Here is a 55198-nt window from a genome sequence, read left to right as displayed (position 1 = left end):
CCCAGGCCGCCCTGGCCGACTTCGGCCTGGATCCGGAGAAGAGCACCCAAGGCCTGTCGGGCGGCGAAAAGCGCCGCGCCGCCCTGTCGCGCGCCTTCGCCGAGCAGCCCGACGTGCTGCTGCTGGACGAGCCGACCAACCACTTGGACATCTTCGCGATCCAGACGCTGGAAGAAGAGCTGGCCAATTCCAAGTGCGCCGCCCTGATCGTCAGCCACGATCGCGCCTTCCTGAACCGCGTCACCCAGCGCACCTTCTGGCTGGAGCATCGCAAGGTGCGCCGCCTGGACAAGGGCTTCGGCGAGTTCGAGGTCTGGAGCGAGCAGGTGCTGGCCGCCGAGGCCGACGAAGAGCGCCGCCTCAACAAGGTGCTGGAGCGCGAGAACGCCTGGCTGGCGCGCGGCGTCCAAGGCCGCCGGGCCCGCAACGAAGGCCGCCGCCGCGCCCTGATGGACCTGCGCTCGCAGAAGAAGGACCTGCAGGGCGACAAGCGCGGCTCGATGTACATGGCCATCGAGACGGCCGCGACCTCGGGCAAGAAGGTCATCGAGGCCAAGCACCTGACCAAGAAGTTCGGCGATCGCGTGATCGTCGAGGACTTCTCGACCCGCATCATGCGCGGCGACCGCGTGGCCCTGGTCGGCCCCAACGGCGCGGGCAAGACCACGCTGGTGCGCCTGCTGCTGGGCGAGCTGGAGCTGGACGCCGGCTCGGTGAAGCTCGGCACCAACCTGGAAGTCTCCTATATCGACCAGGGCCGCATGGCGCTGTCGGACAAGATCACCCTGTGGGACTTCCTGACCCCCGGCGGCGGCGACTCCATCCTGGTGCGCGGCCAGCCCAAGCACGTGGCCGGCTACGCCAAGGACTTCCTGTTCACCGACGCCCAGCTGCGCCAGCCGGTGACCAGCCTGTCGGGCGGCGAACGCAACCGCCTGCTCCTGGCCAGAGCGTTGGCCAATCCCACCAACCTGATGGTGCTGGACGAACCGACCAACGATCTCGACATGGACACGCTGGATCTGCTGGAGGACCTGCTGGCCGACTTCGACGGCACGCTGATCCTGGTCAGCCACGATCGCGACTTCATCGATCGCCTGGCCACCTCGACCATCGCCATGAACGGTCACGGCAAGGTGCTGGAGACCCCCGGCGGCTGGAGCGATCTGATCGACCAGAGCCCCGACTTCTTCAAGGGCGCCCGCGGGGCCAATGTCGGCGCGTCGTTCACGCCGGTGACCCGCGCCACCACGGCCGCCGCGCCGGCTGCCGCCCCCGTCGCGGCCCCGCCCAAGAAGGCCGGCAAGCTGACCTTCAAGGACCAGCGCCGCCTGGAGGAATGCGAGACCCTGATCGCCAAGAGCCCGGCGATCATCGCCGCGTTCGAGAAGACCCTGGCCGATCCGAACCTCTACAGCCGCGACCCGGCCGCCTTCGACAAGACCATGAAGGCCCTGGACAAGGCCCGCGCCGACCTGGAGCAGGCCGAGCTGGAGTGGCTGGAGCTGGAAGAGAAGAAAGAGAACCTGGCCGGCTGATCCGCTATCGCTCCGCGTGCGTCGCAATGACGCACGCGAACCTCAGGTCGCTTGCCTTAACGCCTTGGACGCCTTTGGGTCGTATTCAAGGACGCTTGAGGGCAGGCGGCACATGGCTTTGACGATAGGCGTGACGCACGTCGCCGACCGCGACGACAGCCGACAGAACCGTATTCTGGTCGGCCTGCTGCTGGCCTATGTCGCCCTGTTCGTCTTCAGCGATCACATGACCCGCGACGGCCAGGGCATGCCGGCCCTGTGGCCCGTCAATGCGCTGGTCGCCGCCGGCCTGCTGCGCCTTTCGCAGCGTCGCCGCGCGATCCTGTGGGCCGTCAGCCTGGTCACCATCATCGTCAACCACCGCCTGGCCGGCGATCCCTGGCCCCTGGTCTGTATCTACGCCGTCACCGACACGGCCGAGGCGCTGCTGACCGCCGTCGTCGCCTACCGCGTCACGCGCGGCCGGGCCGCCCTGCGCAGCGTGCGCCAGGCGCTGATCCTGATCGCGGCGGTGCTGCCGATCACCGTCGGCATGGCGTTCATCGGCGCGGGGCTGACCAGTATCCTGCTGCACCAGACCTTCTGGCCGTTCTTCCGCGACTGGGCGGCCTGCACCTCGCTGGGCATGGCCATCGCCCTGCCCGCCGCCCTGGTGATCCTGGAGCCACGCCGCGAAGGCGATCCGCGTCTGCGTCCGCCACACGTCCAGGCCGGGCTCTATCTGCTGGTCGCCGCCTGCACGGCCCTGGCCTTCGCCCGCCACGGCCCGCCCATGCCGTTCCTGATCTTCCCGGCGGCGATGCTGGCGGCGTTCCAGATGGGCCCACGCGGCGCGGCCTGGAGCGCGGTCCTCGTCGTGGTCATCGCCGCGCCGATGACCCTGCTGGCCGCCAACGACTTCATCTTCACGGTCGGCTGGAGCCAGCCCGACCGCATCCGCCTGGTCCAGGCCTTCGTCACGGCGATGTTCCTGACCTGCCTGGCCTCGGCCCTGTCGCTGCACCGCGAGGACCGCCTCAAGGTGCTGATGGCCCGCCGCAGCGCCGTGGCCCGCGCCGCCCGCGCCCGCGCCCAGGCCGCCAACCAGGCCAAGAGCGACTTCCTGGCCACGATGAGCCACGAGATCCGCACGCCGCTGAACAGCATACTGGGCTTCGCGGACCTCTTGAGCATAACCGAGCCGCTGACGCCGGAGGGGCGCCGCAAGCTCGACCTGATCGCCGGGGCCGGCGACAGCCTGGTCACCCTGGTCGACGACATCCTGGACTTCTCGCGCCTGGAGGCCGGCCGCCTGCAGCTGAACCTGGCCCCGGTGTCGCCCGCCGCCTTGCTGCGCCAGGTGGCCGAGATCGTCGCCCCCGCCGCCGCCGCCAAGGGCCTGACCCTGGCCGTCGAGATCGAGGCCGACGAGGCCGTGCTCCACGCGCTGGACGAAAGCCGCCTGCGCCAGGTGCTGCTGAACATCCTGAACAACGCCGTGAAGTTCACGCCTGCCGGCGAGGTCGTCGCCCGGCTCGAGGTCGAGGCCGGAGCCCTGCGCTTCGAGATCGCCGACACCGGCATCGGCGTCGCGCCCGCCCACCTGCCGCGCCTGTTCCAGCGCTTCTCCCAGGCCGACGGCTCGATCCGCCGTACCTATGGCGGCACCGGCCTCGGTCTGGCGATCTGCAAGGCGCTGGTCGACCTGATGGACGGGCGGATCGGCGTCGACAGCATCGTCACGCGCGGCTCGACCTTCTGGGTGACCCTGCCCGTCGCCCCGGTCGCGGCCGAGCCGACGTCGGACGACCAGGGCGCGCCGACCACCGCCGCCCGCATCCTGCTGGTCGACGACCATCCGATGAACCGCGAGCTGGGCTCGGCCATGCTGGTCCTGGCCGGCTGCGACGTCCGCTTGGCGGAGGACGGCGACGAGGCCGTCCGCATCGCCGCCGCCCACGATTTCGACGTCATCCTGATGGACATCCACATGCCACGCATGGACGGGGTGGCGGCGACCGAGGCCATCCGCGCCCTGGAAGGCCCGCGCGGCCAGACCCCGATCATCGCCCTGACCGCCGACGTCATGCCCCAACAGGTCGAGCGCTGCCGCCGCGCCGGCATGGTCGACCACATCGCCAAGCCGATCGACCGCGACACCCTCTACCGCGTGGTCGACCACTGGCTGACCCGCGACCGCGCCGCGGCCTGAAGTCTTCGTACGGGGGCGCCCCCTCAAGACCATCGCCCTCTTGAATTGTGGGTATGGCCATGCATTGTCAGCGCGCTCGCTATCAGCCTTTGCAAATACAATCGCTTAGGGGTGTCAGCGCCGCGCAGGCGTCCTGCGGCCAAACGACACATCTTGCGATAAGCCGGCAACCGGGCCGCGCGCGAGCGTATTGAGGGTGACGCCGTCGTCAGGGAAAGGCCCCTGAACCACGGCAGTCCAGGCGTTGCTCCCGGATCCGTTCGGCGGCCGACGTCAGACCTTTGGGGGTTGGAAACGGCATGCCGCACAGGCTGGCCCAGCAGGAACAACGCCGGCAGACCGCCCTGCTCGTGGGCCTGTCCGTCGCCATCGTCGCCAGCCTGGCCTTCAGCGACTATCTGAGCCGCTCGCTCCTCGGCGTCGCCGCCTTCTGGCCGGCCAACGCCCTGCTGGCCGCGGGCCTGATCGCCCTGGCCGGATCGCGGCGCGTGTCGCTGATCACCGTCTTCGTCGTCTTCCACCTGGCCTTCGACCTGCTGGTCGGCGACAGCCCCGTCCGGGCCCTGCTCAACACCGGCGTCGACACGCTGGAAGCCCTGGCCGTCTGGGCCGTGGCCCTGCGGATCTGGGGCAGCACGCCGCGCATCCGCACCCTGCGCTCGCTGGTCATGCTGCCGGCCGTCACCACGCCGATCGCCGCCGGCGCGGCCATCCTCTGCGCGGGCGTCGTCAGCCTGACCACTGGCCAACCCTTCTGGCCTGGACTGGTCGACTGGTTCCTGCGCGACGCCCTGGGCCTGGCCATCGCCCTGCCCGCGACCCTCGTTTTGATCGACGCCGAGCACCGCCGCTCGTTCCACCGCACCTGGACCGAGCACCTGGCCCTGATGTTCGGCGTGGCGGCGGTCACCCTGCTGTGCGCCCACCCGGCCTCGGGCCTGCCGCCGTTCCTGATCTTCCCGGTCGCCCTGGCCGCCGCCTATCGCCTGGGTGCGCGCGGCGCGGCCATGGCCTCGCTGGTGGTGGCGGTGATCACCTTGCCCGTGGCCATGGCCGGCGGTTCGCCGCGCTTCAACGCCATCCTCGGCCCCGTCGCCCAGGCGCGGACCATCCAGGTGTTCATCCTGGTGCTGTTCTACACCTGCCTGGCGGCGGGTCTGGCCCTGGCCCAGCAGGACCGGCTCAAGCGCCTGCTGCTGCGCCGCGAACAGCTGACCCGCGCCGCCCGCGGCCGGGCCCTGGCCGCCACCGAGGCCAAGACCGAGTTCCTGGCCACCATGAGTCACGAGATCCGCACGCCGCTGAACAGCGTGCTCGGCTTCGCCCAGCTCTTGGCCGCCCGCGACGACCTGCCGCCCGACGCGCGCCGGCAGGTCAACCTGATCGACAGCGCCGGCGCCGCCCTGCTGACCGTGGTCAACGACATCCTCGACTTCTCGCGGGTCGAGGCCGGCCAGATCGAGCTGCTGCCCCAGCCGACCTCGGCCGCCGGCCTGATGCGCGACACCGTGGCGATCATGGCCCCGGAGGCCCGCGCCAAGGGCCTGACCCTGGACCTGGAGATCGTCGATCCGGTCGATGCCCTGCACGACCTGGACGCCGACCGCCTGCGCCAGGTGCTGATCAACCTGCTCAACAACGCCGTGAAGTTCACCGACCAGGGCCGCATCGACGCGCGCCTGGTGGTCGAGCCCGGCGACCTCGAGGACCGCCTGCGCTTCGAGATCATCGACACCGGCGTCGGCATCGATCTCGACAAGCAGGCCCTGCTGTTCCAGCGCTTCTCGCAGGCCGACAGCTCGATGAGCCGGCTGCACGGCGGGGCTGGCTTGGGCCTGGCCATCTGCCGGGCCCTCGTGGACGTGATGGGCGGCAAGATCGGCGTCGACAGCGTGCCCGGTCGCGGCTCGTGCTTCTGGATCGAGCTCATGGCCCCGACCGCCGAGCCGATCGCTGTCCATGAGCGCCCCAAGACCTCGACGCCTGGCGCCGCCAAGATCCTGATCGTCGACGACCACCCGATCAATCTGGAGATCGGCCAGGCCCTGCTGACCCTGGTCGGCTGCGAGGTCGATGTCGCCGAGAACGGCAAGGAGGCCGTCGAACGCGCCCAGGCCGGCGACTACGACATCATCCTGATGGACATCCACATGCCGCAGATGGACGGCTTGCAGGCGACGCGGGCGATCAAGGCGCTGCCGGGCCGCCCTGGCAAGTCCCCGATCATCGCCATGAGCGCCGACGCCCTGCCTCGCCAGGTCGAGCGCTGCTACGCCGCCGGCATGGTCGACCACATCGCCAAGCCCATCCAGCGCGAGGTGCTGTACGCCAAGGTCGAGCGCTGGCTGAACCATCACAAGGCGGCGGCGCTCTAGCATCCCCCAAATCCGATCCTCCCGGCGAAAGCCGGGACCCAGATCCCATGGCGCTGGGGCTGATTGGATCGACGCTGCGCTCCTGGAACCCACCCCAGCGCTTTTCCATCTGGGCCCCGGCTTTCGCCGGGGAGACGGATGTTGATGTAGGCTTGGAAGTCTCACCGCTCGCCCCTAACTTGGCCGCGATCAACGGGGAGTTCGTTTCATGCAGCGCCGCGCCTTTGCCGCCTTGGGCCTGATGGCCCTGCTCGCCGCCTGCTCTCCCGCCAAGAAGGACGCCGCCCCCGCCGGCGAAACCAAGTTGAAGCTGGCCACCGACTGGCGGGCCGAGGCGGAGCTGGGCGGCTACTACCAGGCGCTGGCGACGGGCGAGTACAAGAAGCGCGGCCTGGACGTGACCCTGATCCAGGGCGGCCCGGCCGTGAACGTGCCCCAGCTCCTGGCCACCGGCGCGGTCGATGTCGGCGTCGGCTCCAACAGCTTCATAGTCATGAACCTGGCCAAGGAGAACGCGCCGGTCAAAGCCGTGGCGGCCTTCATGCAGAAGGACCCGCAGGTGCTGATCGCCCACCCGGACCAGGGGATCAACGGCATCGCCGACATGAAGGGCCGGCCGATCCTGCTGTCGGACGCCTCGATCACCGCCTTCTGGGTGTGGCTGAAGGCCAAGTACCAGTTCAGCGACGACCAGGTCCGCAAGTACAACTACTCGTCCGCGCCGTTCCTGGCCGACAAGCGGGTGATCCAGCAGGGCTACGCCACCAGCGAGCCGTACCTCATCGAGAAGGAAGGCAAGATCAAGCCGGCGGTCTTCCTGCTGGCCGACAGCGGCTATCCCGCCTACGCCTCGATGGCCCTGGTCCCCGACAGCCTGATCGCCAAGAACCCGGCGGCCGTGCAGGCCTTCGTCGAGGCCACGGCGGCGGGCTGGACCTCGTACCTCTACGGCGACGCCAAGCCGGGCGACACGGCGATCCTCAAGGACAATCCGGAAATGACCCAGGACGTCCTCGACCAGGCGCGCGAGAAGATGCGTTCGTACGGCATCGTCGGGAAGGACGGCGAGGTCGGCCAGATGACCGACGCCCGCTGGGCCGAGTTCTTCAAGGTCGCGTCCGAGCAGGGCGTCTACCCCAAGGACATGGACTTCAAGAAGGCCTACACGCTGCAATTCCTGCCCAAGGGCCAGTAGTCGCGGATGGACGGATCTCTCGACGTCGATAGTCCAGGCGGCAAGCTTGCCGTCGCGGCCGGCATAGCGCTCTTCGGGTGGTTCCTGCTGTCATCGCTGCGCTCCGGGGTGGTGAACGGCAGGATCGTCGGCACGGTGAAGAGGGTCGAAGAACCAATCCTCTATTGGACCTGCTGCGCGGGTCAGGCCGCCTTGGTGATCGGTGGCGTCGCACTGCTGTGCGGCTGGGTCCGCTGACGATGACCGGTTCAATCGCCAGCCTCGCCGCTGTCGAGGTCGACTACGCCCGGGGCCGCGCCCTGGGGCCGCTCGACCTGTCCCTCGCGCCCGGCGAGATCGTCGCCCTGGTCGGGCCGTCGGGCTGCGGCAAGTCCACGGCCTTGCGGCTGTTGGCGGGCCTCGAGGCGCCGACGCGCGGGACCGTGACCCGCGCCGCCGGCAAGGGCGAGACCTCGGTCGTCTTCCAAGCCCACACCCTGGCCCCGTGGCTGTCGGCGCGGGACAATGTCGCCCTGCCGCTGGAGCTTGCCGGCATGGCCAAGGCGCAGGCCCGCATCGCCGCCGACGAGGCGCTGCGCAAGGTCGGTCTGGCCGCCGCGCTCAACGCTCGTCCCGCCCAGCTGTCGGGCGGCATGGCCATGCGCGCTTCGCTGGCCCGCGCCCTCGTCACCCGCCCCCGTCTGCTGCTGCTCGACGAACCGTTCGCGGCGCTTGACGAGATCACCCGCCGCGCCCTGGCCGACGACGTTCTGGCGCTAGCCGCCGACCTGAAACCCGCCGCCGTCTTCGTGACCCACAATGTCGAGGAGGCCGTCTACATGGCCGCCCGCGTCGTGGTCATGACGCCAGGTCCCGGCTTGATCGCCGGCGAGGTGGCCATCGACGGCCCTGTCATCCGCCCGCCGGGTTTCCGAACCACACAGGCCTTCCGTGCCGCCGCCGAAGCGGTCTCGACCCTGCTAGCGAAGGCGACGGAGCGCGCGGCGTGAAGCGCATCCTGGCCCCGCTGATCCTGATCGCCGTCCTGCTGGGCGGCTGGGAGCTCGCCTGCCGCGTCCTGGCGGTTCCGTCCTACCTGCTGCCCACGCCCAGCGCGATCGCGGTGGCGTTCGCCGGGTCTTGGCAACTGCTGCTGGCCTCGGCCTGGGCGACCCTGTCCACGGCCCTGCTGGCCCTGGTCATCGCCAGCCTGATCGCCTGCGCCCTGGCGTTGGCCGTCAGCCTGAACGGGCTGCTGGAAGACGCCGTGCGGCCGATCGCGGTGACCCTGCAAGTCACGCCGCTGGTCGCCATCGCGCCGCTGGTCACCATCTGGGCCGGCATCGACCATCCCGAGCGGGCGGTGATCGGCCTGGCCGCCGTCGTGGCCTTCTTCCCGATCTTCTCCGGCGCGCTCACGGGGCTGAAGGCGGTCGATCCGGACCTGGCTCGCCTGTTCGACCTCTACGGCGCCAATCCCTGGCAGCGCCTGGTCCGGCTGCGCCTGCCGTCGGCCGTTCCGGCCTTGCTGGAGGGACATAAGGTCGCAGCCGGCCTGGCGGTCATCGGCGCGGTCGTCGCCGAGTTCGTGGCCGGCTCCGGCGGGGCCCAAGGCCTGGCTTGGCGCATCCTGGAGGCCTACAATCGTCTGCAGACGGCCAAGGTATTCGCCGCCCTGGTCACCCTGGCGGTGCTGGGCGTCGTCCTGCATACCCTGATGGAGTTCCTGGAGCGTCGACTTCTGAACTCTTGGCGCGGACGTTAGCCCAAGATTAAGCGGTGCGGCCTACGACAGAGGTTCAATAACTTCGCCGGACCGGTTCATGCGCGCCGCCGCCCTCATCGCCGCCCTTGCCTGCGCCGCCTCGGCGTGTGCGAGCGCGTCCGCGGCCAGCAGCCAGGAAAGCCGCTACGGCCCCACGGCCGAACGCGCGCCGACGCCGGTCAACGGCCAAGGCCCCGGCTATAACGGCGCGCCCTACACTGGTCGTTCGCTGGGCTGGAGCGGCAAGCGCGAGATCGTCGCCCCGCAAGCCCAGGCCCCGGTCCCCGCCCAGCCCTATTGGGCCCGCTCGGCGCCTCAGGCCCCGCAAGCGCCTCAGGCGCCCGTCGCACGCACGACCTATTCGCCGCCGGCCCCGGCCTATGCGCCGCAAGCCCCGCAGGCTCCGCGCGCCGCCCTGCCGCAAAGCATCTATGACGCCCCTGCACCGCGCGCCGCCGCGCCGGTCCCCGTCGCCTACAGCGCTCCCGTCCAGCCCGCGCCGCAGCTGCGCCAGGGCCAGATTGGCGCGCGCACCTACTCCGTCGGCCGCCAGTTCGGCATGTCACCCGACCCCATCCCCGCCGCCGGTCCGCCGCGCATGGTCCTGATCGCGCCCCCGCCGGCGCCGGACGAGGACAAGCCGCAGGGCGACACCGGCGAATGGGCGGCCAAGCCCGAGAAGGACAGCGACCAGTAAGATGCAGTCGTCGCGCCTCCACGACCTGATCTCGCTCGCCAACGAGCCCTCCAGCACCAAGCGCCGGGAGCTGCTGCGCGGGATCACCGACATGTTCTTCGCCGGCGAGGGCCACAACCCCGTCGAGATGAGCCTCTTCGACGAGGTCATGAGCCAGCTGGCCGGCGAGATGGAGGAGGCCGTCAAGATCGAGCTGGCCGAACGCCTGGGCGAGGCCCCGGCCCCGCCGCGCGGCCTGTCGCGGACCCTGGCCAGCGACTCGATCGCCGTCGCCGCCCCGATCCTGCGCAATTCCAGCGTCCTCACCGACGAGGACCTGCTGCACGTGGCCCGCACGCAAGGCCAGGACCACCTGCGGGCCATCTCGCAGCGGCCCAGCGTGTCCAGCGCCGTCTCGGACGCCATCGTCGCGCGCGGCGATGACGACACCTTGGGCGTCCTGTTGCGCAACGAAGGCGCGGTGCTGTCGCGCGAGGCGCACGAGACCGTCGTCGATCGCGCCGCCGCCAACCCGTCGCTGCACGAGGCGGTCGTCGACCGCAACAGCCTGCCGGTCGATCTGCTGAACGAGATGTACTTCATGGTCGAGGCGCGCCTGCGCGACCAGATCATGGAGCGGAACGCCGGCGTCGATCCGGCCACGCTGGAGGCCGCGCTTTCGGCCGGCCGCAAGCGCATCGCGGTCGAGGACGGCGCCCTGCCGGCCGACTTCGCCGAAGCGGAAAAGGAATTCCGCACGCTGCGGGCCAAGGCGCAGATCTCGCCCCAGCTGCTGGCCAACATGCTGCGCGCCAAGAAGACGACGCTGTTCCTGGTGGCGCTGTCCGACATGGCCGATGTCGACTTCCACACCGCTCGCAAGATCCTGGAGCGGCGCGAGATGGACGCCCTGTCGGTGATCTGCAAGGCGGCCGACTTCGACCGCTCGCTGTTCCTGACCTTCGCCCTGCTGATCCTCGAGCCCACCGACGACGTGATGCTCAAGGCCAAGGGCTATGGCGAACTCTATGCCGCCCTGCCCCGCGAGTCGGCCCTGCGCACGATCCGCTTCTGGCGCCTGCGCCGCACCACGGGCGACGTGGCGGCGGCTTAAGCCCTCAAAGCTCCGTCTCCCCCGCGGGGGCCCAGATGGAAGAGCGCTGGGGTGGGTTCTACGAACGCCGAGCTTCTCCAATCATTCCCAGAGTCATGAGATCTGGGCCCCGGCGTTCGCCGGGGAGACGGGTTTGTAGTTTCAGCCTCTCCTAGGCCCTTCTCGCGCCTTGCTTGCGCCATGCCTGACGGTCAAGGTGCGCGCCTTCGTTTCTAGCTATCCTGGATTCTCGATGATCAGCGCTTCGCGCTTGGCGCTTGTCGCCGCCGCCGGCCTTTCGGTCGCTGCTTGCTCGCACCTTCCCAAGCCCTCCGTCCCGTTCATGAAGAAGGGCGATAGCGACAAGCCGGCCGCCGCCGCGCCCGCGCCGAAGATCCCCGAGGCCCCGGCCCTGACGGGTCCGAAGATCAGCGACCTGAAGCCCGGCCAATGGGCGCAGGAGATTTCCGACGTCGCGCCCGATCCGTCCTGGCGTTTCGGCGTGCTGCCCAACGGCATGCGCTACGCCATCCGCAAGAACGCCACCCCGCCCGGCCAGGCCAGCTTGCGCATGTGGTTCGACGCCGGCTCGATGATGGAGGCCGACGACCAGCAGGGCCTGGCCCACTTCCTTGAGCACATGGCCTTCAACGGCTCCAAGAACGTGCCGGAAGGCGAGATGGTCAAGATCCTGGAGCGCCATGGCCTGGCGTTCGGGGCCGACACCAACGCCCAGACCAGCTTCGACGAAACCGCCTACCAGCTGGACCTGCCCAAGGCCGACGACGACACCGTCGACACCTCGCTGATGCTGCTGCGGGAAGCGGCCGGCGAGCTGACCATCGCCCAGGACGCCGTCGATCGCGAGCGCGGCGTGGTGCTGTCGGAGCAACGCACCCGCGACACCCCCGGCTACCGCGTCGCCATCGCCAGCCTGTCGGCGCAGATGGAAGGCCAGCTGCCGCCCAAGCGTATCCCGATCGGCAAGACCGAGATCCTCAAGACCGCGCCCGCCCAGCGCATCCGCGATTTCTACGAGGCCTATTACCGTCCCGAGCGGGCGGTGCTGGTGGCGGTCGGCGACTTCGACGTCGACGCCATGGAAGCCAAGATCAAGACCAAGTTCGGCGACTGGGTCGGCAAGGGCCAGCCCGGCAAGAACCCCGACATCGGCCCGGTGGCCAAGCGCGGCCCGACCGCCAAGCTGCTGGTCGAGACCGGCGCGCCCTGGTCGGTGCAGATGTCGTGGCTGCGCAAGCCCGACGGCCTGGTCGAGACCAAGGCGGTCGACGAGCGCGACATGATCGAGAATCTGGCCTTCGCGGTGATCAATCGCCGGATGCAGGCGATCGGCCGCTCGGCCGAGCCGCCGTTCATCGCCGGCGGCGCCTTCAAGGGCGACCAGTACGGCGCGGTGCGGATCACCACTTTCGGCGCCACCGCCCAGCCCAACAACTGGCGCGAGGCGATGGCCGCGCTGGACGCCGAGCAGCGCCGCGTCGTGCAATACGGCGTGCGCCAAGACGAGCTGGACCGCGAGATCGCGGGCTTGCGCGCCGGCCTGGTCGCCGCCGCGGCCGGCGAGGCCACCCAGCGCACGCCCGCCCTGGCCAATCAGCTGGTCAACACCCTGGGCGACGCCGAGGTCATCACCTCGCCCAGCCAGAACCTGGCCTTCTTCGACCAGTTGGTGAAGGGCCTGACCGCCGAGCGGGTGAACTCGGTGCTGAAGAGCGCCTTCGCCGGCTCGGGTCCGCTGATCGTCATCGCCGCGCCCAGCAATATCGAGGGCGGCGAGCAAGCCATCCTCAAGGCCTATGACGAGTTGAAGCGCCAGCCCGTCACCCCGCCCGCCGCGCCGGGCGAGAGCCTGTGGCCCTATTCCAGCTTCGGTCCGACCGGCAAGGTCGCCGAGCAGAAGGACGTCACCGACCTGGATGCCGTCTTCGTGCGCTTCGAGAACGGCGTGCGCCTGACCGTGAAGCCCACGAAGTTCCGCGACGACCAGGTCGTGGTGAAGGTCCGCACCGGCCATGGCCTGCTGGACATGCCCTCCGACAAGCAGAGCGCCCTGTGGTCCGCCAGCGCCTTCGTCGAGGGCGGCCTCAAGCAGATCAGCGCCTCGGACATGGAGCGGGTGCTGACCGGCAAGATCTGGAACGCCCAGCTGGGCGTCGAGGACGACGCCTTCTCGCTGAGCGGCCGCACGCGCCCCGAGGACCTCTCGACCGAGCTGCAGGTGCTGGCCGCCTACGCCACCGAGCCCGGCTGGCGTCCGGAGGCCTTCAACCGGGTCAAGACCAGCTACGCCACCTATCACGACCAGCTGGAGAGCACGACCGGCGGCGTCCTGGGCCGCGATCTGGGCGGGCTGATGCACGGCGGCGACCAGCGCTGGACCTTCCCGTCGCGCGAACAGATCGCCGGCGCGTCGCTGGACCAGCTGAAGGCCACCGTCGCCAATCCGCTGACCGAGGGCGACCTGGAGATCGTCATCGTCGGCGACACCACGGTCGACAAGGCCATCACCGCCGTCGCCGACACCTTCGGCGCCCTGCCCAAGCGTCCGGGCGAGCCGCCGCTGGCGGGCGCCGACAAGGCCCCGTTCCCGGCGCCGTCGGCCCAGCCTGTGCTGCGCACCCACAAGGGCCGCGCCGACCAGGCGGCCCTGTTCATGGTCTGGCGCACGGACGACCTGTTCGCCAACCTGCAGCGCTCGCGCGACGTCTCGATCCTGGGTCAGGTCGTGCAGCTGCGCTTGATCGACGAACTGCGCGAGAAGCAGGGCGCGACCTACTCGCCCAACGCCAGCTCGACGGCCAGCGTCACCTTCCAGAACTGGGGCTATCTGGGCGTCAGCCTGGAGGTGCCGCCCGAGAAGCTGGATGGCGTGGTCGCCTCGATCCGCAAGATCGCCGCCGACCTGCGCGACACCCCGATCAGCGCCGACGAGCTGGAGCGGGCCAAGAAGCCGCGCATCGACCAGATCGAGAAGGCCCGCGTGACCAACGAGTACTGGCTGGGCGCGCTGTCGGGCGCACAGGAGGACCCGCGCCTGCTGGACGCCACCCGCTCGGTGCTGGCGGGCCTGGCCCACGTCACCCCGGCCGACGTCCAGAAAGCCGCCAAGACCTATCTCGGCGACGACCAGTCGTGGCTGCTGCTGGTGAAACCGGAAGCGGCGGCGAAGTAACAAAAAGGCCCCGGCGAAAACCGGGGCCTTTTCTCTATCCGCTTCCCCGGCGAAGGCCGGGGCCCAGATGGAAGAGCGTTGAGGTGGGCTCTATGGGCGCCGCGCTCTTCCCGTCATCCCCAGCGCTCCGAGATCTGGGTCCCGGCTTTCGCCAGGAAGATCGGAACGGGGGTGTGGATTTCTAGCTAGTACACGACCCCGCCAACGCCGCCGTCCAGGCTGAAGCTGGTGCTCAGGGTCTGGCGTTCCTGCACCGTCTCCTCGCGATAGGCGGTGTAGCTCTCGGTGGTGATGATCGTCAGGATCTTCACGCCGGCGCCGAAGCGGCGCAGCAGCGAGCGCTCGTTGCAGTCGCGGGCCGGACGTTGCGGACGGCACGAGATGCTGCCCTGACCGCCCTGGCCGCCATTGGGACCACCGGCCAGGCCCGAACCCGGGATGTGGTAAAGCGACTCGTTCTTCTGGCAGACGAAGGTCTGGCCGCCGCCGCCGGTCGAGATGTCGATCTGGCCGGTAAAGTCGGCGATCACGTACTGCATGCGCGAGCCGGCGATGCAGCGATAGAGTTCGCCGTCATAGGCGTCGTCGATGTCGCGGTCGGGCGTGACCTGTGAGGCCGGGTGCGGGATGTCGCGGTCGTCCAGGCAGACGGCGCGGATGATCACGCGGCGCGTGCGGGTGCGGGTAGCTTCATAGGCCTGACGACGACGGGCTTCGCCGCCCTCGACGTTCAGGCCCTGGATGTAGCCGCTGGCCATCGGGCCCGAATAGTAGCCGCCGTGACCGCCGCCGCCGTAATAGTTGACGGTGCCCGCGGCCGAGCCGGCCAGCGAACCGGCGCCGGCGCCCGAGCTGGCGCCCGAATTGGCCGTCGCCGTGGCGCTGGAATTGGCGTTCACGATCACCGTCGCGCCGATGTTCACATTGACGCCGGGGATGTTGACGTTGTGACCGCCGCCGCAGCAGCCGGTCGGCGGCGCGGGGGGCTTGGGGGGAGCCGGCGGCGGCGAGCAGCAGGGCGGCGGCGTCGGGCAGCCGCTGGTGCAGGCCATGGCGATGCCGCCGATCGTCAGGCCGCCGAGCAGGACGCTCAGGCCGATCAGCAAGCCGCGCAGGTTCAGTTTCGGCGCCTTCATCCGGCGGTTCCCTTCACATCGGGTCGTTCCGCTTTTGGTTAAGCAAGAATCGGGCCGGACCCGCCGCTCCCCCTGGATTGCGCCAGAATGGGACGGTCGAGCCCTTGGCCCGGTTCTCCCAGCAAGGTCCGTGCGGTCGAAAACAGCCGCGAATGGACCCGCCAGGGGACGACGATGTTCCATCCAAGCACGGAACGATTGATAGACTATTGGCGCGACAAAAAAGGTGAATCGGCTTTGCCGCGCCGCGCCGACATCAATCCGGGCGATTTCCTGGAGCTGCTGCCGCAGGTGTTCGTGCTGGGCCGCGACGGCGGCAAGCTGCCGTTCCGCCTGGCCGGCGGCTTCGTCACCGAGCTTCACGCCCGCGACCTGCGCGGCCAGGACGCCTTGTCCCTGTGGGCCTTGGCCCATCGCCTGGAACTGAAGAGCGCCCTGGACGTCGCGCGCAAACGCCGCACGCCGGTGGTGGTCACCGCCGACATTCGCGCCCATGGCGTGCCTAGCGTGGGCATGGAAGTGCTGTTCGCCCCGTTGCAAGGCGCGTCGGGCGAGACCGACCGATTCCTGGGCCTCTACCAGCCGATCGCCATGATGGCCCGGCTGATGGGCCGCCCGGCCTATGAACTGGGCCTGCGCGAGATCAAGCCGCTGGGCGACGGCAACGCGGACATGCCGCGCCTGCGCCTGGCGACCCTGGACGGGCGGGCGATCGCCTAGCGGCCCGCCTCATCCAGTTTCGTCCATACCGCACCCGGCAATTCCAGCCTAGCCGCCGCCATCAGTTCTTCCAGCTGCGCGACCGAGGTGGCGCTGGCCAGCGGCGCGGTGATCAGCGGGTGGGCCATGATCCAGGCCAGGGCGACCTGAGCCTGGGACGCACCGACGGCCTCGGCCGCCTCATCCAGCGCCGCCAGCACCGCCCGCCCCTTGTCGTTCCAGTAGTCGCGCCGGATCGTCGCCGCCCGCGCCTTGCCCTCGAAGTCGGCCTCGGTGCGGTACTTGCCGCTCAGGAAGCCGGCGGCCAGACCATAGAACGGGATGATCCCCACGCCCTCGGCCTGGGTCAGGTCCGCCAGAGCGCCCTCGACCTCGCCTCGGTCATAGAGATTGAACTTCGGCTGGATGGTCTCGTAGCGCGTCAGGCCCTTGGCCTTGGACGCATCCAGGCTGGCCTTCAGTCGCTCCGGCGAGAAGTTCGACGCCCCGATGGCCCGCACCTTGCCGGCCTTCACCAGGCGGTCGAAGGCCTCCAGGGTCTCGTCCTGCGGCGTGTCGGCGTCGTCGCGGTGCGACTGGTAGAGGTCGATATAGTCGGTCTGAAGCCGCTTCAGAGACCCCTCGACCGCCGCCTCGATATTGGCGGCCGACAGGCCCGGCTGCTTCGGCCACATGGCCACCTTGGTCAGGATCAGCACCTTGTCGCGCTTGCCGCTCGCCTGGAGCCAGCGTCCGATCACGCCCTCGGACTCGCCGCCCTCGTGGCCCGGGACCCAGGCCGAATAGACGTCGGCCGTGTCGACGGCGTTGAAGCCGCCATCGACGAACGCGTCCAGCAGGCGATGCGAGGTCGCCTCGTCCGCCGTCCAGCCGAACACGTTGCCGCCGAACACCAGCGGCGCGGTCGAAAGGCCGGAGCGGCCGAGGGGGCGAAACTTCATCAGAGCCTCCAAAGCTCAAAAAATCTTGTCATCCCGGCCGCAGCGAAGCGGAGAGCCGGGACCCAGGAGTCACCGCAGTGCGCCGGCCCCTGGGTCCCGGACAAGCCCTGCGGGCTTTCCGGGATGACAAGGTTGGGGGTGTTAAAAAGGCAAGATCAAGCCGCGACCGCCCGTCCATCCTCGAACACCGGAACGTCCAGCGCCGCCAGCGGGGCCTTACCCAGCAACAGATCGGCCGCCCGCTCGGCGATCATGATGGTCGGGGCGTTGGTGTTGCCGCCGATCAGGTTCGGCATGACCGAGGCGTCGATGACCCGCAGGCCGGCCAGACCCTGCACACGCAGCTGGTCGTCGACCACCGCCAGCGGATCGCCGGCCACGCCCATGCGGCAGGTGCCGACCGGGTGGTAGATGGTCTCGGCCTTGGCGCGGATCCAGGCGTCGAGGTCGGCGTCGGTCTTCACGTCCGCGCCCGGCGCGTATTCGGCGTCGCGGTAGGGATCGAAGGCGGCCTGGGCCACGGTGTCACGGGCGATGCGCACGCCCTCGCGGATGGCGCGGCGGTCTTCGTCGGTAGCCAGATAGTTGGCCAGGATGGTCGGATCGTCGAACGGATCGGCCGAGCGCAGGCCCACCTTGCCCCGGCTTTCCGGACGCAGCTGACAGACGTGCAGGGTGAAGCCGTCCTTCTCGACCACGGTCTTGCCGTGGTCCTGCATGATGGCCAGTACGCCGTGAATCTGCAGGTCCGGGCGATCGAGGTCGGGTCGCGACTTCAGGAACGCGCCGCTCTCCAGGAACTGCTGCCGGCCCAGCCCCTTGCCGAAGAGCATGTAGCCCAGGCCGACGCCCAGCTTGTTCAGGCCCTTGTTGGCCGAATAGGCGGTCTTGAGGTTCTTGGCCGTCCACGAGACGCAGACGTCCAGGTGGTCCTGCAGGTTGGCGCCGACACCCTTGGACTCATGCACCACCGCGACGCCATGGGCCTTCAGGTCCTCCGGCGCGCCGATGCCCGACAGTTGCAGGATGTGCGGCGACTGCACCGCGCCGGCGCTCAGCAGCACCTCGGCGTCGGCATAGGCGGTCTTCTTCTCGGCGGCCTTGCCGACCACGTAATCGACGCCGACCGCGCGGCCCTTCTCGATGATGATCCGGATGGTGCGAGCCTCGGTGACGACCGTCAGGTTCGGACGCGCCAGGGCCTGGTTCAGATAGGCCATGGCCGCGCTCCAGCGCTGGCCGTCGCGGATGGTCAGGTCGTAGGGCCCGAAGCCCTCCTGCTGGAAGCCGTTGAAGTCCTTGGTGGTCTTGTGACCCGCCTGTCGGCCGGCCTCGATCAGAGCCCCGTAGAACGGGCTGTCGCTCTCGCCCTTCGACACATGCAGCGGACCCTTGTCGCCGTGATAGGCGTCGCCGCCGGCGTGGTGGCTCTCCGAGCGCTTGAAGTAGGGCAGCACCTCTTCGTACGACCAGCCCGACAGGCCCATCTGCCGCCACTGGTCGTAGTCGCGGGCGTGGCCGCGAATATAGATCATGCCGTTGATGGCCGAGCTGCCGCCCAGGCCCTTGCCGCGCGGCCACCAGAGCTTGCGATTGTCGAGGTGGGGTTCGGCCTCGGTCCAGAAGCCCCAGTTCTGCTCGCCCTTGTCCTTGATCAGCTGGCCGACACCCGCCGGCATCTTGACCAGGATGGAGCTGTTCTTGCCGCCGGCCTCCAGCAGCAGGACCTTGATGTTGGGATCTTCCGTCAGCCGGGCGGCCAGCACGCAGCCGGCCGAACCCGCGCCGATGACGACGTAATCAAAGCGTTCGCTGGCCATGGCCCCGACGCCCTCCCTGGAAGGTTATCATTGTTAAGCCAGAGAGTGATCCGGGATCGGCTGCTGTGCAAGTTCCCGCAACGTCGTTTGGAAAAACGGAAAACGAGCATTGTGCGTTCACACTCAACTCGAACCACGCTATATACTACCTGAAGACGAAATTGGGCCAACATCGCCCGCACCGCCTTGCCACGTGGACGCCTTTTGCGTGGCGAGCTCTTCTCGCGCTACGTGCCCTGCGCGGGAAGCCGGAGCGCCGCATCGCATCCCCCCAAAGCAGCGGGCGGCGCTCCCTTGGCTTCTAGCCCTCCACCACCCTCAGATCGCGGACATAGCGCTTCCAGTTCTCGACATAGTGCAGGGCCGAACCCTGCAGGATCATGGTGTGGTGCTCGCTGACCTCGCGCACGACCTTGCCCGGCGCGCCCATGACCATCGAGTTGTCGGGAATCTCCTTGCCCTCGGTGATCAAGGCGCCGGCGCCGATCAGGCAGTTCTTCCCGATCTTCGCGCCGTTCAGAACCACCGCGCCGATGCCGATCAGCGAGCCGTCGCCGATCATGCAGCCGTGAAGCATCACCATGTGACCGATGGTCACGTTGGCGCCGATGGTCAGGGGAACGCCAGCATCCGTGTGAAGAACAGATCCGTCCTGCACATTACTGTTCTCGCCGACGGTGATCGGATCGTTGTCCCCGCGCACCACCGAGCCCCACCAGATACTGGCGTTCTTCTTGAGAATCACATTGCCCATCACGCTGGCGGTCGGGGCGATCCAGTATTCGTCCTGTGCGGGAAGCGTGGGCACAAGGGCGCCCAGGGAATAGACAGTCATCCGTATGCCTCGTTTTCTTGGGCGCGATTTTGGCGTTAACCACCCGGAAACCATGATGCGCCATTGTAGTCAGGCGATTCGAGAGGGAACATTCCTCCAGCGGGAATGATTCTTATCTCGTACGGGTCGGGGGCGACCACCGCCATCGGCCCACCCGCTGACGAAGAAGGTGTCGCTCTTGGCGTTCCGGCGTACAGCACCGTCCCCTGGAAGCCCCCACGAGGGGAGCTCTCCCGAGCCGTCCGGCCGCGCACGCGACTTCGTCTCCATCATCCAGCTCACCGACAAGGACGACGCCTTTTGGCCTCGTCCTTTTTTATTGCCCTCATGGAGGCTTTGATGACCAAGCGAGCCCTGAAGCGGATGGCGCGCGAAGGCGCGTATGAAACCGGACAATATGGTGATGACGCCAAGGTGCGTCGCCTGCCGGTCGATGTTCGCGAGCGGGGGAACAGCTGGAATCCACTGGGGCATGACGGCGCCCCGAACAATCCAGAGCGCGATCAGAGCTACCTAAAAACGATAAAACCGAAATCGCCAGGCCAGGCGCAGTTGATGGAAGCCATCGACGAGAAGAACCTGGTCATGGCCCTGGGTCCGGCCGGCACCGGCAAGACCTACATCGCCATCTCCAAGGCGGTTGAGGCCCTGGAGGCCGGCCGCGTCGGCCGCATCGTGCTGTCGCGTCCCGCCGTCGAGGCCGGCGAGTCGATCGGCTACCTGCCGGGCGACATGGAAGACAAGCTGGCCCCCTATCTGCGCCCGCTCTACGACGCCCTGACCGATCGCCTGTCGGTCAAGCGCATGCGGGCCCTGATGGCCGAGGGCGCGATCGAGATCGCCCCGGTCGGCTTCATGCGCGGCCGCACCCTGAACAACGCCTTCGTGGTCATCGATGAGGCCCAGAACTGCACCTACATGCAGCTGAAGATGCTGCTGACGCGCCTAGGCTGGAGCTCGACCATGGTGGTCACGGGCGACCCGAACCAGTCGGACCTCTTGCCGGGCATCTCGGGCCTGGCCGACGTCGCCGACCGCTTCGAGGCCGTCTCCAACATCGCCGTCGTCCGCCTGGCCGACCGCGACATCGTCCGCCACCCGCTGGTCGCCGAGATGCTGGGCGTCCTCTAAGGACAAACCATCCCCTGGGGCCCTCGTTTCGATCCGGAACGGGGGCCTTTGGGCCCTGAACATGCCAAATCCGAGCTTGAGTTGGAGGCGGTCGGACGTGCAAGGTCCGGCCGTCTTAACTTTTCCCGGACTTGTTCATGGCCGACTCCACAGCGCCGCGCACGGAACTGACCCTCAGGGGCATACTCCTCGGCGTCGCCATCACCCTCGTCTTCACCGCCGCCCAGGTCTATCTGGGCCTCAAGGTCGGCCTGACCTTCGCCACCTCGATCCCCGCCGCCGTCATCTCGATGGCCCTGCTGCGGGCCTTCAAGACGGCGACCATCCAGGAAAACAATATCGTCCAGACCATCGCCTCGGCGGCGGGCACGCTGTCGTCGGTGATCTTCGTGCTGCCGGGCCTGCTGATGATCGGCTGGTGGGCGCACATCCCGTTCCTGCCGACGTTCGGCGCCTGCGCCGTCGGCGGCATCCTGGGCGTGATGTACACCATCCCCCTGCGCCGGGCCCTGGTGACCAACTCCAACCTCCCCTACCCGGAAGGCGTCGCCGCCGCCGAGGTGCTGAAGGTCGGCACCGGTTCGCGTGAAGGCGCCGCCGAGGGCAAGGCGGGCCTGGTCGCGGTCGCCCTGGGCACCCTGGCCTCTGCTGCTTTCGGAGCCTTGGCCGCCGCCAAGATCTTCGCCGCCGAAGTGGCCGGCTACTTCAAGGCCGGCGCTGGCGCCACGGGCCTGGGCGCTTCCGCCTCGCTGGCCCTGATGGGCGCGGGCCACCTGATGGGCATCACCGTCGGCATCGCCATGTTCGCAGGGCTCGCCATCGCCTGGGGCGTGCTCGTCCCGATCATGACCACGATCCACCAGATCCCCGGCGCCGACGCCGCCACCCACGCCCTGACGGTGTGGAAGACCGAGGTCCGCTTCATGGGCGCCGGCGTCATCGGCGCGGCCGCCATCTGGACGCTGGGCAAGCTGGCCGGTCCGATCTGGAGCGGCCTGGTCTCGTCGCTGGAAGCCGGCAAGGCCCGCAAGGCCGGCGGCGTCGTTCCCCGCATCGAGCAGGACATCCCGATCACCATCGTCGGCCTGGTCTCGCTGCTGCTGCTGGCCCCGGCCGGCTGGTTCCTGGCCCACTTCCTGGTCGGCGGCCCGATCGCCCACCTGACCGTTCCGCTGGTCGCCATCGGCATCGGCTACGTGCTGATCGCCGGCCTGCTGGCCGCCGCCGTCTGCGGCTACATGGCCGGCCTGATCGGTTCGTCCAACAGCCCGGTCTCGGGCATCGCCATCCTGACGGTGCTGGGCGCCTCGCTGATGGTCGGCGCGGTCGGCCGCGGCGTCATCGGCCCGGACGTCACCAAGGCCCTGGTCGCCTTCGCCCTCTACGTCACCACCGTCGTCCTGGCCGTGGCCGTGGTCGCCAACGACAACCTGCAGGACCTGAAGACCGGCCAGCTGGTCGACGCCACGCCGTGGAAGCAGCAGGTCGGCCTGGTCATCGGCGTCATCTCGGGCGCCGTGGTCATCCCGTTCGTGCTGGAACTGCTGAACCTGTCGAACGGCTTCGCCGGCGCGCCGAACGTCAACGCGATCGCCAACGATCCGCTGGCCGCGCCCCAGGCGACGCTGATCTCGACCCTGGCCAAGGGCGTGCTGGGCGGTGACCTGAACTGGTCCTTGCTGGGCATCGGCGCGCTGATCGGTCTGGCCCTGGTCGCCATCGACGAGACCCTGCGCAAGACCTCGGCCGGCCGCTACAGCCTGCCCGCCCTGGGCGTTGGCCTGGCCATCTACCTGCCTAGCTCCGTCACCGCCCCCGTGGTGGTCGGCGCCCTGGTCGGCTGGATCTACGACAAGCTGGTCGACAAGGACGCCACCGGCGAGGCCGCCAAGCGCCTGGGCGTGCTGGTCGCCTCGGGCTTCATCGTCGGCGAGAGCCTGTTCAACGTCGCCCTGGCCGGCCTGATCGTCGGCACCGCCAAGGGCGAGCCCCTGGCCGTGCCGTTCGCGCCGTCCGAGCACGTCGGCATGATCCTGTCCCTGATCGCCGCGGCGATCGTGGTCTTCGCGCTCTACAACTGGGCGCGCGGCGCGGCCAAGAAGACGGCCGAGGCCTGAAGCTGATGGCGTTGAAGGTCTGGGGCCGCCGCTCCTCCTTCAACGTCCAGAAGGTGCTGTGGCTCGTGGGGGAGCTTGGTCTTCACCACGAGCACATTCCCGCCGGCGGCAGCTTCGGCGGATTAGATGATCCTGATTTCCTGGCGATGAACCCGCATGGGCGGGTGCCGGTGATCGACGACGACGGCGTGGTCGTCTGGTAGTCCCACGCCATTCTCCGCTATCTCGGCGCTCGATACGGTGGTCCGACATTGTGGCCAGAGGGTCCCGCTGATCGCGCGCAGGCCGACGGCTGGATGGACTGGGCGCAGACTTCGCTACAACCCGCGTTTTTGACTGGCGTGTTCTGGGGTTGGTACCGGACGCCGGAAGCACAGCGTGATGGCCCCGCGGTTGAAACCGCACTAGCCGCCTGCGCTCGGCATTTCCAGCTGCTCGACAAGATGCTGGCCGATCGCCCGTTCCTGGGCGGCGACGCGCCGAGCCTGGCGGACATTCCTGCCGGCACGCACCTCTATCGCTACTACGAACTCGAGATCGACCGGCCTGCGACGCCCAACGTCGAAGCTTGGTACGCGCGGCTGCGGGAGCGGCCCGCTTACCGCGAGCACGTCATGATCCCGTTCGGCGAGATGAAAGGCCGGCTGGCGTATTGAGCGCCCCCTCCGTCACGATGCGTATCCGCATCGCGCCACCTCCCCCGTTTCACGGGTGAGGAGATGCAGCTTCCCCCTCCTGCCCCGCTTGCGGGGGAGGTGGCGCGGCGCCGATAGGCGACGTGACGGAGGGGGCGCTGCTGGCGCTAAGCCGCCGCCAGGATCGTGAACATCACATCCTGCCGCCCGCGATACCCCAGCGACTCATACAGCCCGATCGCCGTGGCGTTGTCCGCATAGCTGTGCAGGAACGCCTTCTCCCCCGTCGCCAGGATCGTCGCCGTCACCTCGCGCAGCAGGCGGGCGGCGTAGCCCTTGCCGCGATGGTCGGGATGCACGCACACTCCGCTGGCCTCGGTGTAGCCGTCGGGCCGCATCCGCTGGCCAGCCATGGCGACCAGCTGGCCCTCGACCCGCACGCCGATGAAGTCGCCCAGCTGATGGGTGCGCGAGAAGAACGGGCCGGGCTTGGTCAGGGTGGCGAGCGCCAGCATTTCAGCCGCGTCGGCGTCGGCCAGCGGCAGCATGTCAAAGGCCACGTCCCAGGCCGGCGCGACGGTTTCGGCGACCATCTGCAGGCACAGGGCGCTGGAGACGATCTGCGTCCCGGGCGGGGCCGACGGCGTGGTCAGCTCGACCAGGCCCACGGTCCCCATCTCGCGCACCAAAGCGCCCAGGTCCGCCGCGCTCTGCGGGCTGTCGTCCAGCGTCCCGGCGAACAGGCCAAAGTCCGGATGCATCCGGATCGCGCCGCCGCGATGGACGGCGAGGTGGCTTTGCCGGCCGGTCAGGGTGGAAACGGCGGGGCGGTCGAGAACGTGAGCGGTCATAGGTCCATTCAAGCGGGACAATAGGCGGCGATCAACGCCTTCACGGCGCCGACCACGGCCTTGGCCGGCTTGTCGTCGCCGTCGAACATCTGGCTGGAGGTGAAGACGCCCTCGATCAGCAGCATCATCGCATCGCCCAGGGCCTTGGGATCGGACGCGCCCATCTGCACGGCCTTGGCCTGGAGGCGGTCGCGCAGATCCTGCTTGTGGACCTGCGAGACCATGCGGCCGGCGTGGGTACGATCCGGGTACTCGACGACCGCGTTGGAGAGATTGCAGCCGCGATAGTCGTCGCCGCCCGAGCGGTCGGCCATCCCTTGAAAATAGGCGACCATCTGCGCCTTGGGGTCGTCCGGATACAGCGCCTCGGCCGCCTCGAACCGTTCCCAGAAGCCGGTCTCGACCTCACGCAGCACCGCCGCGACCAGCTCGTCCTTGGATTTGTAGCTGCGATAGAGGCTGGGCTTGGTCACCCCGGCCTTGGTGACGATCTCATCGACCCCGACCGCGCGGATGCCCTCGCGATAGAACAGCTCGCGCGCCGTGTCGAAGATGCGTTCGGCGGCGCGTGGAGCGGGACCGTAGGGTCCTTTGAGAATTTCTTCTGGCGATCGATCTGACATGATGCTTGACGATGTTACTTACCGGTACGTATGTAGCCGAACAACCCCGTACCGATCGGTTACATAGAGACGCCGCATGACCACCGCCAGCCGTCGCCCGTTCGGGCAGAACTACGCCTTCGTGGTCGCCGGGGCGATCTTCTTCGCCCTGCTGGCCGCCGCCGGCCTCCGCGCCGCGCCGGGCGTGCTGATCCTGCCGCTGGAGAAGGCGTTCGGCTGGGACCGGGGCTCGATCTCGCTGGCCGCCGCCGTCGGCATCTTCCTCTACGGCCTGACCGGCCCCTTCGCGGCGGCGCTGATGCAGTCGTTCGGCCTGCGCAAGACCGTGACCCTGGCGCTGCTGCTGATGTCGGTCTCCACGGGGCTTTCGGCCTTCATGACCACTACCTGGCAGTACGTCGCCACCTGGGGCGTTCTGGCGGGCTTTGGCAGCGGCGCGGTGGCCATGGTGCTGGGCGCGACGGTGGTGAACCGCTGGTTCGTCGCCCGGCGCGGCCTGATGCTGGGCCTGCTGACCGCCTCGACCGCCACCGGCTCGCTGATCTTCCTGCCCGGCATGGCCCTGATCGCCGATCACGGCGGCTGGAAGCCGGTGGTGGTGACGGTCTCGATCGTCACCCTGGTCCTAGCCCCGCTGGTCTGGCTGCTGATCCCCGAGCGCCCCGCCGACGTGGGCCTCAAGCCCTATGGCGCGCCGGACGACTACGAGGCCCCCGCCCCGCTGAACGGCGCCAACGCGCTGATGTACGCGTTCGGAGCCCTGGGCCGCGCGGCCAAGACCCGGACCTTCTGGCTGCTGTTCCTGGGCTTCTTCATCTGCGGCTTGACCACCAACGGCCTGGTGGGCGTGCACATGATCGCCTTCTGCGGCGACCGGGGCATGCCCGAGGTCAAGGCCGCCGGCCTGCTGGCGCTGATGGGCCTGTTCGATCTGTTCGGCACCACGGCTTCGGGCTGGCTGACCGACCGCTACGACAGCCGCAAGCTCTTGTTCGTCTACTACGTGCTGCGCGGGCTCTCGCTGATCTACCTGCCGTTCTCGGACTTCTCGGTGGTCAGCCTGTCGGCGTTCGCGGTGTTCTACGGCCTGGACTGGATCGCCACCGTGCCGCCGACCGTCCGCCTGGCCACCCAGGCCTTCGGCGAGCGCGACGGCCCCATCGTCTTCGGCTGGATCGCCGCCGGCCACCAGGTCGGCGCGGCCACGGCGGCCATCGGGGCGGGCCTGATCCGCGCCAGCCAGGGCCAGTACGTCGAGGCCTTCATCATCGCCGGCTTCGCGGGCCTGGTGGCCGGCGTGGCGTCGCTGATGATCCGCAAGACGGTGAAGGCTGGGACGCTCGCGGCGGCCTAGTCGCCCCAGGGATTGAACACTGGTCCTCCCCAGGCCTCGAAATCTCGGACGTTGCGGGTGACCAGAGTCAAACCATGGACCTCGGCGGTGGCGGCCAGGAAGGCGTCCATCGCCGGCATGGTGCGTCGAGCATTCTCGGCCGCGCGCCGAATTCTCGCCTGCGTCACCGCGACCTGGGCGTCTATCGGAAGCACGCGATCACCGAAGTCCGCGATCACGCTGCTTAGCCACAGGCGCAGGCCATGCGCCTTCTGGCCCGCCGCGAGGCGTTCGATGCCATAGCCAGCCTCGGCCAAGCTCACGGCGCTAATAAACAGCGTCGAGGACCTTTGGGCCCTCGACCAGGCGCTCACCGCCGGATGGGGGTTCTGCTTGGTCGTGTCGGACAGGACGTTGGTGTCGAGCAAGAACATCAGAACTCGATCACTCGCCCAGGGTCCTGGTCGCGGGCGAAGAGCTCGTCATGCTCCTGGTCGGTGAGGATTTGGAAGCGCGGATCCAGCCACGTCGGCGCGTCTTCGGAGACGCCGTTCGCCTGGCTGAGCCGGCGATATTCCTCGGCGGAGAGGACGACCACCGCGTCCTTGCCGTTCTTGGTCAGATGCTGCGGCCCCTGCGTACGGGCGCGTTCGACCACTTCGCTGAACTTGGCCTTGGCTTCCGCCAGGCTCCAGCTGCCATCGGGCATGACGCCCTCCGCCTTAGAAAATGACCACTCTGACCAGATTAGTCAAAATGGTCATTTTTTCAAGCGACGGCCTACTCCAGGTCTTCGCCCAGGATGGCCATTTCGAACATGAACGAGCCGTCCTCGTCTTCGTCCTGGAAGACGACGCCGATGAATTCGCCGGCGACTTCGACCTCGGCCGAGTCCTTCTGCTTCGGGCGCGCCTTCACGGCGATGTGCGGGTTGCCGAAGGTGCGCTTCAGGTGCTTTTCGAGCTTGGCGATGTCGTTGGCGTCCACGGGGGGCCTCTTGGTCTAGCTGTGCGCCCGGGAGCGCGTTATCGGGGCGAAACTAGCGTCCGCGGCGAGCGGCGCAAGCGCTTCCGGCGGAAGAGGTGTGGACGCTCCTTCGGCCAGCAGCCAGTCGCGAAAGAGGACGGCCTCGTCGGTGGCCCCGTCGGGCGGCGTGACGGCCACGATCTTGGCCCGGCCGGGGGTGAAACCGAGGGGCGCGACGAGGCGTCCGCTGGCCAAATCCCGCTGCACGAAGGCCCAGGGTCCGATGGCCACGCCCAGGCCGGCGGCGGCGGCCTCGATCATGTAGAAATAGTGGTCGAACTCCTGCTCGCTGACCGGCGGCGGCAGGGCGTGCGTGATCTCGAAATTGCGGGCCCAGTCCGACCAGCTTTCCAGGAAGGTGCGGGTCAAGAGGCGAGGCATGGCGCAGACCTGCTCCAGGGTCATGCCCGCGACCGCCAGCTCCGGCGCCATCACCGGCCCGTGGAAGTGCTCCATGAACGGCGTGACCACCGAGTCGTAGGTCACCACCGTATCGGGCGAGCGCATGCGAATGGCCAAGTCGACGCCGTCGTCCTTGAAATCGAACGGCCCGTTGGATTCGGCCACTCGCACCGGGATTTCCGGATGCGCGGCCTGGAAGCCCGGCAGGCGCGGGATCAGCCACTTCATGGCGAAGGTCGGCAGGCAGGAGACGACCAGGGGCTTTGGCCCCAGCTGGGCGGGACGCGGCACCGCCGCCTCGATCTGGTCGAAGGCCGGCGACAGGGCCTGGGCCAGCTTCAGCCCCGCCTCGGTCATGCGCAGGCGGGTGCGCGGCCCCTCGGTCAGGGCGACGCCCAGGTGCTCTTCCAGCTGGCGAATCTGGCGGCTGACCGCGCCGTGGGTTACGCACAGCTCGTCGGCGGCCAGGGTCATGCGGCCATGGCGACCGAACGCCTCGAAGGCGCGCAAGGCGTTCAGGGACGGAAGCTGGCGGCGAGCCATGTGAAGAAACCTCACAGAAGGCCGACCGATAAGTCGTTATTCGAGGCCGCGCAACCGATGGATAGTCGCGCGCATGTCCGCCACGCCCTCCCGCATCACCCTCCCCCAGGTCCTGGCCCTGATGGCGATCTGGACCGCCGTGATCTACGGCCTGACGGGCGCGAGGCCGTCGTCCGAAGTCGAACAAATCTCACTGAAGAAGCCCGCCCTGGTCGCCTGCGCCAAGCAGGGCTGATCCGGAAAATTGGGGTCCAGATAAGGGTTGGGCCCCGGGCGCGTTACGCTGCCGGGGCCCAGGTCCGCCCACTAGGTCGGGGGGGCGTAGAGGGGCGGACGTGAGATAAACGCCAGCCCCCGAACGCGGTTCCACCAGCTACTTCGCCGGAAGCAATTTTATTTCGAACAGCTTGGGCCACAGCTTGCCGGTGACGAACAGCCGGTCGCCGGTCGCGTCGTAAGCGATGCCGTTCAGCACATCGTCCTGGGTCCCGGTGACGCCGGCCTCCTTCAAGAGGCCCGCCAGCTCGATCCAGCCGACGACATTGCCGGTCTTGATGTCGATGCGGGCGATGCGGGTGGTCTGCCAGACATTGGCCAGCAACTCGCCCTTCACCCATTCCAGCTCGTTCAGGTTCCGCACCGGCACGCCGTGGTCGGTGACCTCGATGCGGCCCGTCTCCTTCAGGGTGTCGGGGTCGAGGAAGCGGATGAACGAGGTGCCGTCGCTCATCATGATCCGCTTGTCGTCGCGGGTCAGCGCCCAGCCCTCGCCCGGATAGCTGAACTCGCCGATCCGCTCGAAGGTGTCGATGTCGTAGATGATGCCCGTCTCGTCGGTCCAGGTCAGCTCGTACAGCCGGTTCTTCCAGTCGACGATGCCCTCGCCGAAATAGCGGCTGTCGACGATGCGCTCCTGCTCGGAGACGCCGGTCTCCAGGTTCCACTTGCGGATGAACGACCGGCCCTTCAGGCCCGTGCTCTCGAAGATGGAGCCGTCGCGGTAGAACAGGCCCTCGGTGAAGGCCGTGGTGTCGTGCGGATAGGCCTTCACCACGGTGTAGCCGCCGATGGGCGCCGTGGCGGCGAGCGCCGGCGCGCCGACCAGCAGCGCGGCGGCGAACGCGAGGCTACGAAGAAGAGCCCTCACCTAGATCTCGTACGAATAGACGGTCTCGGCCAGGGTGTGATCCATGGTCCGGGCCGGCTCCTCGCAGGTCGGGCAGTTGACCAGGCGGGCGGGCACGCCGGCCGCGGTGCAGTGAGCAGGCACGGGGCGCAGCACCACCGAGCCCGAGGCGATCTTGGCGTAGTCGCCGACCGTGATGTTGCCCAGCACCTTGGCCCCCGCGCCCAGCAGGACGCCGTTGCCGATCTTGGGGTGGCGATCGCCGCGCTCGGCGCCAGTGCCGCCCAGGGTCACGCCGTGCAGCATCGAGACGTCGTCGCCGACCACAGCGGTCTCGCCGATGACGATGCCGGTGCCGTGGTCGATGAACACGCCCTTGCCGATCTTGGCGGCCGGGTTGATGTCGACCTGGAAGATCTCGCTGGCGCGGCTCTGCAGGTAGAAGGCCAGGGTCTCGCGGCCCTCGTTCCACAGCCAGTGCGACACGCGGTGGGTCTGCAGGGCCAGGAAGCCCTTGAAGAACAGGAACGGCTGGACATAGCCCTTGCAGGCCGGGTCGCGCTCGAACACCGCCCGCAGGTCGGCCTCGGCGGCCAGGACCAGACTGGGATCGCTTTCGAAGGCGTCGGCGGCGAACTCGCGCGCCGTCATCGCCCGCATCTCCTGGTCGCCCAGCTTGCGGGCAAGCTGGAAGGTCAGGGCGTCGGCCAGATTGTCATGGCTCAGGATCACCGCGTTCAGCAGCGACGCCAGGGCCGGTTCGTCCTTGGCGGCGTGTTCGGCCTGGTTGCGCAACGCGGCCCAGACGGAGATTTCCGTATCCGCGGTCACGACTTCCAGAGGCTTGGCCATCGGGCTCTCCCTTCCCAGCAGGCAATACTCATAGAGCATCTAGATAAAAAATGCTCCACCGGCGCGACGAACGCCGGCTACGCGAGGATGAGAGCGGCCAGAGCGGCCGGCAGTTCACCTCGAACGGCCATATGGTGCGTTCGGAGCAGTAACGCCACCGTAATTGCGTCAGGCATGTGGCCAGCGGTCGCCGCGTCCAGCGCCTCGCCGAACGGCACGCGGGCCACGGCCAGGTCCTCGGTCTCGTCCGGGGCGGTCTGCGTGGGCGTCAGGTCCATCGCCAAGAAGCCGTAGCAGATCTCGTCGGTGACCGAGTTGGAGAGCTCCATCCGCAGGATCTGGCGCCAGTCGGCGGCGACGAGGCCCACCTCCTCGGCCAGCTCGCGCTTGGCGCCGTCCAGCGGGTCCTCGCCTATCGGCGCGCCGCCTTCGGGCAGCTCCCAGCTGTAGTTAGCGAGGGAAAAGCGGTTCTGGCCGACCAGGGTCACCGTGCCGTCGGCGTGCAGCGGCACGACGCCGATCGCCTGGTTCTTGAAGCCGACCTTGCCATAGAGCGCTGGCCGGCCCGTCGGGGCGATGGCCTGGTACTCGGTCACGGTGATCCAGGGGTTGTCATAGGCGACTTGACTGGACGAGACGCCCCACGGCTTTCCGTGCGGCTTCAGCCAGGCGGGCTTTTCGGACATGCGGCGGCTCGCGACTTGTGGCGGCCGCTCGGCGGCCATAGGTGTGCCGTCTATAGCGCGTCGGAGTATTCGCCATGAACGGTTCTGTTCCCCCCGCCCCCGAATTCGCCGAGACGCTGCCGATCGAGGCCTCGCCCGAGGTCGTCGCCTTCCTGGCCAAGCGCCGCTCGGCCAGCGCCATGAGCCTGGCCGCGCCGGGTCCGGACGACGCGGAGATCGCCGACCTGCTGCGCATCGCCGCTCGCGTACCCGACCACGGCAAGCTGGCCCCCTGGCGGTTCGTGATCCTGAAGGGCGCGGCTAAGGACGCCTTCGCCGAGCGGATCACCAAGCTGGCCGACAGCCAGGCCAATCCGGTCAAGGCCAACGCCGCCCTGCGCAAGCTGACCCGTCCGCCGGTCGCCATCGCCGTGATCTCGCGCTTCATCCCGGGCGAGATCCCCGAGTGGGAGCAGCGCCAGAGCGCCTCGGCGGTCTGTCACCAGATGCTGCTGGCCGCCGCGGCGCTGGGCTGGGGCGCCAACTGGATCACCGACTGGTACAGCTACGACCCACGCGCCACGGAAATCTTGGGCCTGACCGACGGCGAGCAGGTGGCCGGCTATCTCTATCTGGGCACGTCGACGGAAGCCCCGCAGGAGCGCGTGCGCCCGGATGTGGCGGCGATCACCACGGAGTGGAGCCCAGCCTAGAGGCGGGCGTTTCCTCTTCGAATAGGAGACTTCGATGGCCCGCAAAGACCCCTGGACCAGCCTGGCGTTCGACGCGTGGTCGCTGGGGCTGGAAGCCTCTTCGGTCATCGCCCTGCGCACGATGAAACTCGCCGCCGGCGGGGCTGCGGCGCAAGCCGAGGCGCAACTGATGGTCAGCGAGAAGATGGCGGCGGGGATGACCCTGCCAATGCTGGCGATGACCGGGCAGCTGGGCGCGACGGGGCCGGCGATTGCGGCGAAATCGGTGGCGCATTTGCGACGCAAGGTGCGGGCGAACCGGCGACGGTTGTCCAAATAACGTGTCATCCCGGCCGCAGCGAAGCGGAGAGCCGGGACCCAGGGGCCACCGCACTGGACTTAGCCCCTGGGTCCCGGACAAGCCCTGCGGGCTTTCCGGGATGACAAGGTTTTGTGCGCTTGCGGCTAGAGCCTAAACCTCCACCGCCAGTCCCAGCCTCGCCTGCACCGCCTTCACGTACGTCGGCCCGACCGGCACCGCGACGCCGTCCCGCAGCACCAGGGCGATCAGCCCCTTGCCCAGCCGGTTCACCGCCTCCACCCGATCCGGGCTGACGAACGCCGAGCGATGCACGCGGATCATCCGGTTCGGGTCGAGGCCCTGCTCCAGGGCGCTCATGGTGATGCGGTGGATGTGGCTGCGGGTGGCGGTGTGCAGCAGGACGTAGTCCTTGGCCGCCTCGATCCAGTCGATCTCGGCCACCGCCACGCGAACATGGCCGTGGCGGGTGGCCACCCAGATGCCGTCGAGATCGGCCTCGCGCACTGGCGCGGCCTCGTGTTGCTCGAAGGCCTTCTGAAGCGTGCGGCGGCGTCGGGCCCGCTCGACGGCCTGGCGCAGACGGTCGAAGCGCACCGGTTTCAGCAGATAGTCGGCGGCCTCCACCGCGAAGGCGTCGGCGGCATAGACCTCGAAGGCGGTGACGAAGACGATCTCGGGCCGGTGCTCGATCGGCAACGCCGAGGCCAAGGCCAGACCGCTCAGTTCCGGCATCTGGATGTCCAGCATGACGAGATCGGGCAAGGTCTCGGCGATGACCTCCGCCGCCTCACGGCCATTGCGGGCCACGCCGACCAGTTCGGTGTCGGGGATCTGGTCGAACAGGGCCGTCAGCCGTTCCAGGGCGGCGGGCTCGTCATCGACCAGCAGGACCTTCAGCCGCATCAGGCCGCCCTCGCCTGGCTCTCCAGCGTCAGCGGAATGCGCAGCAGCACCAGGAAGCCGCGCTCACGCGGTGCCGCCTGAAGCACGCCGCGCGGGCCGTACAGCACCTCCAGCCGCTGGCGGACATTGGTCAAGCCAACGCCCATGCCGCCGGCGGCGTGGGCGACAGCCTCGCCGTCGTCCTCGACGATCACCACCAGGTCGTCGCCGTCGCGCGAGGCTTCCAGGCGGATGGTCACCGGCCGGCTGGTCGGGGCGACGCCGTGCTTGACCGCGTTCTCGATCAGCGGCTGCAGCACGAAGCTGGGGACCAGCGCCCCGCGCAGTTCGTTGGGGCACGAGAACTCCACGCCCAGCCGATCGCGGAACCGCACGCTCTCGATCTCCAGATAGGCCTGCAGGGTGGCCAACTCGTCTTCCAGCGGGATGATCGCTTGCGGATCGGCCGCCAGGGTCAGGCGCAGGAACTCGGCCAGGCGAGCCAGCATCGACTCGGCCTCGTCGTTGCGGCCGGTGATCACCGCCGACGAGACGGCGTTCAGCGTGTTGAACAGGAAGTGCGGATTGAGCTGGTAGCGCAGGGCGGCCAGCCGCGCGGCGCTGGCCTGGGCCTCGGCCGCCAGGGCCTGGGCGCGGGCGTCGGCCAGCTGGCCTTCGCGCTCGCGCGTCACCCGTACGGCGATCATCATCAGATAGAGCGCGCTCAGCAGGGCGAACATCCAGCCGGCGACCATGAACTGGCTGATGAAGCGGCTGGCGATCAGCCGGGCCGTAGGATGAGCCCCGTCCAGGATGAGGCGCGCCTGGCCGCCCGCCAGCATGTCGAACACGGCCATGGCGAACGCGGCGGCCAGCAGGGTCGGCAGCAGGGCGGTGAAGGCCGCCGGCTGCTCGTCCTGCTCGGTGCGAGCGGCGCGGCGATAAACCAGCACCGACAGGCACAGGCCGCCGACCATGAACAGCAGGAAGCTGGCGATCATCCCGGTCGGCGGCGCCTTGCCGGCGGCCAGGTACGGCAGGCTGAACAGGAAGGTGTCCAGACCCCAGACGCCCAGGGTCAGGATCGCCGCCTGGCGAGACAGATGAGACCGTGAGCCGGCGTCGTTCATGCCGGCAGTCTAACGCAAACCGTTGGCGACGCACCCAAGTCGGACGCGCCACCGTCGGCTTTGGTCGCGGATCAGCCGCGACCGCGGTACGGGGCCACGCCCTGGTCGGGCACCCACAGGCCTTCCGGCGCCGGGCCGGTCTGCCAGAAGACGTCGATCGGGATGCCGCCGCGCGGATACCAGTAGCCGCCGATGCGCAGCCAGCGGGGGGCCGCGATTTCGACGATCTTGCGGGCGACCTTGACGGTGCAGTCCTCGTGGAACGAGCCGTGGTTGCGGAAGCTGGTCAGGTAGAGCTTCAGCGACTTGCTCTCGATCAGCCAGTCGCCCGGGGCGTAGTCGATCACGAGATGGGCGAAGTCCGGCTGGCCGGTGACGGGGCACAGCGAGGTGAACTCCGGCGCGACGAAGCGGGCCAGGTACAGCACGTCGTGCTGCGGATTGGGCACGCGCTCGAGGACGGCGGCTTCGGGGCTGGCGGGCGCGTCGACGACTTGCCCCAGCTGGGTGACGTTGAGATCGGTCATCGCCGCGATTTAGGCCTCGCGCGGCCCGGAGACAAGCCGCACGGCCCCGGCTACAACGTCGCGAACAGATGTTTGGGAGGATATCATGCGGGACTTCGACGGCTTCACGGTGGTGATCACCGGCGCTTCCACGGGCCTGGGCCGCGCGATCGCGGTGGAAGTCGCCAAGCGCGGCGCCGGCCTGGTGGTCGTCAACTACGCCCGCAGCGCCGATGAAGCCGCCGAGACCGCGCGCCTGGTCGAGGCCGAGGGCGCCAAGGCCGTCCTGGTCCAGGGCGACGTCGCCATCGATGAGGACTGCCAGAAGATCGTCGCCGCCGCCGCGCCGACCGGCCGCATCGACGCCCTGTTCAACAACGCCGGCATGACCAAGTTCGCGCCCAACCACGCCGATCTGGACGCGGTCAACGCCGAGGACTTCCTGCGGCTCTATGCGGTCAATGTGGTCGGCGCCTTCCAGATGGTCCGCGCCGCCCGCGCGCTGCTGGAGGCCGCCCCGGCTCCGGGCGCGGTGGTCAACACGTCATCGATCGCCGCCGTCCAGGGCATCGGCTCGTCGGTGCCCTACGCCGCCTCGAAGGGCGCCATGACCACCATGACCCTGTCGCTGGCCCGCTCCCTGGGTCCGCGCATCCGCGTCAACGCCATCTGCCCGGGCTTCATCGACACCCCGTGGTTCAAGGACGTTCCCGACGACTCGATGGAGCGCCTGCGCGCGGGCGCCGCGGCCCAGACGCCGCTGAAGGCCGCTTCTACCGCCGAGGACATCGCCGGCGCGGCGGTCTTCCTCGCCAGCCCAGCTTCTCGGCACGTTACTGGCGAGACTTTGCTGGTTGACGCAGGGCTTCACCTGGGCGGCGCAAGTCTTTCAATGCGGTAAAAGCACAGACAAGCTGCATTCGCTTCCTCGACAGCTGTGACTTCCATACGTCCATTCTGAAGCAAAAGCGTCACACTGCGCTCAAACTTTGGGCGTTGGGCGCCGAACTTGCTGGCGCTTGGAGTCCCTCGGTTGCAACAAAAGACGCGCCCTCAACTAATCCTTGGGGGACGCAAGCGCTTGCAGGCGCGCGTCGGGGTCCGGGTCCACAGCCCGGGGAACGACACAGAAAAGGGGATAGAACTATGAAAGCCATGAAGATCGCGCTGGCCTCGGCCCTCGCCACCGTCGCGCTGTCGGGCGCCGCGATGGCCGAAGAAGCCACCAAGCCCACCATCTCGTTCAACCTGGGCATCACGAACGACTACGTCTTCCGCGGCGTCAGCCAGACGCAAGGCGATCCGGCCATCTCGGGCGGCGTCGACGCCGGCTACGGCATCTTCTACGCGGGCGCCTGGGCCTCGAACGTCGATTTCGGCGTGCCGGACCCGAAGCTCGAAGTCGACCTCTACGCCGGCGTGAAGCCGACCGTGGGCGACACCTCGTTCGACTTCGGCGTGCTGTACTACGGCTACCGCAAGGACAAGAACGGCGCGCCGGGCGCCAACAGCTACACCGAACTGAAGGCCGCCGTGTCGCACCCGGTCGCCGGGGCCACCCTGGGCGCCGCCGTCTACTACTCGCCGGAATGGCCGGGCAAGGGCGGTGACGCCACCTATATCGAAGGCAACGCCGCCATCCCGATCTCCAAGCTCTTCACCCTGTCGGGCGCTGTCGGCCACCAGGAGATCAAGAACTACGGCGACTACAACACCTGGAACGTCGGCATCGGCTTCCTGCTGGGTGAGAACGCCACGATCGACGTGCGCTATCACGACACCGACGAGCACAGCTACGGCAAGATCTACGACAGCCGCGTGGCCGTCAGCCTGAAGGCCGCTTTCTAAGCTTCACGGCTTAGGATCGAAGACGAAGCCGCTCCGGGATTCCGGAGCGGCTTTTTCTTTACGCCGCCGGCTCCTTCGGCGGGCGCATGGCCAGCACGGCGACGAACACCACCGCCGTCACGGCCGCGAACAGCTCGAAGGTCTGCGAGAAGCTTCCCAGCCGGTCGCGCATGGCCCCGGCGATGAACGGCCCCGCGGCTGAGACCGCGCCGACCAGGCAGGTCAGGGAGAACAGCTCCAGGTTCGACTGGCGGCCGTAGTAGTTCAGCAACAGCACCGTCACCGCCAGAACGGTCAGGCCGAAACCGACGCCCGTGCCGATGGCGTAGAGCAGCATCAGGACCGGGCTGACCGCATGGGCCAGGGCCAGCAGGCCGACGACCAGCATCCCTTGCGCGAAGACCAGCAGCCAGCGCGGATCGACCCGGTCGCCCAGCGCGCCGCCAGCCAGACGCGCCAGGGTCTGCATCAGCGACTCCAGGCTCAGCATCTTGGCGGCGATCGCGGCGGCGGCGACCGAAGCGATCCCGGCGGCGACGCCCAGCTCCGTCAGGTGGCTGACCGAGACGCTGGCGACGGTCACGCCGACCAGCAGGTGGCTGAAATAGGCGGCGACCAGGATGTAGAACTGCGGAGTCCGCAGCGCCTGCTTCACCGTCCACTCGTACGCGGTGCGATAGACGCGGGCGTTGGCCGGGGCCTCGCGGGCCTCCTGCTCGACCTCCAGGTCGACCTCGTGGGCGGCGTCGGTCAGCCACTTGGAGCCGCCGACCATCAGGGCGCAGACCAGGCCGACGACGCCGGCCAGCACGGCCTGGACGATCCAGTAGGCCCGCCAGTCGTTGCCGCTCATGCCCATCAGCGTCAGGGTCATCCACGGCCCGGCCGCGCCGCCCAGTGAGCCGAAGGTGAAATAGACGCCGAACGGCAGGGCGCGCTTGCGGAACAGCGACGACAGCACGTGGGTGCCGGGGATCAGGGCCGCCATCTGGAAGCCGACGCCACACGCGGCCGCGCCGGCGTAGTAGCTCGCCAAGCTCTCGGAATTAGCCAGTCCCACGAAGCCGGCGGCCAGCACCGCCGCGCCCAGCAGCAGCGTGCCGCGTACGCCGATCCGGCGGATCAGGATGGCCGGCAGCCACGACGAGGCGCCGGTGAAGACGCCCAGCACGGAAAAGCCCAGGAACGCCTTCTCGAAGCTCCACTTCAGCTCGCCGATCATCGCCGGCAGGACCACACCCAGCGAGCCGTAGGTCGAGGCGGTGATCAGGAACAGCAGCAGACTGAACGCGGCTAGCAGCAGCCAGGGACGGAAGCGGTCTTCGTCAATCTTCGTCACGATCAGAACGTCCGCTTCAGGGTGGCGCGCCACTCCCTCCCCTTGCCCGGCAGCGCGCCGAGGTTGGCGTAGGTGTCGGCGTCGGGGGTGAAATAGAACTTGTTGAACAGGTTATCGATGTTGACCGACAGGGTGTACGGCCCGTGGTTCACGAAAGCTGAAGCGTTGACCAGGGAATAGGACGGATATTGCACGGCGTTCTGCACCGTGCCCGCCGTGCGGCTGACATGACTGACCCCGACCGTCGCCCCGGCCTGGCCCCAGTCGTAGCCCTTGCTGGTATAGGTCCCGTACAGGCTGACCACCGACTTGGGGATCAGGGTGTAGGCGTAGTCGCCGCCGCGGCCCGGCAGGCTGTTGAACGCCCACACCACGTACGAGCCGCCATAGCCCTGCGCGCCGGGCACGCCGGCGGTGTAGGCCGGGATGTACTGGAACGACGTGTCAGGCCCCTTCACCGTCGTGCGCTGGCTGTTGCCGGCGAAGGTGAAGGACAGGCGCTCGGACGCCAGCCAGCGGACCTCGACCTCGACGCCCTTGGCGCGCGTGCCCTGGATGGTCGGGGCGGCGATGGCGCCGGCGATCTGGGTGCGGTTCTGCTTGTAGGCCGCGACCGAGCCGATCAGCGTGCCGCGCAGCAGCTGGAACTTCACGCCGGCCTCTGTCAGGTCCGAGCTCGACAGCCACGAGCCGTCGGCCACGAAGTTGGGCGCGACGTCGCCGGCCTGGCTCATCTCCAGGGCCGCGGCCTTGGCGTAGCTGACATAGGGCATCAGGCCGATCGGCAGCTTGTAGGTCAGGCTGGCGTTCCAGGTCGCCTTGTCGCGATCATCGGCCTGCTGGCCGGCGATGACGTAGCTGAGGACACCTGTGTCCTCGCTCTTGACGCTGTAGTGGTCCCAGCGGCCGCCCAGCACCAGGTTGAAGCGGCCGGCCTCGATGTCGGAGGTGACGAAGACGCCGGTCTGCTTCCAGGTCGAGCGGTTGTCGTTCTCCCACTGCAGGCCGATGTTGCCCGCTTCCGTGTCGAACGGGCTGTCGATGGTGTCGGTGGGCGTGGCGCCGAAGCTGATGTCGCGGCGGTCAAGGGCGATCAGGCCGCTGTTGAAGCTCTCGCGGCGGCGGCCCTCGAACCAGCGGTGCGCGCCGCCGATCAGGGTGCGGGCGTGGACGACCCCGATATCGGTCGGGAAGGCGTAGGTCAGGCGGATCTCGCTGACCTTGGCGTCGGTCGTGGCCGGGTAGCCGTAGGAGACGAAGCGGCGGTTCTCCAGCCGGTCGTGGAACAGCTGCAGCTTGACCTGCCGGTCGTCGCCCAAGTCCTTGGCCAGGTCGAAATAGAGCGTCTGGGTGTTGGTCTTCGAGAAGTCGGCCGGGCTGATATAGACCGTGCGGCGATCCAGCTTGGTCGTGCCGACGCCGGTGTCCAGGGTGTGGGCCGCGTCCGTGCCGGGGAAGCCGTAGTACGGGATGTAGAGCGCGCTGGCGTAGGGATAGGCCCCGATCTCGTTGGGCGTCAGCTTGCCGTTGTGGTCAGCGTCCACCAGCGAGGTGTCACGGCCGGTGATGTAGGTGCGGTTGTCGATCAGGTCTTGCGTCAGGCGGTTCCAGCCGGGCGTCTGCACGTCGCCGGTCGAGTGGAAGGCCATGCCGCCGAAGGCCGTGCTCCAGCCGTTGCCAAGATCGAAGTCCGACGAGACCTCCAGGATCTGCCGGCGCGGATAGATGCCCTTGTAGTAGCTGTGGCTGTCCTCGGCCTCGCCATAGACATAGACCCCGCCCTCGGCTGCGCCGAGGTTCACCGGCGCGCCGAACTGGCCGGTGATCAGCTTCTTGTTGTAGCTGCCGACCGTGGCGGTGATCTCGCCTTCCGGCTCAGCCAGGAAGCGGCCCTCGTCGCGGGCGGATTTCGGGATGAAGTTGACCAGGCCGCCGACCTTGCCGGCGCCATAGACCGGCGTCGGCGGGCCGCGCAGGATCTCGATGCGCGAGGCCCCGCCGATCGGGGTCGAATAGGTGCCGCGGTTCTCCACCCGCTTGAAGCCGCGGAAGTAGTTCTCGGCCAGGGTGCCGCGGATGTTGAGCGCCCCGGGCACGCCGTAGAAGCTGGCGGTGTGGGTGCCCGGCGAGACCTTGGTGATGCCGTCCAGGGTCTGCACGCCGTAACGCTCCAGGGTCACGTCGCTGACCAGGCTGGCCGAGCGCGGGGTCTCGATCAGCGGCTTGGCGATCCCGAACACCGTGTTGCTCGGCTGTTTTTCCAGCAGGCCCGCCTTGTCGCGCGCCACGATGACCACCGCATCGACCTGATCGGCCACCTGTTCTTCCGCACGCGCGGTGAACGCGGTCATGGTCGAAAGGGCCAGGACGCTGGCGGACAGGAGGACGCTTCTGGACGGCATGGGCAGTCGAACCTTCACGCGCCGCCGGACGGGGAGTCCCAACGGTCACGGTCCGATATCTGGGTACGCCTTGACCTTCGTCAAAATGCCTTCTGACATTTCAGTTAAGATTGCGATGGCGCTGTGGCGGGAAAGTCGCAGATTTTCTGGCTGAAGCTAGGCCGCGCCCACGTGCGGCCGGGTCTGGGCCTCGGGCTGCACGTTCAGGATCCGCAGCATCGCGTTGCGCGAGGCCTCGGCATCGCCGCCGGCGATGACGCGGGCGACCTGGCGGTGCTCCTCGATCTCGTCCAGCAGTTCCTGCTCCGTCGCGCCGTTGAACGAGAACACCCAGAAGCGGGCCGCCTTGTGCTGCAGCGGGATCAAGATGCGGGCCAAGGCGAGGTTGCCCGAAGCCCGCGCGACCAGGGCGTGGAAGCGCAGGTCCATGGCCACCAGGGCCGGCAGGTCGCAGGTCTTGGCGGCCGCCTCGCCCTCGGCGAAGACGTCGTACATCGCCTGGGCCTCGGCCTTGGAAGCGTGCTTGGCCGCCAGCTGGGCGCAGTGGGGCTCGATCAGCACCCGGGCGTCATAGCCCTGGCGCAGTTCCACCAGGTCCAGCGGCGCGACCGTCGTGCCCGAGCGGGCCCGGCGGATCACCAGGCCCTCCAGCGCGAGGCGCCCCAAGGCGTCGCGCACGCCGGCCAGGCCGGTGTCGTAGTGGGCGGCCAGCGACTGCTCGTCCAGCCGCGCCCCGGCCGGCAGCTCGCCCAGGATCAGGTCCAGCAGGATGCGCTCATAGACCTTGGTCTTCTGCAGATCCGGCGACCAGTCCTCGAGGCCCGAGGAGTTGGCGACGTCCAGCACCAGGGTGCGAGCGGCGTTGAGCGAAGGCGAGGCCATGGGCGATCCGTGAGCGGCGGGTCGCTGATAGGTAGTGTGAAATTTCAGAAGGCGCTAGCGACTAGAACGCAGGCACCACCGCGCCCGCGTACTTCTTCTCCAGGAATGCCTTCACGTCCGGCGAGGTCAGGGCGGCGGCCAGCTTCTTGACGCGCGGGTCGTCCTTGTTGTCCGGACGGCCGACTAGGTAGTTCACGTACGGGCTGGTCTTGTCCTCGGCGATCAGCGCGTCCTTGGACGGGTTCAGCTTGGCGTCCAGCGCGTAGTTGGTGTTGATCACCGCCAGGTCGACCTGATTGAGGATGCGCGGCAGGGCCGGCGCTTCCAGCTCCTTGAACTTCAGGTTCTTCGGGTTGGCGGTGATGTCCTTCAGCGTGGCCAGATCGGTCTGGTTCTTAAGGGTGATCACGCCGTTCTTGGCCAGCAGCAGCAGGCTGCGCGCCTCGGTGCTGGCGTCGTTGGGGATGGCCACGGTCGCGCCGTTCGGCACGTCGGCGATCGACTTCCACTTGGTCGAATAGGCCCCGATCGGCTCGACGTGGACGCCGGTGATCGTCACCAGGTTGGTGCCCTTGTCGCGATTGAAGTCGTTCAGATAGGGCAGCGTCTGGAAGTAGTTCACGTCGATGTGCTTCTCGGCCACCTGGGTGTTGGGCTGCACGTAGTCGTTGAACACCTTGATCTCGAGGTTCAGGCCCTCGGCGGCCAGCTTCGGCTTGATGAACTCCAGCACCTCGGCGTGCGGGATCGCCGTGGCGGCCACGGTCAGGGTGTTGGGCGCGCTGGCCTTGGGCTCCTTGGGGCCGCAGGCGACAAGAGCCATGGCGGCGAGGCCGAGGACGAGGAAAGCGCGACGGGCGGCCATGAACGGCTCCATAAATCGATCAGACGGGTAGGGTTTTGCCCGCTCAGCCGCGTCGGAGGAAATCAGATTTCCTGGGGGCCCGTCGAGCGATCCCTTGACCGCGCCCGCGAACAGGCCGCTTGGATGGGGATGGCCAAGGAAACCGTCCACATCGTGCAGTCCTACATCGCCGGTCGCGGCAAGGGACTGAAAGCCGAGCAGCAGGTCGGCTGCAAGACGGCCGAGGAGGCGCGCCGCAAGGCCGAACGCCTGGCCCCGCTCCGCGAAGGCGTCGTGGCCTTCACGGTCAGCGCCGATGTCGAACTGGGCGACTACGACGAAAACCCCGACATCCTGTTCAAGGCGGGTCGGCTGCCGTTCCCGTTCGACCAGGCCTGAGGGCCCGAAACCTCGTCCTTCGACAAGCTCAGGATGAGGTTTCTACTCGAACGCCAGCATTAGTCCTCACCCTGAGCTTGTCGAAGGGCGAGGACGGCCCCTCGGACTCTAGTCTTCGTCGTTCGCCGCTTCCGGCACGTCCGGCTCGCCGTGGATGATCCAGCTGGCCACGAAGTCGGGCGTCTCGCCGGCCAGGGTGGTCACGCCCGGCTCGGCGGCTTTGATCGCCGAGGTCTGGGGCGGCAGGGTGTAGGTGTCGCCGTCGTGCTCGCCCAAGAGGTCCAGCACGATGCCCTCGTCCTCGGCAGCGTCGATGACCACGCCGAAGAACTGCTGGCGCTCGGCCACGTCCCCGTCGTTGTCGAGGAAGGTCAGGTTCATCAGCAGGGTCTTGCCCAGTAGGGTCTTGGCGAAGTCGGCGTCCCAGTGGGGGACTTCGGTTTCGTCGGTCATTTGTGGGACACCTTCCGCACGACGCTGTCGCCGATCATCTGCAGCACCTGGACCAGCACCAGCATCAGCACCACGGTGACGATCATCACGTCGGTCTGGAAGCGCTGGTAGCCGAAGCGGATGGCCAGGTCCCCCAGGCCGCCCGCGCCGACCACGCCGGCCATGGCGGTGTAGGACACCAGGGCCACGGCGGTCACGGTCGCGGCGGCGACCAAGCCCGGCAGGGCTTCCGGCAGCAGAGCGCCCAGCACCACCTGACGCCGCTTGGCGCCCATGGCGAAGCTGGCCTCGATCACGCCCTTGTCGACTTCGCGGAGAGCCGTCTCGACCAAGCGGGCGAAGAACGGCGCGGCCCCGACGACCAGCGGCGGGATGGCCCCGACCACGCCCAGCGAGGTGCCGACCAGCGCCACGGTCAGCGGGATCATCACGATCAGCAGGATCACGAACGGCACCGAGCGCAGGATGTTGACCAGCAGCGATAGCAGGCCGTTGGCGACGCGGTTCTCCAGCATCTGGCCCTTGCCGGTCAGGAACAGGATCACGCCCAGCGGCAGGCCCACCGCGACAGTCAGAACCATCGACCCGCCCAGCATGGACAGGGTGTCGATCGTGGCCTGGCCGATCTCGGGCCAATCGATATTCGAGACGCTCATCGGGCGGTCTCCCCGGACAGTTCATCGACGCGAACGCCGGAGGCCTGGAACTGGGCGATGGCCGCGGCGACGTCGCCGCCGGTCAGGGCCAGGGTCAGCTGACCGTAGGGCGTCTCGCGCAGGCGGTGGATGCGCCCGCCCAGGATCGAATAATCGACGCCGGTGGCGCGGGCGACCTCGCCCAGCACCGGCTTGTAGGTCGCCTCGCCCCGGAAGGTCAGGCGCACCACGCGGCCATCGACACCGGCGGCGGCGGTGACCTCGCCGTCGGCCTCGCGCACGAAGCGGCGGGCGGTGTCGCTGGCCGGATGCAGGAAGACCTGCTCGACAGCGCCCTCCTCCACCACGCGGCCAGCTTCCAGAACGGCGACGCGGTCGCAGACGCGGCGGACCACGTCCATCTCGTGGGTGATCAGCACGATGGTCAGACCCAGCTCCCGGTTCAGGCCCGAGATCAGGTCGAGGATCTGCTCGGTGGTCTCGGGATCGAGGGCGCTGGTAGCCTCGTCGCACAGCAGGACCTTGGGGTTGGTGGCCAGGGCGCGGGCGATGCCGACGCGCTGCTTCTGGCCGCCCGACAGCTGGGCCGGGTACTTGTCGGCGTGGGCGGTCAGGCCGACGCGCTCCAGCAGCTCGGAGGTGCGCGCCTTGACCTCGCTGGCCGGACGGCCAGCCAGCTTCAGCGGGAAGGCGACGTTCTGGGCGACCGTCTTGCCCGACAGCAGGTTGAAGTGCTGGAAGATCATCCCGACCCGCCGGCGCAGGGCGCGCAGCCCCTCGACGCCCAGAGCCGCGACGTCGTCGCCATCGACGACGACCTTGCCGCCGGTCGGCGTCTCCAGGCCGTTGATCAGCCGGATCAGGGTCGACTTGCCCGCGCCCGAGGCGCCGATCACGCCGAACACCTCGCCGGCCTGCACCGACAGCGAGACCTCGCTCAGCGCGGCGTGCCCGCCAGCCGAGTAGGTCTTGGAAACAGCCTCGAAGGCGATCACGGGCGCGGCGGTCCTTTGGGAAACGGGCTCGGGTGATCGCGCACACGGCGCCACGGGTCAAGTCGGCGAGGCCCCGGCCGCCGAAACCCGGTTTCGGTGGAAAAGTATCGAACAATGTTCCCGGAACGGAGGTCTTTCGCAGTCCCGTCACATACCCGCACTAGCTGTAGGCTATCGCGAAGGGGCGCTTTAGATGAACCATTTGATGATCGGGCTCGGCGGCACGGGCGGCCGGGTCCTGCGCGCGCTGCGCAAGTCGATGTATCGTTCGTTCCGCGATCGTCAGCCCGACAACACGGTCGTCGATTATCTGTTCGTCGACAGCGATCCGAAATCCTTCGTCGATGGCGACCCGGCCTGGACCGTGCTGGGCAAGTCGATCCAGCTGCCCAAGCGCAGCCAGATGCTGATCGCCCAGGCCAACCTGAACAGCATCGTCGACGACCTGAACGCCCACCCGAACCTGAAGCCCTGGATCGGCGACCGCTCGGCCTGGGGCGAGATCCTGGCCAGCCTGAACATCGACAGCGCCGGCGGCCAGAAGCGGCGCCTCGGCCGCTTCCTGTTCGCCATGAGCGCCAAGCGTTTCCGCGACTCCGTCTCGACCATCGTGGCCGACATGCAGCAGCAGGGCCCGCGCTCGACCGACGTCACCTTCCACATCTTCTGCGGCCTGGCCGGCGGCACCGGCTCGGGCGCGATCGTCGATACGGTCGCCCAGCTGCGCGCCATGTATCCGGACCCGCGCCAGCGGATCGTCCTCTACATGTACCTGCCGGACCTGAACCCGCCGGCCAAGTGGAACACCGGCAACTACCACGCCAACGCCTATGCGGCCCTGATGGAGCTGAACGCCATGGGCGCCGGGGCCTGGGCTCCGTTCGACGTCGTGGGCGGCGGCGGGCCGGTCAAGAACCCGGGCGGCTTCTGGTACAACGGCGCCTACGCCTTCACCGACGACAACAATCTGGGCTTCCGCGCCGCGATCGACCGCGACCTGCCCGACATCCTGGCCGACTTCGTCTTCCAGAAGGTGATCGTCGCCCGCAAGGTCAACTGGGACGGCCTGGTGCGGATGGAGAACTCCGAGAACGGCGACGCCTCGCCGGAAATCTCGGCCGGCTCCAAGACCGGCCAGCGCTCGGTGCGCTTCCTGTCGTTCGGCGTGCGCCGCATCGCCTTCCCCGAAGAGGCGATCCGCGAGTCCCTGACCTACGATTTCGAGATGCAGGGCCTGCGCCAGCTGGCCTTCAACAACTGGCAGGACGGCGTCGGCTATCTCGAGAACCCCAAGCCCCGCGCCAATGCCGAGTTCGTCGCCGACAAGCAGAAGCGCGAGGACTGGCGACTGTCCGACGACCACCTGCGCCTGCAGCGCCCGATCATCGACACCGAAGGCTCCAAGCGCTGGCGCACCTTCTCCGAGGAGTGGGAGGCCTGGGAAACCCACTATGTCGGCCTGGCCCAGCAGACCGACCGCGCCCAGTGGCTGAACGAACTGAAGACCCTGTTCCAGACCGCCTGGACGCAGAACTTCCGCAGCGCCGGCGTGCCGCAGTTTTTCCAGGCCGCCGGCCGCGACCGCAAGAACCTGGCCAAGGCCATCCGCGACCGGATCGAGCAGTCGCTGTTCGAGGACTGGCGCAACGGCGTCCGGGCCATCTCGGACAACGGCCGCGTCGTCGACGCCCTGCTGGCCGATATCGAGGAGCGCCTGAACCAGGTCGCCGACTTCGCCGCCAAGCGCGAGGCCTCGGCCGACGACCTGGACCGCCAGTTCGGCGAGATCGAGCGCAAGTGGAACGAGTTCCGCCTGATCCCCGGCTCGCGTGAGCGCGAGATGACCAAGGCCGGCTTCATCCTGCGCGAGCAGTACACCGCCCGAACCCTGGCCGAGGCGGCGCGCTTCTCGCGGTCGCTGATGGAGGACCTGCGCACCGAACTGACCGACCTGGCCAGTTCGATCGACGCGGCCGAGAAGGTGGTCACCGAGGCGGCCGACCGGGCCATGAAGCGCGTCCAGGCCCGCCAGGGCGCGGTCGGCGCCAAGCCCGCCGAGGGGCCGTCCTACGTCACCACCATCGGCGACGCCCATGTGGTCGAGAAGGCCCGTCGCACGCTCGTTCTCTCCGAGGAGGAGCAGCGCACCCACACCGCCAAGCTGCGCCAGAAGATCCTGGAGGCCCTGGGCAACCAGCCGACCTTCTCGCTGTTCTCGCGCCGCCTGGCCGAGACCGACGTGCAGAACGTCCTGACCGCCGCCAGCGCCGAGGACGTGGCCTCGGCCCACCAGCGGCTGGTCACCGAGAAGAGCGAGCGGGTGATCGGCGTCTCGGTCATCGACAAGCTGCGCGACCAGTGGGGCGACGACCAGGAGCGCCTGGACCGCGAGGCCGCCGCCCTGACGCGCGGCGCGGGCCGGTTCATCAGCTTCGACGAGGCCGAGGTCAACAAGTCGTTCCCCGGCAAGTCCCCTGCCCCGCGCGGCGTCGAGAGCTTCGCCGTCATCGTCCCGGCCCCGCCCGAGCAGAAGGACTTCGTCGACAAGCTGGAGCGCGCGTTCAAGAACGCCCGACCGGGCGGCGACGTCGACTTCATCCGCTCGGACGACCCGTCGGGCGACATCGCCCTGGTGACCCTGGTCAACCTGTTCCCGCTGCGCTTCGCCCGCGTCGTCCGGGGTCTGCGCGACCGCTACAACGACCGCCTGGCCGAGGGCCGGGCCCGCGCCCAGCTGGAGGTCCACACCGAGGGCGACGGGACCCAGTTCCCCGACCTGTTCGTGGCCGACCGCGCTCAGGTCGCCGCGCGCCTGCGTCCGGTGCTGCTGACCGCCATCGCCCTGGACGCGGTCTCGACCGTGCGCAGCCAGTCCTCGGGCCGCGACCAGCTGGTGCTGGTCCGCAAGGACGCCGACGGCTTCGACCTGGATCCGCTGGTGCTGGGCGACAACGCCCTGGGCGCCACGGAAGGCTGTGGCGAGGCCGAGTACTTCGCCCTGGAGGAAACCGTCGAGGCCGCCCTTGGCAAGGGCGCCCTGACCAGCGACGCCGACCGTGACGCCGCCCGCGCCAAGATCATGGACGTGGTCGAGAGCGTGAAGGCGGCCAAGGGCGGCGACGCCACCGATCCCGAAGTCGCCGCGTGGAACTCCGCCGCGCGCGACGCCATGAAACTCATCCGCCGGGAAGCCTGACCATGACCACCTTCGGCGTTTGCACGAACCTCCCCAGCCAGTGTTCCAAGGCCGCGGCCAAGGAGCAGATCGCCATGCCGTCGCCGGACACCAACTGTCCGGAATGCGACAGCCGCCTCCAGCCGATGAAGCCCACGGTCGATGTGGTCCAGAAGGTCGGTCGTCCCGTCCTGATCGGCGTCGCCGCCCTGGTCGGCCTGATCGTGCTGCTGGGGATCATCGGCGCGATGTCCAAGAAGTCGCCCAGTGATCCGACGCCCCCCGGACCCGCCGGCGAATACTACCTCGCCCTCTCGGGTTCCAACACGGTCGGCGGTTCGCTGGCGCCGGAGCTGGTCAAGGCCTGGCTGGCCTCGAAGGGCGCCGAGAACATCCGCGAGGAAGAGCGCAAGGTGTCGGGCAAGCCGGCGCCGGAAAAGATCATCCGCGCCAAGCTGGACGGCAAGACGATCAAGGTCATCGTCCGCGCCCACGGCAGCGCCACGGCCTTCGTCGACCTGAAGAGCGGCGCGGCCGACATCGGCATGGCCTCGCGTCCGATCAAGGACGCCGAGGCCGAGAGCCTGACCGAGATGGGCGACATGCGCTCGATCTCGAACGAGCACGTGCTGGGCCTGGACGGCGTGGCGATCGTCATGCCGACCAGCAACGACACGCCCAGCCTGTCGCGCCGCGACCTGCGCCGCATCTTCTCGGGGCAGGTGACGAACTGGTCCGAGGTCGGCGGCCCCGACCGGCCGATCCACCTCTATGCCCGCAACGACGAGTCCGGCACCTACGACACCTTCAAGGAGCTGGTGCTGAAGGACACGCCGCTGGCCGACGCCAAGCGCTTCGAGGACAGCGCCGAGCTGGAAGAGGCCGTGGCCAACGATCCGGATGGCGTGGGCTTCGTCGGCCTGCCTTTCGTCAAGACCACCCGCGCCGTGGCGATCAGCGACGGGACCTCGGCCGCCCTGGCCCCCACGCGCTTCACCATCAAGACCGAGAACTATCCGCTGAGCCGGCGCCTGTTCCTCTACACCCCGGCCGATCCGGCCAAGCCGGCGGTCAAGGACTTCATCGCCTTCGCCCTGTCCGGCAAGGGCCAGGCGGTCGTGCGCGAAGGCCACTTCGTCGATCTGGACCTGACCCAGATCGTGCGTTCGGAGGATACCTCCAGCCGCAGCGGCTGCCGCCTGTCCTCGCGCTGGGGCGGCGATCCCAGCGCCTATTGCCGCCTGCGCGACGGCGCCGAGCAGCTGGGCACCAGCTTCCGCTTCCGCACCGGCTCGGCCGAGCTGGACACCCGCGCCTCGCAGGACCTGCGCCGGGTGCTGGAGCGGATGGAGCGCTCACCCGACAAGACCATCGTCCTGGCCGGCTTCGCCGACAGCTCGGGCGGCTATGACGCCAACTGCGCCCTGTCACTGTCGCGGGCCAAGAGCATCGCCAAGGCCCTGGGCACCCTGGGCCTGCAGGTCGACAACACCGTCGGCTTCTGCAGCGAACTGCCCGTGCGCGACAACGGCTCGCCGGACGGTCGCAACCAGAACCGACGGGTGGAAATCTTCGTGAAGTAGTCGGCCGAGAGTTCGTCCTCGCCCTTCGACAAGCTCAGGGTGAGGACGACTTCTAGCGCCCGATCAGTAGAAAACCTCATCCTGAGCTTGTCGAAGGACGAGGTTTTCGGCTTCCCAGCCTAAGGCTGCTTCACCACCGCCCCGCCCTTCATCACGAAGACCGGCTTCTCCAGCGTCGTCACATCCGCCAGCGGGTCGCCGCTCACCGCGATGATGTCGCCGAAGCGCCCCACCGCAACCTGCCCCACATCCTTGCTCCGCCCCAGGGCCTCGGCCGCGGTCAGGGTCGCGGCCTGGATGGCCTGCAGCGGGGTCGCGCCGTAGCGGACCATCACCGCGAACTGCTTGGCGTTGTCGCCGTGCGGATAGACCCCGGCATCGGTGCCGTAGATCATCTTCACACCGGCCTTCAGGGCCTTCTTGAAGTTCTGGCGCTGGATCTCGCCGATGTCGCGGTCCTTGCGCAGATTGTCTTCCAGCACGCCGTTCTTCTTGCCTTCGGCCTGGGTGTAGTCGGTGTTGTAGATGTCCATCGAGAAGTAGGTCCCGTGCTGGACCGCCAGCTTGATGCCCTCGTCGTCGACCAGACTGGCGTGCTCGATGGTGTCGATGCCGGCCTTGATCGCCTCGCGGATGCCGGCCGCGCCGTGGGCGTGGGCGGCGACCTTCAGGCCGGCCATGTGGGCCTCGTCGGCCACCGCGTGCATCTCGTCATAGGTCAGCTGCTGCTGGCCCGGCTCGTCGCCGCGCGAGAAGACGCCGCCCGTGGCGCAGATCTTGATCACCTGGGCGCCGTACTTCTTCAGCGTTCGGACCACCTTCCGCGCCTCGTCGGGGCTGTCGATATTGTAGGGGCCCTTCTCGTCCATCGACGGCGGGAAGAAGGTCGAGTCGCAGTGGCCGCCCGTCGCGCCAATGGCCCAGGTCGCCGTGACGATGCGCGGACCGATCACATAGCCGGCGTCGATCGCCTCGCGCAGGCCCACATCGTCGAAGTCGGCCGAACCGACGTTGCGGATGGTCGTGAAGCCCGCCTCCAGCGTCTTCTTGGCGTTGGCCACCTGCACCACGCTCCAGAAGCGGTCGCTGTATTCCAAGCCGTTGTAGCCGCCGATCTCGGCCAGGCCGTCGATGTGGGTGTGCATGTCGATCAGGCCCGGCAGCAGGGTCGCGCCCGGCAGGTCGACGACCTTGGCCCCGGCCGGGACGGCGTCGCCCTTCTTGCCGATGGCGATAATCCGCCCATCGGTGACGATCACCAGCGGGTTTTCCACATACTTGCCGGTCGCCACGTCCAGCAGCCGCGCGGCGCTGACCGCCTCGACATCGGCGGCATTCGCCGCGCCCGCCGCCAGCACGCCCGCCATCAGAACCGCGGCCTTGATCCCCTCGCGCATATCTTCCGTCCCCGTTTTAAACTTGAGCGCGAGGACGCTAGCACGCCGGGACGCGCCGTCGAGCCTCGACCCCGCCGGACCGATGGCTTATGGGGTCGAGGGATGGGGACGTGGCGGAATCGGTAGACGCACCGGACTTAAAATCCGTTGGAGCAATCCGTGTGGGTTCGAGTCCCACCGTCCCTACCATCACCGACAAATCCGGTTGTGGCTCAGCCCCACAACTCGCAACACGTGATGTGACCGAAGGGCGTATATCGGCTACGATTACTCGTCTTACGTGAATAAATCGCTCGATACCGAATATGCGTTTCTCGGGCGCTCGACTCCGCTCAAGATCGCGGCCGGCGTTCGTGTATCGCCACTCGATGAGTCGTTTCCTCCCCACCGTCGCGTCCGAGTTTGTGAGCATGGCTGAAGACAAGACCCCCGATCCCGTCGACATTCATGTCGGTCGTCGCCTTCGCATGCGTCGCAAGGATCTCGGTTATTCCCAACAATCCCTGGCCGACGCCTTGGGCCTGACCTTCCAGCAGGTGCAGAAGTACGAGGGCGGGTCCAACCGGATCAGCGCCAGCAAGCTGCACGCCACCGCCATGTTCCTGAAGACGCCGATCGGCTTCTTCTTCGAGGGCCTGGACGATCCGGAGCACGCCGACACCACCGCCGCCGACCTGGCCAACGAAATGGCCAGCTTCTGGTCGCTGCCCGGCGGTCCGGAACTGGCGCGCTCCTATGTCGGGATCGAGTCCACCGGCATGCGCAAGCACCTGGTCGATCTGGCCAAGGCCATCGCCGGCGAGGAATAGGCTCCTCTATTTGGAGGGCGTCCGGGCGGCGAACCGCCCACACTTCGCCTGACGCCCTCTCCCGACCTAGTCCGCCAGCAGCTCGATGTTCTGCGCCTTGGCCTCGGTCAGGGCGGTGATCAGCTCGGCGACGGCCGCGTCCAGCTCCTCGGCGTCGCGACCGCGCAGCACCAGGTTGGCGCCGTAGACGTCCGGCGGGCTGAAGAACGGATAGCTGCCCAGCGACATATCCGGATGGGCCTTGGCCACCGCTTCCAGCGGCGCGGCGATCGTGCCCTCGCCCGTGCCGGTGACCCGCACCGTCTTGGCCAGCACCACCGCGCCCGTGCGCAGGCGCGGACCGACGTCCTCCAGCATGCCGCGCATGATCGCCGGCACGCCCGCCAGCACGAAGACATTGTCCTTCTGGAAGCCGGGCGGGCCCTGCACCGGATTCTTCACCAGGCTGCCGCCTTCGGGCACGTGCGCCATGCGGCGGCGGGCGGCGTTGGGCTCGCCCCAGCGCTCGCGCAGCATGGCCATGATCTCGGGATGCTCGGGCGCCGTCACGCCGAAGGCCTTCGCGATCGAGTCGGCCGTGATGTCGTCGTGGGTCGGGCCGATGCCGCCGGTGGTGATGACGTAGTCGTAGCGGGTCCGCAGCGCGTTGACCGCGTCGATGATCTCTTCCTCGATGTCGGGCACCACGCGGGCCTCGCAGAGGTCGACGCCGTAGGTCGCCAGATAGCGGGCGATGGCCGACAGGTTCACGTCCTGGGTCCGGCCCGAGAGGATCTCGTCGCCGATGATCATCACGGCGGCCGTCACGCGCTCGCTGGTCGTCATCCGTTCGATCCCTTATGTCGCTTCGTTCTTACCGTTCCGATCTAGGCTCCACATGCTGCTCCCGCAACCGCTCGTTCATGGCCGGCTGGTCAGCCGCTACAAGCGCTTCTTCGCGGACCTGGTGTTGGACGACGGGCGGGAGATCACCGCCCACTGCCCCAACCCCGGCGCGATGCTGGGCGTGCGCGACGCCGGCCAGGGCGCCTGGGTGTCATGGTCCGACGATCCCAAGCGCAAGCTGGCCTGGACCCTGCAATGCGTCGAGCAAGGCAACGCCCTGGTCGGCATCAACACCCTGCTGCCCAACAAGCTGGTCGCCGAGGCCCTGGCGGCCGACGCCATCCCGGAGCTGACCGGCTACACGACCATCCGCCCCGAGGTGAAATACGCCGAGGCCAGCCGCGTCGACTTCCTGCTGACCCATCCGGACCGCCCGCCCTGCTGGCTGGAGGTCAAGAACGTCCACTTCAGCCGCACGCCGGGCCTGGCCGAGTTCCCTGACTGCAAGGCCGACCGCTCGACCCGCCACCTCTCCGACCTCGCCGCCCAGGTGGCGCAGGGCGACCGCGCCGTGGCGCTGTTCGTCGTCCAGCGCGAAGACTGCGAAACGTTCCAGGCCTGCGCCGACCTCGACCCGAAGTTCGCGGCGGGTCTGGACGCGGCGGCGAAGGCGGGGGTGGAGGTGCTGGTCTATGCGTGCGCCATGAGCACCGAGCAGGTGCGGATCGACCGCCGGATCGCGTGGCGCTGACGAAACCCCACCGTTCCAAGGCCCGCGAACGCGTCTAGACTTGATCAACGACCTGGGTCTTGGGGCTTGGAACTTGAGCGTGAAAATCATCGTCGACAGCGTCGATGGAGAGGTGCTGGACGTCCAGGCCTGGGGGACCACCCACATCAGCTCTTCGGGAGGCGGAGGCCGTCTCCATGATGGGAGCGGCTATATCAGCGCGCCCCAGATCACGTCGCGTTCAGGCGAACATTGCCAGGTCATGTTTCGCACGACGGCTGGCGATGAACGGGAAGTCGATATGAATGACGGGGTCGGATTTCGCGAAGGCAGCCGCATCCGGCTCGTCTATGTGAAACCCGAGACGGGCGGCGAGTGGATCAGGGTCTCGGAGACCAATCTCGATACGGGTTCCCATGCCAAGAACACCTACCCGGCCGGGGTGATGCTGGTCACGCTGTCTCCGCCAAAAACCATCGATCAGATCAAGAAGAAGGGCGAAGGATTCATTGCCCCGACCTGGGCCCTTTGGCTGCTCTGGATCATCGCGCTGTTCGCCATCTATCTTCTCCTGCCCATCCTGGCGATGATCGCCTACGGCTTCTGGAGAAAGGCCGCCCTGAAGCGACGGGCGCGCGAGATCGCGCAAGACTGGCAGACCCGCGCCGCGGCCCTGGAGGACGCCCTGGAGTCGATCCGGACGAACGGCGGCAGGGCCACGTTCGAGATCTGATCGCCTCACCTAACAGCGATTTAACCTGCAATCCGCTCGCATTTCGCTACCCATTCGCTCGCTCTCGAAAGGGGCCGCGAACTGAGGGGATCGCATGAGGAAGACCGTCCTGGCCGTCGCCGTTCTGGCCCTGACCCTCTCGGGCTGCGGGCCCAGCGAGCCCGGCAAACCCGAGAGCGGCTTCATGACCGGCCTGCGGGCGATCTTCGCCTTCAAGGCCTGCACCGGAAAGCTCGAGGACCGTTTCGGCCTCAAGAAGATCTCCGGCGTCACGTCCAACGACATGGATCCGATCTCGACGGGCAAGCCCGGCGAATGGGACGTCAAGTTCACGGCCGACCTGACCGAGAAGGAGACCGGCCGGGTGACGCGCTACAAGGGCGTCTGTCACGTCCGCCGCGACAAGCCCACGACCCTGGATGCGACCTTCCTCAAGGAGATCCGCCCGGCGACCGACACGGTGCGGCGTATCAACCCACAATAAAACGGGGGCAGGGAAGCAGGCCATTGAAAGTGGGTCTGGGGTTGAAATCCGTGCTAGGATCGCGAGATACGCCCCTTCCGCCGACCAGATCGCCGCCTGAAACGCGGCGGCGACGCCCGAGTAGAGCATGACCTTGGACAACACCCTCGAGATCGAAGCCGAGACCCGCACGGGTCAGATCAAGATCCATAAGGCCGAAGACTTCGAGGGCATGCGCAAGGCCGGCAAGCTGGCGGCCGAGTGCCTGGACATGCTGATCCCGCACGTGCAGCCGGGCGTGTCGTCCGACCACCTGGACACCCTGGCCCGCGAGTTCATCCTCGACAACAAGGCCCTGCCGGCCTGCCTCTATTATCGCGGCTATCCCAAGACGGTCTGCATCTCGCGCAACCACGTCGTCTGCCACGGCATCCCGGGCGAGTGGAGCGTCAAGGAAGGCGACATCGTCAATATCGACGTCACCGTCATCGTCGATGGCTGGCACGGCGACACCTCGCGCATGTACGGCGTCGGCGAGGTCGGCCCGCGCGCCCGTCGCCTGGTCGAGATCACCTATGAGGGCATGAAGCGCGGCCTGGACGCCGTGAAGCCGGGCGCCACGCTGGGCGACATCGGCCACGCCATCCAAAGCTACGTCGAGGCCCAGCGCTGCTCGGTCGTGCGCGATTTCTGCGGCCACGGCCTGGGCAAGGTGTTCCACGACGCCCCGAACATCCTGCACTTCGGCCGCCCCGGTCAGGGCGCGGTTCTGAAGCCGGGCATGTTCTTCACCGTCGAGCCGATGGTGAACCTGGGCAAGCCGGCCGTGAAGGTGCTGAACGACGGCTGGACCGCCGTCACCCGCGACAAGTCGCTGTCGGCCCAGTGCGAGCACTCTATCGGCGTGACCGAGGACGGATATGAGGTGTTCACCGCCTCGCCGGCCGGGCTGTTCCAGCCGCCGATCCTGGGCTGATCCGCACCCCAGGATTGACGCGAGCGCCCCGCGCTGAAAAGCTGCTCGCTATGCGCGAGAAGCCCAAAAGCCTCAGCAAGGTCTTTTGTTGGGTCGTCGCCCCGCTGATGTGGGGCGCGCCCGCCTTGATCCATGGCTTGGATCTGCGCGCGGGGATCATCACCAGCGAGCAGTACTGGTCTCGCCACGGCTTGATGGCGCTGATCCTGCCGCTGGTCATCGCCATGCCGTTCATCGAGGCCTGGCGCGCGCGGCGTCCCAAGTCGCCGCCGGTTTACCGCTCGACAATTCTGGATTGATTTGACCTACTGACGCCCTCAGGAGTCGAGGGTGGCATGGTCAGCGTCAAATCCCTGGGCGTGTCCGACGCCGAGATGTTCCCGCCCGCCCCTGTCC

General features: G+C 68.2%; 53 protein-coding genes, 1 tRNA gene and 5 pseudogenes (1 of these 59 cut by a window edge). 33 read left to right on the top strand and 26 right to left on the bottom strand.

Annotated features, from left to right (window positions below; genetic code table 11):
• The 10 genes from AC07YH_RS21665 to AC07YH_RS21620 all read left to right on the top strand — a co-directional run.
• On the top strand, window positions 1–1538 hold the 3' portion of the coding sequence (locus AC07YH_RS21665; RefSeq protein WP_494748998.1) for an ABC-F family ATP-binding cassette domain-containing protein. Its footprint begins 307 nt before the window's first position; the window shows 1538 of its 1845 coding nt (coding positions 308–1845); its start codon lies off the left edge, out of view; the stop codon is at window positions 1536–1538.
• A 112-nt stretch (window positions 1539–1650) separates the two neighbouring features.
• Window positions 1651–3729, top strand: a complete 2079-nt coding sequence (locus AC07YH_RS21660; RefSeq protein ID WP_494748997.1) for an ATP-binding protein — start codon at window positions 1651–1653, stop codon at window positions 3727–3729.
• Window positions 3730–4028: 299 nt separating this feature from the next.
• Window positions 4029–6104, top strand: coding sequence for an MASE1 domain-containing protein (locus AC07YH_RS21655; protein WP_494748996.1), 2076 nt, complete (start codon window positions 4029–4031; stop codon window positions 6102–6104).
• A 208-nt stretch (window positions 6105–6312) separates the two neighbouring features.
• Window positions 6313–7299: an ABC transporter substrate-binding protein gene (locus tag AC07YH_RS21650; RefSeq protein WP_494748995.1), complete on the top strand. Its 987-nt coding sequence runs from the start codon at window positions 6313–6315 to the stop codon at window positions 7297–7299.
• A 6-nt stretch (window positions 7300–7305) separates the two neighbouring features.
• Window positions 7306–7536, top strand: a complete 231-nt coding sequence (locus tag AC07YH_RS21645; protein ID WP_494748994.1) for a hypothetical protein — start codon at window positions 7306–7308, stop codon at window positions 7534–7536.
• Window positions 7537–7538: 2 nt separating this feature from the next.
• Entirely contained in the window at window positions 7539–8288 is a 750-nt protein-coding gene (locus AC07YH_RS21640; protein WP_494748993.1) for an ABC transporter ATP-binding protein, read from the top strand.
• On the top strand, window positions 8285–9043 hold the full coding sequence (locus tag AC07YH_RS21635) for an ABC transporter permease (protein ID WP_494748992.1): 759 nt from the start codon (window positions 8285–8287) through the stop codon (window positions 9041–9043). Before AC07YH_RS21640 ends, AC07YH_RS21635 begins: the two co-directional genes overlap by 4 nt.
• A gap of 58 nt (window positions 9044–9101) precedes the next feature.
• A complete protein-coding gene (locus tag AC07YH_RS21630; RefSeq protein ID WP_494748991.1) occupies window positions 9102–9740 on the top strand; it encodes a hypothetical protein in 639 nt (212 codons plus the stop codon).
• A gap of 1 nt (window position 9741) precedes the next feature.
• A complete protein-coding gene (locus AC07YH_RS21625) occupies window positions 9742–10833 on the top strand; it encodes a DUF2336 domain-containing protein (RefSeq protein ID WP_494748990.1) in 1092 nt (363 codons plus the stop codon).
• A 232-nt stretch (window positions 10834–11065) separates the two neighbouring features.
• Entirely contained in the window at window positions 11066–14005 is a 2940-nt protein-coding gene (locus AC07YH_RS21620) for a M16 family metallopeptidase (protein ID WP_494748989.1), read from the top strand.
• 185 nt (window positions 14006–14190) lie between these two features.
• On the opposite strand, the gene AC07YH_RS21615 is transcribed toward AC07YH_RS21620, so the two are convergent.
• Window positions 14191–15141, bottom strand: a complete 951-nt coding sequence (locus AC07YH_RS21615; protein ID WP_494748988.1) for a hypothetical protein — start codon at window positions 15139–15141, stop codon at window positions 14191–14193.
• Window positions 15142–15315: 174 nt separating this feature from the next.
• Between AC07YH_RS21615 and AC07YH_RS21610 the strand changes: the two genes are divergently transcribed.
• Complete coding sequence (locus AC07YH_RS21610; protein WP_494748987.1) at window positions 15316–15861, top strand: PAS domain-containing protein; 546 nt, start codon at window positions 15316–15318, stop codon at window positions 15859–15861.
• Here AC07YH_RS21610 and AC07YH_RS21605 read toward each other — a convergent pair.
• Complete coding sequence (locus AC07YH_RS21605) at window positions 15858–16802, bottom strand: aldo/keto reductase (RefSeq protein WP_494748986.1); 945 nt, start codon at window positions 16800–16802, stop codon at window positions 15858–15860. The two genes, AC07YH_RS21610 and AC07YH_RS21605, sit on opposite strands and share 4 nt — an antisense overlap.
• A 17-nt stretch (window positions 16803–16819) precedes the next feature.
• Here AC07YH_RS21605 and AC07YH_RS21600 point away from each other — a divergent pair.
• Window positions 16820–16936 (top strand): annotated as a pseudogene (locus tag AC07YH_RS21600) (hypothetical protein); the annotation flags it as partial.
• A gap of 21 nt (window positions 16937–16957) precedes the next feature.
• On the opposite strand, the gene AC07YH_RS21595 reads toward AC07YH_RS21600, so the two are convergent.
• Entirely contained in the window at window positions 16958–18622 is a 1665-nt protein-coding gene (locus AC07YH_RS21595) for a choline dehydrogenase (RefSeq protein ID WP_494748985.1), read from the bottom strand.
• 301 nt (window positions 18623–18923) lie between these two features.
• Window positions 18924–19457 (bottom strand): gamma carbonic anhydrase family protein, encoded by a 534-nt coding sequence (locus AC07YH_RS21590; protein WP_494748984.1) that lies wholly within the window; start codon window positions 19455–19457, stop codon window positions 18924–18926.
• Between the two features lie 327 nt (window positions 19458–19784).
• Here AC07YH_RS21590 and AC07YH_RS21585 point away from each other — a divergent pair, with 327 nt between their 5' ends.
• From AC07YH_RS21585 to AC07YH_RS21570, 4 genes and pseudogenes are all read left to right on the top strand, one after another.
• Window positions 19785–20588, top strand: coding sequence for a PhoH family protein (locus AC07YH_RS21585; RefSeq protein ID WP_494624016.1), 804 nt, complete (start codon window positions 19785–19787; stop codon window positions 20586–20588).
• 131 nt (window positions 20589–20719) lie between these two features.
• Window positions 20720–22705 (top strand): OPT family oligopeptide transporter, encoded by a 1986-nt coding sequence (locus tag AC07YH_RS21580; protein ID WP_494748983.1) that lies wholly within the window; start codon window positions 20720–20722, stop codon window positions 22703–22705.
• 5 nt (window positions 22706–22710) lie between these two features.
• Window positions 22711–23361, top strand: a pseudogene (locus AC07YH_RS21575) (glutathione S-transferase family protein).
• Window positions 23357–23478, top strand: a pseudogene (locus AC07YH_RS21570) (hypothetical protein). Before AC07YH_RS21575 ends, AC07YH_RS21570 begins: the two co-directional pseudogenes overlap by 5 nt.
• 29 nt (window positions 23479–23507) lie before the next feature.
• Here AC07YH_RS21570 and AC07YH_RS21565 read toward each other — a convergent pair.
• A complete protein-coding gene (locus AC07YH_RS21565) occupies window positions 23508–24191 on the bottom strand; it encodes a GNAT family N-acetyltransferase (RefSeq protein ID WP_494748982.1) in 684 nt (227 codons plus the stop codon).
• A gap of 8 nt (window positions 24192–24199) precedes the next feature.
• Window positions 24200–24814 carry a TetR/AcrR family transcriptional regulator gene (locus AC07YH_RS21560; protein WP_494748981.1) on the bottom strand — a complete coding sequence of 205 codons (615 nt, stop codon included), beginning with the start codon at window positions 24812–24814 and terminating at the stop codon, window positions 24200–24202.
• A 76-nt stretch (window positions 24815–24890) separates the two neighbouring features.
• On the opposite strand from AC07YH_RS21560, the gene AC07YH_RS21555 reads away from it, so the two are divergent.
• On the top strand, window positions 24891–26168 hold the full coding sequence (locus AC07YH_RS21555; protein ID WP_494748980.1) for an MFS transporter: 1278 nt from the start codon (window positions 24891–24893) through the stop codon (window positions 26166–26168).
• Here the strand turns inward: AC07YH_RS21555 and AC07YH_RS21550 are convergent.
• The 4 genes from AC07YH_RS21550 to AC07YH_RS21535 form a co-directional block, all read right to left on the bottom strand.
• Window positions 26165–26581 carry a type II toxin-antitoxin system VapC family toxin gene (locus AC07YH_RS21550; protein WP_494748979.1) on the bottom strand — a complete coding sequence of 139 codons (417 nt, stop codon included), beginning with the start codon at window positions 26579–26581 and terminating at the stop codon, window positions 26165–26167. The two genes, AC07YH_RS21555 and AC07YH_RS21550, sit on opposite strands and share 4 nt — an antisense overlap.
• Window positions 26581–26856 (bottom strand): type II toxin-antitoxin system Phd/YefM family antitoxin, encoded by a 276-nt coding sequence (locus tag AC07YH_RS21545; protein WP_494748978.1) that lies wholly within the window; start codon window positions 26854–26856, stop codon window positions 26581–26583. Before AC07YH_RS21545 ends, AC07YH_RS21550 begins: the two co-directional genes overlap by 1 nt.
• A 71-nt stretch (window positions 26857–26927) precedes the next feature.
• The gene (locus AC07YH_RS21540; RefSeq protein WP_494748977.1) at window positions 26928–27134 is read right to left on the bottom strand and encodes a DUF3126 family protein; all 207 of its coding nucleotides are present in this window, start codon (window positions 27132–27134) and stop codon (window positions 26928–26930) included.
• Window positions 27135–27149: 15 nt separating this feature from the next.
• Window positions 27150–28118 carry a LysR substrate-binding domain-containing protein gene (locus AC07YH_RS21535; RefSeq protein WP_494748976.1) on the bottom strand — a complete coding sequence of 323 codons (969 nt, stop codon included), beginning with the start codon at window positions 28116–28118 and terminating at the stop codon, window positions 27150–27152.
• A gap of 73 nt (window positions 28119–28191) precedes the next feature.
• On the opposite strand from AC07YH_RS21535, the gene AC07YH_RS21530 reads away from it, so the two are divergent.
• Entirely contained in the window at window positions 28192–28353 is a 162-nt protein-coding gene (locus AC07YH_RS21530; protein WP_494748975.1) for a hypothetical protein, read from the top strand.
• 138 nt (window positions 28354–28491) lie between these two features.
• Here the strand turns inward: AC07YH_RS21530 and AC07YH_RS21525 are convergent, their stop codons facing one another.
• From AC07YH_RS21525 to AC07YH_RS21515, 3 genes are all read right to left on the bottom strand, one after another.
• Window positions 28492–29265: a glutaminyl-peptide cyclotransferase gene (locus AC07YH_RS21525; RefSeq protein ID WP_494748974.1), complete on the bottom strand. Its 774-nt coding sequence runs from the start codon at window positions 29263–29265 to the stop codon at window positions 28492–28494.
• Complete coding sequence (cysE, locus tag AC07YH_RS21520) at window positions 29266–30096, bottom strand: serine O-acetyltransferase (protein ID WP_494748973.1); 831 nt, start codon at window positions 30094–30096, stop codon at window positions 29266–29268.
• Between the two features lie 77 nt (window positions 30097–30173).
• Window positions 30174–30821: an NUDIX domain-containing protein gene (locus AC07YH_RS21515; RefSeq protein WP_494748972.1), complete on the bottom strand. Its 648-nt coding sequence runs from the start codon at window positions 30819–30821 to the stop codon at window positions 30174–30176.
• A gap of 35 nt (window positions 30822–30856) precedes the next feature.
• Between AC07YH_RS21515 and AC07YH_RS21510 the strand changes: the two genes are divergently transcribed.
• The 3 genes and pseudogenes from AC07YH_RS21510 to AC07YH_RS21500 all read left to right on the top strand — a co-directional run bounded on the left by AC07YH_RS21510 (window position 30857) and on the right by AC07YH_RS21500 (window position 31922).
• A complete protein-coding gene (locus AC07YH_RS21510) occupies window positions 30857–31474 on the top strand; it encodes a nitroreductase family protein (protein ID WP_494748971.1) in 618 nt (205 codons plus the stop codon).
• Between the two features lie 34 nt (window positions 31475–31508).
• Window positions 31509–31793 carry a hypothetical protein gene (locus AC07YH_RS21505; protein ID WP_494748970.1) on the top strand — a complete coding sequence of 95 codons (285 nt, stop codon included), beginning with the start codon at window positions 31509–31511 and terminating at the stop codon, window positions 31791–31793.
• Window positions 31790–31922: pseudogene (locus AC07YH_RS21500) on the top strand (hypothetical protein). The gene AC07YH_RS21505 and the pseudogene AC07YH_RS21500 overlap by 4 nt, the downstream one beginning before the upstream one ends.
• 3 nt (window positions 31923–31925) lie before the next feature.
• On the opposite strand, the gene AC07YH_RS21495 reads toward AC07YH_RS21500, so the two are convergent.
• From AC07YH_RS21495 to queF, 3 genes are all read right to left on the bottom strand, one after another.
• Window positions 31926–32678: a LytR/AlgR family response regulator transcription factor gene (locus tag AC07YH_RS21495; protein WP_494748969.1), complete on the bottom strand. Its 753-nt coding sequence runs from the start codon at window positions 32676–32678 to the stop codon at window positions 31926–31928.
• Window positions 32678–33787, bottom strand: coding sequence for a sensor histidine kinase (locus AC07YH_RS21490; protein WP_494748968.1), 1110 nt, complete (start codon window positions 33785–33787; stop codon window positions 32678–32680). The genes AC07YH_RS21495 and AC07YH_RS21490 overlap by 1 nt, the downstream gene beginning before the upstream one ends.
• A 71-nt stretch (window positions 33788–33858) precedes the next feature.
• On the bottom strand, window positions 33859–34314 hold the full coding sequence (gene queF / locus AC07YH_RS21485) for a preQ(1) synthase (RefSeq protein ID WP_494748967.1): 456 nt from the start codon (window positions 34312–34314) through the stop codon (window positions 33859–33861).
• Window positions 34315–34399: 85 nt separating this feature from the next.
• On the opposite strand from queF, the gene AC07YH_RS21480 reads away from it, so the two are divergent.
• Both AC07YH_RS21480 and AC07YH_RS21475 read left to right on the top strand, forming a co-directional pair.
• Entirely contained in the window at window positions 34400–35194 is a 795-nt protein-coding gene (locus tag AC07YH_RS21480) for an SDR family NAD(P)-dependent oxidoreductase (RefSeq protein WP_494748966.1), read from the top strand.
• A gap of 245 nt (window positions 35195–35439) precedes the next feature.
• The gene (locus tag AC07YH_RS21475) at window positions 35440–36141 is read left to right on the top strand and encodes a TorF family putative porin (RefSeq protein ID WP_494748965.1); all 702 of its coding nucleotides are present in this window, start codon (window positions 35440–35442) and stop codon (window positions 36139–36141) included.
• Between the two features lie 58 nt (window positions 36142–36199).
• Here AC07YH_RS21475 and AC07YH_RS21470 read toward each other — a convergent pair whose 3' ends face one another.
• The 4 genes from AC07YH_RS21470 to AC07YH_RS21455 form a co-directional block, all read right to left on the bottom strand.
• Complete coding sequence (locus tag AC07YH_RS21470) at window positions 36200–37471, bottom strand: MFS transporter (RefSeq protein ID WP_494749007.1); 1272 nt, start codon at window positions 37469–37471, stop codon at window positions 36200–36202.
• A gap of 11 nt (window positions 37472–37482) precedes the next feature.
• Window positions 37483–39900: a TonB-dependent siderophore receptor gene (locus AC07YH_RS21465; protein WP_494748964.1), complete on the bottom strand. Its 2418-nt coding sequence runs from the start codon at window positions 39898–39900 to the stop codon at window positions 37483–37485.
• A 138-nt stretch (window positions 39901–40038) separates the two neighbouring features.
• On the bottom strand, window positions 40039–40764 hold the full coding sequence (locus AC07YH_RS21460) for a GntR family transcriptional regulator (RefSeq protein ID WP_494748963.1): 726 nt from the start codon (window positions 40762–40764) through the stop codon (window positions 40039–40041).
• A 61-nt stretch (window positions 40765–40825) separates the two neighbouring features.
• Complete coding sequence (locus AC07YH_RS21455) at window positions 40826–41641, bottom strand: MetQ/NlpA family ABC transporter substrate-binding protein (protein WP_494748962.1); 816 nt, start codon at window positions 41639–41641, stop codon at window positions 40826–40828.
• A gap of 117 nt (window positions 41642–41758) precedes the next feature.
• Between AC07YH_RS21455 and AC07YH_RS21450 the strand changes: the two genes are divergently transcribed.
• The gene (locus AC07YH_RS21450) at window positions 41759–42007 is read left to right on the top strand and encodes a hypothetical protein (protein WP_492080488.1); all 249 of its coding nucleotides are present in this window, start codon (window positions 41759–41761) and stop codon (window positions 42005–42007) included.
• 11 nt (window positions 42008–42018) lie between these two features.
• On the opposite strand, the pseudogene AC07YH_RS21445 reads toward AC07YH_RS21450, so the two are convergent.
• The 4 genes and pseudogenes from AC07YH_RS21445 to AC07YH_RS21430 all read right to left on the bottom strand — a co-directional run.
• Window positions 42019–42104: pseudogene (locus AC07YH_RS21445) on the bottom strand (hypothetical protein); the annotation flags it as partial.
• Between the two features lie 11 nt (window positions 42105–42115).
• Window positions 42116–42460, bottom strand: a complete 345-nt coding sequence (locus AC07YH_RS21440; RefSeq protein WP_494748961.1) for a hypothetical protein — start codon at window positions 42458–42460, stop codon at window positions 42116–42118.
• A complete protein-coding gene (locus AC07YH_RS21435; RefSeq protein WP_494748960.1) occupies window positions 42457–43116 on the bottom strand; it encodes a methionine ABC transporter permease in 660 nt (219 codons plus the stop codon). Before AC07YH_RS21435 ends, AC07YH_RS21440 begins: the two co-directional genes overlap by 4 nt.
• The gene (locus AC07YH_RS21430; protein WP_494748959.1) at window positions 43113–44111 is read right to left on the bottom strand and encodes a methionine ABC transporter ATP-binding protein; all 999 of its coding nucleotides are present in this window, start codon (window positions 44109–44111) and stop codon (window positions 43113–43115) included. Before AC07YH_RS21430 ends, AC07YH_RS21435 begins: the two co-directional genes overlap by 4 nt.
• A 193-nt stretch (window positions 44112–44304) precedes the next feature.
• On the opposite strand from AC07YH_RS21430, the gene AC07YH_RS21425 reads away from it, so the two are divergent.
• Both AC07YH_RS21425 and AC07YH_RS21420 read left to right on the top strand, forming a co-directional pair.
• Entirely contained in the window at window positions 44305–47307 is a 3003-nt protein-coding gene (locus tag AC07YH_RS21425) for a tubulin-like doman-containing protein (RefSeq protein WP_494748958.1), read from the top strand.
• A 2-nt stretch (window positions 47308–47309) separates the two neighbouring features.
• Window positions 47310–48869 (top strand): phosphate ABC transporter substrate-binding/OmpA family protein, encoded by a 1560-nt coding sequence (locus tag AC07YH_RS21420; RefSeq protein ID WP_494748957.1) that lies wholly within the window; start codon window positions 47310–47312, stop codon window positions 48867–48869.
• A gap of 119 nt (window positions 48870–48988) precedes the next feature.
• Here AC07YH_RS21420 and AC07YH_RS21415 read toward each other — a convergent pair whose 3' ends face one another.
• Window positions 48989–50266 carry a Xaa-Pro dipeptidase gene (locus AC07YH_RS21415; RefSeq protein WP_494748956.1) on the bottom strand — a complete coding sequence of 426 codons (1278 nt, stop codon included), beginning with the start codon at window positions 50264–50266 and terminating at the stop codon, window positions 48989–48991.
• A 104-nt stretch (window positions 50267–50370) separates the two neighbouring features.
• On the opposite strand from AC07YH_RS21415, the gene AC07YH_RS21410 reads away from it, so the two are divergent.
• Together AC07YH_RS21410 and AC07YH_RS21405 are read left to right on the top strand one after the other, a co-directional pair.
• Window positions 50371–50455, top strand: a tRNA-Leu gene (locus tag AC07YH_RS21410).
• A 221-nt stretch (window positions 50456–50676) separates the two neighbouring features.
• Window positions 50677–51075, top strand: coding sequence for a helix-turn-helix domain-containing protein (locus AC07YH_RS21405; protein ID WP_494623970.1), 399 nt, complete (start codon window positions 50677–50679; stop codon window positions 51073–51075).
• 66 nt (window positions 51076–51141) lie between these two features.
• Here AC07YH_RS21405 and AC07YH_RS21400 read toward each other — a convergent pair whose 3' ends face one another.
• Window positions 51142–51900, bottom strand: coding sequence for a competence/damage-inducible protein A (locus tag AC07YH_RS21400; protein ID WP_494748955.1), 759 nt, complete (start codon window positions 51898–51900; stop codon window positions 51142–51144).
• Between the two features lie 52 nt (window positions 51901–51952).
• Between AC07YH_RS21400 and sfsA the strand changes: the two genes are divergently transcribed.
• The 5 genes from sfsA to AC07YH_RS21375 all read left to right on the top strand — a co-directional run bounded on the left by sfsA (window position 51953) and on the right by AC07YH_RS21375 (window position 55101).
• Window positions 51953–52651, top strand: a complete 699-nt coding sequence (gene sfsA, locus AC07YH_RS21395; protein WP_494748954.1) for a DNA/RNA nuclease SfsA — start codon at window positions 51953–51955, stop codon at window positions 52649–52651.
• Window positions 52652–52691: 40 nt separating this feature from the next.
• Window positions 52692–53363, top strand: coding sequence for a hypothetical protein (locus AC07YH_RS21390; RefSeq protein WP_494748953.1), 672 nt, complete (start codon window positions 52692–52694; stop codon window positions 53361–53363).
• A 94-nt stretch (window positions 53364–53457) separates the two neighbouring features.
• A complete protein-coding gene (locus AC07YH_RS21385; RefSeq protein WP_494748952.1) occupies window positions 53458–53847 on the top strand; it encodes a hypothetical protein in 390 nt (129 codons plus the stop codon).
• 127 nt (window positions 53848–53974) lie between these two features.
• Window positions 53975–54802, top strand: coding sequence for a type I methionyl aminopeptidase (gene map, locus AC07YH_RS21380; protein ID WP_494748951.1), 828 nt, complete (start codon window positions 53975–53977; stop codon window positions 54800–54802).
• Window positions 54803–54852: 50 nt separating this feature from the next.
• Window positions 54853–55101 (top strand): hypothetical protein, encoded by a 249-nt coding sequence (locus AC07YH_RS21375; protein ID WP_494748950.1) that lies wholly within the window; start codon window positions 54853–54855, stop codon window positions 55099–55101.
• Window positions 55102–55198 lie beyond the last annotated feature (97 nt).

This window comes from Caulobacter sp. GW456-12-1-14-TSB4 (genome assembly GCF_059424195.1).
This window is presented reverse-complemented; position numbering and strand designations above follow the sequence as displayed.

Bases quoted from the DNA above. Each gene is read 5' to 3' on its own strand.
- AC07YH_RS21480 (WP_494748966.1), top strand. From the start codon at position 34,400: ATGCGGGACTTCGACGGCTTCACGGTGGTGATCACCGGCGCTTCCACG.
- AC07YH_RS21630 (WP_494748991.1), top strand. From the start codon at position 9,102: ATGCGCGCCGCCGCCCTCATCGCCGCCCTTGCCTGCGCCGCCTCGGCG.
- AC07YH_RS21415 (WP_494748956.1), bottom strand. From the start codon at position 50,266: ATGCGCGAGGGGATCAAGGCCGCGGTTCTGATGGCGGGCGTGCTGGCG.
- AC07YH_RS21490 (WP_494748968.1), bottom strand. From the start codon at position 33,787: ATGAACGACGCCGGCTCACGGTCTCATCTGTCTCGCCAGGCGGCGATC.
- AC07YH_RS21450 (WP_492080488.1), top strand. From the start codon at position 41,759: ATGGCCAAGGAAACCGTCCACATCGTGCAGTCCTACATCGCCGGTCGC.
- AC07YH_RS21505 (WP_494748970.1), top strand. From the start codon at position 31,509: ATGGCCCGCAAAGACCCCTGGACCAGCCTGGCGTTCGACGCGTGGTCG.
- AC07YH_RS21475 (WP_494748965.1), top strand. From the start codon at position 35,440: ATGAAAGCCATGAAGATCGCGCTGGCCTCGGCCCTCGCCACCGTCGCG.
- AC07YH_RS21510 (WP_494748971.1), top strand. From the start codon at position 30,857: ATGAACGGTTCTGTTCCCCCCGCCCCCGAATTCGCCGAGACGCTGCCG.
- AC07YH_RS21560 (WP_494748981.1), bottom strand. From the start codon at position 24,814: ATGTCAGATCGATCGCCAGAAGAAATTCTCAAAGGACCCTACGGTCCC.
- AC07YH_RS21440 (WP_494748961.1), bottom strand. From the start codon at position 42,460: ATGACCGACGAAACCGAAGTCCCCCACTGGGACGCCGACTTCGCCAAG.
- queF (WP_494748967.1), bottom strand. From the start codon at position 34,314: ATGACCGATCTCAACGTCACCCAGCTGGGGCAAGTCGTCGACGCGCCC.
- AC07YH_RS21565 (WP_494748982.1), bottom strand. From the start codon at position 24,191: ATGACCGCTCACGTTCTCGACCGCCCCGCCGTTTCCACCCTGACCGGC.
- AC07YH_RS21535 (WP_494748976.1), bottom strand. From the start codon at position 28,118: ATGGCTCGCCGCCAGCTTCCGTCCCTGAACGCCTTGCGCGCCTTCGAG.
- map (WP_494748951.1), top strand. From the start codon at position 53,975: ATGACCTTGGACAACACCCTCGAGATCGAAGCCGAGACCCGCACGGGT.
- AC07YH_RS21405 (WP_494623970.1), top strand. From the start codon at position 50,677: ATGGCTGAAGACAAGACCCCCGATCCCGTCGACATTCATGTCGGTCGT.
- AC07YH_RS21425 (WP_494748958.1), top strand. From the start codon at position 44,305: ATGAACCATTTGATGATCGGGCTCGGCGGCACGGGCGGCCGGGTCCTG.
- AC07YH_RS21595 (WP_494748985.1), bottom strand. From the start codon at position 18,622: ATGGCCAGCGAACGCTTTGATTACGTCGTCATCGGCGCGGGTTCGGCC.
- AC07YH_RS21615 (WP_494748988.1), bottom strand. From the start codon at position 15,141: ATGAAGGCGCCGAAACTGAACCTGCGCGGCTTGCTGATCGGCCTGAGC.
- AC07YH_RS21545 (WP_494748978.1), bottom strand. From the start codon at position 26,856: ATGCCCGATGGCAGCTGGAGCCTGGCGGAAGCCAAGGCCAAGTTCAGC.
- sfsA (WP_494748954.1), top strand. From the start codon at position 51,953: ATGCTGCTCCCGCAACCGCTCGTTCATGGCCGGCTGGTCAGCCGCTAC.
- AC07YH_RS21650 (WP_494748995.1), top strand. From the start codon at position 6,313: ATGCAGCGCCGCGCCTTTGCCGCCTTGGGCCTGATGGCCCTGCTCGCC.
- AC07YH_RS21655 (WP_494748996.1), top strand. From the start codon at position 4,029: ATGCCGCACAGGCTGGCCCAGCAGGAACAACGCCGGCAGACCGCCCTG.
- AC07YH_RS21435 (WP_494748960.1), bottom strand. From the start codon at position 43,116: ATGAGCGTCTCGAATATCGATTGGCCCGAGATCGGCCAGGCCACGATC.
- AC07YH_RS21385 (WP_494748952.1), top strand. From the start codon at position 53,458: ATGAGGAAGACCGTCCTGGCCGTCGCCGTTCTGGCCCTGACCCTCTCG.
- AC07YH_RS21625 (WP_494748990.1), top strand. From the start codon at position 9,742: ATGCAGTCGTCGCGCCTCCACGACCTGATCTCGCTCGCCAACGAGCCC.
- AC07YH_RS21420 (WP_494748957.1), top strand. From the start codon at position 47,310: ATGACCACCTTCGGCGTTTGCACGAACCTCCCCAGCCAGTGTTCCAAG.
- AC07YH_RS21620 (WP_494748989.1), top strand. From the start codon at position 11,066: ATGATCAGCGCTTCGCGCTTGGCGCTTGTCGCCGCCGCCGGCCTTTCG.
- AC07YH_RS21585 (WP_494624016.1), top strand. From the start codon at position 19,785: ATGGAGGCTTTGATGACCAAGCGAGCCCTGAAGCGGATGGCGCGCGAA.
- AC07YH_RS21605 (WP_494748986.1), bottom strand. From the start codon at position 16,802: ATGAAGTTTCGCCCCCTCGGCCGCTCCGGCCTTTCGACCGCGCCGCTG.
- AC07YH_RS21455 (WP_494748962.1), bottom strand. From the start codon at position 41,641: ATGGAGCCGTTCATGGCCGCCCGTCGCGCTTTCCTCGTCCTCGGCCTC.
- AC07YH_RS21375 (WP_494748950.1), top strand. From the start codon at position 54,853: ATGCGCGAGAAGCCCAAAAGCCTCAGCAAGGTCTTTTGTTGGGTCGTC.
- AC07YH_RS21660 (WP_494748997.1), top strand. From the start codon at position 1,651: ATGGCTTTGACGATAGGCGTGACGCACGTCGCCGACCGCGACGACAGC.
- AC07YH_RS21610 (WP_494748987.1), top strand. From the start codon at position 15,316: ATGTTCCATCCAAGCACGGAACGATTGATAGACTATTGGCGCGACAAA.
- AC07YH_RS21550 (WP_494748979.1), bottom strand. From the start codon at position 26,581: ATGTTCTTGCTCGACACCAACGTCCTGTCCGACACGACCAAGCAGAAC.
- AC07YH_RS21640 (WP_494748993.1), top strand. From the start codon at position 7,539: ATGACCGGTTCAATCGCCAGCCTCGCCGCTGTCGAGGTCGACTACGCC.
- AC07YH_RS21555 (WP_494748980.1), top strand. From the start codon at position 24,891: ATGACCACCGCCAGCCGTCGCCCGTTCGGGCAGAACTACGCCTTCGTG.
- AC07YH_RS21400 (WP_494748955.1), bottom strand. From the start codon at position 51,900: ATGACGACCAGCGAGCGCGTGACGGCCGCCGTGATGATCATCGGCGAC.
- AC07YH_RS21495 (WP_494748969.1), bottom strand. From the start codon at position 32,678: ATGCGGCTGAAGGTCCTGCTGGTCGATGACGAGCCCGCCGCCCTGGAA.
- AC07YH_RS21460 (WP_494748963.1), bottom strand. From the start codon at position 40,764: ATGGCCTCGCCTTCGCTCAACGCCGCTCGCACCCTGGTGCTGGACGTC.
- AC07YH_RS21530 (WP_494748975.1), top strand. From the start codon at position 28,192: ATGTCCGCCACGCCCTCCCGCATCACCCTCCCCCAGGTCCTGGCCCTG.
- AC07YH_RS21515 (WP_494748972.1), bottom strand. From the start codon at position 30,821: ATGGCCGCCGAGCGGCCGCCACAAGTCGCGAGCCGCCGCATGTCCGAA.
- AC07YH_RS21645 (WP_494748994.1), top strand. From the start codon at position 7,306: ATGGACGGATCTCTCGACGTCGATAGTCCAGGCGGCAAGCTTGCCGTC.
- AC07YH_RS21590 (WP_494748984.1), bottom strand. From the start codon at position 19,457: ATGACTGTCTATTCCCTGGGCGCCCTTGTGCCCACGCTTCCCGCACAG.
- cysE (WP_494748973.1), bottom strand. From the start codon at position 30,096: ATGGCCAAGCCTCTGGAAGTCGTGACCGCGGATACGGAAATCTCCGTC.